Consider the following 57671-nt stretch of genomic DNA (forward strand, 5'->3'; position numbering starts at 1 on the left):
GCGGAAGGAGCATACAGAATGGCTTTATTCGTAACCAAGGAAGGCAAGCGCAAGAGTCCGATGGCAGTTACCTGCTTTTTCGTGGATCTGCTGTTCTGTCTGGTATTCGGCGGTATGTATGCACTGCTGACCGGCGTACTGCATGACAATCTGCCTCTCGGCGGAGGCATGGCAGAGAACTGGATCCACTGCGGTCTGATCTCTGTGGTGGGTACTGCGGTCTGCTGCATCCTGTTTCTGCTGCCGGATAAGCGGATCGTGCCTTACAGCTTTGCGAGCCTGCCGGTTATCACGATCATGTGCGTGGTCGCAGCGTTCCAGCTGGAGCCTGCTGCCCGGAATATGATGCTGTATGTGACCTTCCTGTATACCTTGATGCCGATCCTTGTCGGCAACGCGGTATCGTGGACGCTATATTTCAAGCTGTACAAAAAACCGATGCCGCGCCGCCTGTAAAGGGGAGCAGTATGGAAAAACTGACAAAAGAGTGCGTGCTGCAATCTGCGGCACGGTTGGAGCAGGAATCGCAGGATGCGGTGATGCGGGATATTCCTCAGTTTTTTGAGGCGGAGATCGTGACCCGGTTTGCGGGTGCGGTGCCGCAGAAGAAAGAACTGAATCCGCTGGTGTTCAACATGGAGCGGGGCATATGTCTTGCCGAAACAGTAGATTTTCTCCGGGAATGCCCGGCGCTGCGGCCGTATGACCTGATCCTGGCCAATGAGCTGGATAGCGGCTGTGCCCGGTCGGGCGAGCGGGATACTGCCGCAGAGATCGCCCGTGCGTTGGGAATGCAGTATGTGTTCGGGCTGGAGTTTGTCGAGCTGAAGGACGCTGCACACGGGTTTCACGGCAATGCAATCTTTTCGCGCTGGCCGATCCTGTGGGCAGAGGTGCTCCGTCTGCCGGAGCAGTATAACTGGTATTATGACCGACAGAAGCGCATCGGCGGCCGCAATGCGGTTTTTGCAAAGCTTGATGTGCAGGGACAGGAGGTCGGCGCGGTATCCATTCATCTGGAAAACCGGACGAGCGGCGCGGGACGCCTGCAGCAGATGAAAGCTGTACTGCAGGAGGTTGAGCGTGTATTTCCGGGGATTCCCGTTGTGCTGGGCGGCGATCTCAATACCAATACCTTTGACGGACGCGATAAGGCGGTGATTCGTCATCTGTGTGACGAGCCGGAGGAATTGGCTGCGGCGATCGAAATGATCGACCTGTATGAACCGCTTCTGCAGGACTGCACCGCAGCAGGCTATGCATGGCGGGCGGCTTCGGGCGGTGCGGACTGCACACGGCGCAAACCGCTGCCGGAGGGCGGCTGCCTGCATATGAAGCTGGATTGGTTGCTGCCGCGCGGCTTTACCGTGCACTGCAGCAGTGTGATTTCTACACTGACGGCAGACTGCGGCTTTGCTGCGCAGGACAGTGCGCTGGCCCGGTATACACAGCCGGAGCTGAGCGATCACAATGTGGTTCGTGCCTCCCTTGCACTGCCGCAGAAGGAGGAGTAAACGTGATTAACACTATATTATTTGATATGGGAGGAACGCTCGAGGATATCTGGTATAATGATCAGACGATTCACTCGGTTACCGGAGAGTTGCGGACGTTCCTCAATGAACATGATCTGGGTACAGGCTGCAATGACATTACCTTCTGGAACAAGTTGAACAGCGGTATCCGTAACTACAAACAATGGAGCGAATCCAACGAACTGGAGAAAAAACCGGAGGAAATCTGGCCGGAGTATTATATGGCGGACTTCAATCTGGACCGTGAAAAACTGCAGGAGGTAGCGGAACGGCTGGCCGGCATGTGGGAAGTGACCTATTATCACCGCGAGCTTCGTCCGAAGGTCAAGGAGACTCTGGAGGAACTGAAAAAACGCGGGTATCATCTGGGCGTCATCTCCAACACGGCATCGCTTTATTCGGTGTTCGATGTGCTGGAGCAGTACGGAATCCGCGATTATTTTGAAGATGTTACCCTGTCCAGCGTGACCGGATACCGGAAACCGCATCCGTCTATTTTCCAGATCTCGCTGCGCCAGATGCAGGCGAAGCCGGAGGAATGTGCCTATGTGGGAGATACGATCTCGCGTGATATCATCGGTGCAAAGCGAATGCATTTTGGTGCCGCGATCCAGATCCAGTCGTTCCTGTCGGCGCAGAAGGATGCCGGTGTAGATGCTGCTTACCAGCCGGATCATATCATTCGGGAATTGCCGGAGCTGGTGGATTATCTGGAGGAGCGAAATCGAGCAGAGCGCTTGACGATGCAATAAGAAAAAGAACGTAACCGTAACAATCTCTCTCTCTTTTTCTGACCGTACCCTGCCATTGCAGGGTGCGGTCAAATATTTTAGACAGGAGGGAAACGAAAATGGGGAAAATTACAGTGGTGGATATCGTGCTGCGGCTGCTGGGTGCAGTGATCGTCGGGTTTGCCGTCGGCGCGCAGCGCGCACGGACCTCGCATCCGGCGGGAATCCGCACACATATTCTGGTAGCACTCGGCTCGTGTGTGGTCATGGTGACAAGCTGCATCCTGTATGAGCAGACGATCGCAGTATTTGGGACAACGCCCTCTGACCCGGCGCGACTGGGCGCACAGGTTATCAACGGCATCGGTTTTCTGGGTGCCGGTGCGATCCTGCGTGAGGGATTCACCGTTCGCGGACTGACAACGGCGGCCAGTGTCTGGGTCGTTGCCTGTCTCGGTCTGTCGGTCGGCATGGGATACTATGTGCTCACGGCAGTCGGTACGGTGATTGCCTTTGTAACACTGGTGGCGTTTGACGGGATTCAGGAGAAAATCCGCACCAGAAGCCGCTCGGAACTGGATCTGCAGATCGAATGTGACCATATGGGCGACATCATGGTGGAACTGTCGCATCTGGCAGAACGGCATTTTGCAAAGCTGCTTGATCTGTCCTTCAGCAGAACTCCGCATAACACCTATATCATCAGCTTCCGTGCAAGCTTTCCACCGAACGGATATGAGTCCGCGCAGAATGCATTCCGTCAGGAGCTGGCAGGTGTTTCCGGCATGATCCGCATGGAAAATCATATTGACCATATCTAAACGATACTTATCTTCCTATGGCAGCACCGCATCATGTCTGCACAGGCTCCGGCCGCGCTGACGCGGCGCCTTGCGGAAATTTTATGCCCTGACTTTGCTGTGCTTTTATGGTAATACATCAGGTATTGCTGTAAGATCACGCCTCGTCCGTGCAGAAAAATTTGCTTGCAGTATTATGCGGTATTGTCCTATTTCTTCCCGAGGGGAACAGCAGCACCCGAATCAGTGGCATGGTCGGTGCTGCTGTTTCCTTTTACCCGCAATCATACACCGTCGGGGAAACCACAGCAGTTCCCGCGGTCATTTCTCAGACAAAGGAGTCGGTACAGTATGAACCCGGTTTTTGTTATCGGACATCGTAATCCGGATACAGATTCGATCTGCTCTGCGATCTGTTATGCAGAGCTTAAGCACAGGCTGACCGGAGAACCATATATCCCCTGCCGGGCAGGCCATGTCAATACAGAGACCAAATTTGTCCTGGAGCGCTTCGGCGTAAAAGCGCCGCGTTATATCAAGTCGTTTGAGCCGTGTCTGAGCGATGTGCAGTACCGCAGGATCCCCGGTATTGATGAGGAGATGTCGCTGCACCGCGCATGGAATTACATGAACGAAAATGATATTCAGACGCTGGCCGTTGTCGATGAGGAGCGTCATCTTAAAGGACTGCTGACGCTGAGTGATATCGCGCGCTTCTATATGGAGGATAAGGACGCGAACGCACTGGCGGAGGCCGGCACAAGCTATCGCAATCTGGTGGATGTACTGGATGGTACGCTGATTGTCGGTGATGTCGAAAAGCGGTTCGAGCAGGGCAGCGTGGTGGTTGCGGCAGCCAATCCGGATGTTCTGGAGGATTATATCGGGCCGCGTGACATGGTCATTCTCGGCAATCGCTATGAGAGTCAACTCTGCGCCATTGAGATGAACGCGGGCTGCATTATTATCGGGCTCGGCGCGAAAGTCTCGCGTACCATCCGCAAGCTGGCGAGTGAAAATCAGGTTTCCATCATCGCAACGCCGCTGACGACATACAGCTGCGCCAAGGTGGTCAGCCAGGCTGTGCCGGTGCGCCATGTCATGCGCCGCAGGGGACTGATCACCTTTGAACCCGATGACGTGGTAGAGGATGTAAAGCGTGCAGTATCCAAAAAGCGTATGCGCTACTATCCGCTGCTGGATGAGCAGGGACGGTATATCGGAATGTTTTCTCAGCGCAATCTGCTGGATCTGGAGCGTCCGTCGGTCATTCTGGTCGATCACAACGAGCGGGACCAAGCGGCAGACGGTATTCGTTCGACCAATATCATTGAGATCATCGATCATCACCGCATTGATTCGGTTGAAACGAGCGGGCCGATCTATTTCCGAAATCAGCCGCTCGGCTGTACCGCGACCATTATCACAGGAATGTATCATGAGCATAATGTGCCGATCGAACCGAAAATCGCGGGTCTGCTGTGCTCTGCGATTCTGTCGGATACACTGATGTTCCGTTCTCCGACCTGTACGCCGCTCGACCGCGCTGCCGCAGAGGAGCTGGCGCAGATCGCAGGTCTGGATATCAGAGAGTATGCAACGGAGATGTTTCGCTCCAGCTCGCGCCTGCGCGACCGTTCGATGGATGAGCTGTTCCACATGGATTTCAAGTACTTTCAGGTACAGAATAAAAAAATCGCCATTTCGCAGCTCACGAGTGTCAGCGAGAATGAGCTGAACGGCATCCGGGATAAAATGCTGGGCTATATGGAGGACTATCTCAAGACGAGCGGACTGTCCATGCAGTTTGTCATGCTGACCAATATCATCGAGGAAAAGACCGAACTGCTTTATGTCGGCCGGGGTGCAAAGAATCTGGTGCATACCGCGTTCCGCAAGGAATGCGGGGAGCATTCGGTCGTGCTGCCGGGTGTAGTCAGCCGCAAGAAGCAGATGGTAACGCCGCTGCTCAGTGCAATGGAGGAGGAAGGGACCATGTAAGGCGGAAGTGCCTTGTGCTGCATGCAGGCGCAGTTCGTGCGATACAGAATGAATACCCCCGTCCTGCACAATCTGTGCAGAATGGGGGTATTTACGCTCTGCGGAAGGGAAAAAACAGTTCGGAGAGGGTACATCGAAAAAAATTTTCACAAATGCGGATATTTAGAACTTAATATATAATAAAATTGTGATAATTAAATACACAAACGTTTGCGAATGTACAAATTACACAAAAATAAACAAAATACTTCTTACAATGTGAGGGATGAAACTTTGCCTGATTCGGTGTTATACTGTATATATACCAAGGAGCGCAGGGTGTAAAACGACCATCAGCGCAAACGTGTGCGTAAACGGTTTCCGCAGGAAATGAGGAGGAGCAGAACATGACAGAAACGATTGCATATCTTCGCGAATTTCACTTTGCATCGGTCGTGCTGCGGCTCGCTCTGGCTATGCTGCTCGGCGGCTGCATCGGTCTGGAGCGGGAACGAAAACGCCGTCCGGCGGGCTTCCGTACATATATGCTGGTGTGTCTGGGTGCAACGCTGACCGTGCTGCTCAGCCTGTACGAATTTACCATGGTGACAGGGCCGTGGTCGGATATTTGCGCAGAGATCGGCATAAAAACCGACGTTTCGCGTTTCGGCGCACAGGTCATCAATGGCATCGGCTTTCTCGGCGCAGGCACGATTCTGGTCACCGGCCGTCAGCAGGTCAAGGGACTGACTACCGCCGCCGGCTTGTGGGCTTCGGCGTGTACCGGCCTCGCGGTCGGAGCGGGATTTTACGAATGCGTACTGATCGCGTTTGCTATGATCTTTCTGAGCATCCGCCTGTTCCCGATCGTGGATGCATACATTCAGGAAAACGCGCGCGATATCAATCTGTATCTGGAGTTTAACTCAATGGACGATGTCAGCACGATCATCAATCAGCTGAAAGCGCAGAATGTGCAGATCTACGACATCGACATCGAGCGCAACCGGAGCGGTGAGCAGCTGCATCCAAGCTCGATCTTTTCGATTCGTCTGAATGAAAAAATACCGCATACGCAGCTGCTGTCCGAACTGGCCGGTCTGGATTGTCTGTGTGTGATCGAAGAACTGTAACGGGAGGGAAGCAATATGTTATCTGTTTTTGACGGTCTGCGCAGCGTTACCACGCTCTCCGTATTTGTGCGTCTCGCCTGTGCATTTATCTGCGGCGGCATCATCGGCATCGAGCGCTCGTACAAGCGCCGTCCGGCAGGCTTCCGCACGCATATCTTGATCTGCATCGGTGCAGCGATCACCACGCTGACCAGTCAGTATCTGTATCTGAATATGCATTATTTCACTGATATGGCGCGTCTGGGCGCGCAGGTTGTTGCCGGCATCGGCTTCATCGGCGCCGGTACGATCATCGTCACCAAGCGGCAGAATGTGAAGGGACTGACAACGGCGGCCGGACTGTGGACCTCGGCTATCATCGGTCTGGCGTTCGGCGGCGGCTTTTATGAGGGCGGCATTCTGGCCACCGGCTTTATCATGCTGGCAGAGCAGGTGTTCTCGCGGCTGGAGTACCGTGTGCTGGAGCACGTTCCCGAGATCAATGTGTATATGGAATACGAGGATAAAACGTGTCTGGACGATGTGCTGCAGCTGTACCGCAGATGTGATGTCAAAGTGCTGAATATCCAGATTACCCGTGCGGCGGAAAACGGTGAGCACAATGCCTGTGCCATCTTCACGCTGCGCCTGCCGCGCAGCTGCACGGTAAACCGTCTGATGACACTGGTCGGCGAGCGTAAAGGCATCGTGTCGGTCGAGGAACTGTAAAACTGAACAAATCTATTGCATTTCATCCTTTCAGGCAACACCGCATAATGAGACAAAAGGCGACTTGCGAGCAGGTTTTGCGTGCTGACGAGGCTTGGTTCTGCGGTAATACTTGAGGTATTACCATGGAAGCGCAGCAAAGTCAGGGCGCAGAATTTCAGCAAAGCGTCGCAGCAGCGCGACCGGAGTCTGCGCAAGAAGCTGTGGTTCTCATTATGCGGTGTTGTCTTAACAGACCGTGAACCTTTTAACGCGCACTGGCGCGCGAATTATTTAAATTGCAGGAATAGGACCTTTTTGACAGACTGAGACGCACATCTTGCGATGTGCGTCTTTTTGTGTATTTGCACGGTTACAGCTCCGGCACATCTGTATCTATGAACGGCACATCGGTTTTGCATACCGCATCAATCGCTTTGGACATATGCTGGATACGGTACTGCCGCGGTGACGTACCGACCTTCTTAACGAACAGGTTGATCAGACTGCCGCTGGTCGAGTAGCCGACCTCCTCGGCGATTTCCGCAATCGGCTTCTGCGTGCGCACGAGCAGAACCTTCGCCCGCTCAATGCGCGAGTTGATGACATAATCGGCAGGGGAGAAGCCGGTGCGGCGCTTGAACATATGCGCGAAATAGGACGCACTCAGGCACACGGTGGACGCCAGATCCTCCACGGAAATCGGCTGACCGATATGCGAGCGGATGTACTGGATGGCCTGCTCGACCGGCGTATCCGCTGACTGCTCGGCGGCACTCGGTGAGAGCAGCAGGTCAAACATGCGGTAGATGCGTGCCGAGCGCTGCATGTCGGTCTCTACACCGTTCTCATCGTAAAAGCGCACCATGTCGTACAGCAGATTGCCGATCAGCGTGTTGTTATCGCGGCGGATGAGCCAGCCGTGCCGGTCGGTGATGCGGCGGCACAGCTCACGCGCGTTCGAGCCTTCAAAGTGCATGTACACGAACTCCAGTCCGTCCTCGGCGTGGTAGTAGTGCGGCTCAATGCAGTCGAGCAGCAGTATGTCACCGGCCTCGGCGACATTGAACTCACCGCGGTACTCCACACGGAAGCGTCCCTTGCGGATGTAGGCGATGAGCAGCGGCGGATAACTGTCACGCTTCATAAAATAGTTGGCGGTGCAGTAGTAGTGACCGCACCATGTCGGGTAGAACAGCAGCTCTCTCGCGGTCTGCGACGGCGTAAACGGAAAACAAACCGACTCACTTCGGATGCCGGGATCAACACTTTGCATAGACTTTTCTCCTTCCTTATTTTGCCCTCATAGAATCCATGAACGAAATAGCAGGATTGATGAACTGGTTTTCTGTGTTTTTTCACAGAAAGCAGGATTGATGAACTTTGCAGCAGAAACGCTTATTGAATATATCCATAAAATATTTTATACTTAGGCCAGAAGTTAGGGAATGGATACAATAAACAAAGATAAATCGAATTTGTTGTATGTATTTCACAAAACATCAAAATTAGCAGTACAAAAACAGAATCAAACACTTTTTTGCAAATCAAAGAAAGAAGGAAAACATTATGTTTATCGGTGAAAAGAAAATTACTCGTCCGTTCCGTTGGGGTATCGTAGGCGGCGGCCGCACTTCCGGCGTTGGCTACAAGCATCGTCTGGGTGCTATGCGAGACAACACCTCGTTCGTACTCAAGGCTGCAGCGTTCGACCTGGACTTCGCCCGCTGCGTAGACTTCGGCAAGAACCTGAACATGGATGAGGAACGCCTCTATCCGGATTACAAGACCATGTTCGCTGAGGAAGCAAAGCGCGAGGACGGCATCGAGGCTGTTGACATCGCAACCCCGAACTTCCAGCACTTTGAGGTCTGCAAGGCAGCTCTGGAAGCCGGCCTGCATGTAATCTGTGAGAAGCCGCTGTTCTTCAAGGTTGAGGAAGGCGAGGAGATCAAGAAGCTGGCTGAGGAAAAGGGCAAGATCGTTTGCGTAACCTACGGCTTCTCCGGTTTCGACCTGCTGAGCCAGATGCGTTCCATGGTCCTGAACGGTGACATCGGTGAGGTTACTATGGTAGACCTCCGCTACGCACACGGCTTCGCTTGCGACCCGACCGGCGACAAGCAGGCTGAGGGTCAGAAGTGGCGTGTTGATCCGGCAAAGTCCGGCCCGTCCTTCGTACTCGGCGACCTGTCCACCCATACCTTCTACATGTCCGAGCTGATCTGCCCGCAGCTGAAGCTGAAGCAGCTGCTGTGCGACCGCCAGAGCTTCATCAAGTCCCGCGCACCGCTGGAGGACAATGCTTACGTCCTGATGCGTTATGAGAACGGCGCAGTTGGCCGTATGTGGGCATCCGCAGTTAACGCAGGTGACATGAGCAGCCAGCACATCCGCATTGTCGGCACCAAGGCTTCCCTCGAGTGGAACGACATGCATCCGGATGAGCTGTACTACGAAGTACAGGGTCAGCCGCGTCAGACTCTGGTTCGTGCAATGGATTACCTGAATCCGGAAGCTCTCGAGTACGAGCGCCTGGGTGCTCTGCACTACACCGGCCTGATCGAGTCCTGGAGCAACCTGTACACCCGTTTTGCTATCGCAATGGATGCAAAGAACCGCGGCGACGAGGAGACCCTCAAGAATCTGGTTTACCCGGATCTGGAGCACGGCATCGACGGCATCCGCTGGGTAACCAAGTGCGTAGAGTCCGCTGACAAGGGTGGCGTATGGGTAGATTTCAAGTAATTCTCCCAATTTCCATCTAAACTAAGGCAATACCGCATAATTGAACAAGAGCGATTTGCGAATAAATTTTGCGTACTGATGAGGCGCGGTTTCGCAGCAATACTTGCCGTATTGCAAGAAATCGCAACAAAATCAGAATACAAAATTTCCGCAAAGCGCCGCTGCTTTAATTGTGCGGTGTTGCCTAAGACACTCTCTCATTTCTTTTCTCTATACCGCTGCCTTCCATAAGGCGGGCAGCGGTAAACTCTTAAACGCTTATAACGCTAAAATTCCCTTTTGATAACATACTTGAAAGAATTCTCTCTCTAAAAATCGCTCCAACGATTTCTACTACAACAAAAAAGAAGAAAAGTGAGGTTTTTTATATGAAACTCGCAATTTGCACTGACGTATTCGCTGATCTGTCCTACACGGACATGCTTGACAAGGTAAAGTCCCTCGGTATCGACGCGGTCGAGATGACTGCAGGCGGCTGGGGCGCCCGCAAGCACTGCAACACCGCGGAGCTGCTTGCGGACGAAGGCAAGCGCAAGGAATTCATGGGCGAACTCGAGAAGCGCGGCATGCGCATCTCTGCACTGAACACGTCCTGCAACCCGCTTTGGCCGTCCAAGACCGGCGAGGAATACAAGAAGTCCATGTACGACTGCGCTACGCTGGCAGGTCTGCTGGGCGTCAAGAAGATCGTTGCGATGGCAGGTCTGCCGGCTGGCAACGAAACCGACACCACCCCGAACTGGATCACTTCTACCGTTTCCTGGCCGGATTTCATGGCTCCGGCGTATGAGTACCAGTGGAAGGTAACGATCGAGTTCTGGAACGAATTCATCGCACACTGCAAGAAGTGCGGCATTGAGCACATCGCTATCGAGGAATTCCCGGGCACCATGGTTTGGTCTGCTTCGACTCTGCTCAAGCTGCGTGAGGCTACCGACCCGATGCTCGGCATCAACCTCGATCCGTCCCACATGATGGTTCTGGGTGCGGACCCGATCGCGGCTGCACGCGCACTCAAGGGCTGCATTTTCCATGTTCACGGCAAGGATGCCCGCATCGAGCGCGGTCTGGCTGACACCGACGGTCTGCTCGAGCCTCGCCCCGTTACCGAGTCCGCTGACCGTGTATGGAACTACGTTGCAGTCGGCTGCGGCAAGGATTTGCAGTGGTGGAAGGAATTCTTCTCCGTTTGCCACATGATGGGCTACGATGGAGACGTTTCCCTCGAGATGGAGGATCTCACCATGACCGTTGATGCAGGTGTCAACACCTCGATCGACGCGCTGCGCCAGACCATCAGCCAGTAATTGGTGCGGTATCACCGAACAATTGCTCTTGCCGAATTGTCCGGTGATACCGTAAAAGAAAAAGATTTTTCATTAAGTCCACAGCATTTTCGCAATTCCAGCACCACCCCTGTAGAGAAGAAAGAAAATCAATATGAGAAGAAGAGAAAGGGCAGTGTTTGAACTATGAAAAAGAAGCTTTTAGCAATGACGTTAGCAAGTGCTCTGTGTGCCGGCATGCTGGCAGGCTGCGGCGGCGGTTCGTCCGCATCGACTGGCAGCACGGGTGACAGCGGCTCCACCGCTTCCGGTGATGCCTACAACGTAACCGTTATCGTAAAGCATACGGACGGTCACTTCAACAAGGTTATTGCCGGTGCGCGCGATTACGGCAGCGAGCACGACAATGTAAACGTCGAAATCCAGTCTCCGACCTCGGCTACCTCGTATGATGAGCAGGTCAACATGATTGAGACGGCACTCGGCAACCCGGGCATCGATGCCGTTGTTATCGCTCCGCAGCAGTCCACCTCTACCGCAACGCTGGTAGATACCGCGACCAAGCCGGTCGTAGCACTCGATACCGACTTCACCTCGGACAAGAAGGCATGCTTCGTTGGCACCGGCAACGAGGACGCAGCGCTGAACGGCGGCAAGGCGGTTGCTGAGGCCTGCAAGGCACTGGGCAAGGACAAGCCGACGGCGGTTATCATTGCAGGCGTACAGGGCGACGAGACCCATGAAGCACGTCTGCGCGGCTACCGCGATGCGATCGAAGCCGCAGGCGGTCAGGTGCTCGAAGTGCAGTACACCGATACCATGCCGGACAAGGCAGCAGCCGCTATGGAGGCGGTTATCCAGAAGTACCCGAACGGCGTAGACGCAGTTCTGTCCATCGCGGATGACATGGCGCTTGCAGCTGCAAAGGTTATCAAGGATTCCGGCAACACCAATTACGCAGATACCGTTCTGTGCGGTTTTGACGGCAACCAGTCTGCCATCGAGGCTGTTATGGACGGCTCTCTGACCATCGACATCGCTCAGATGGGCTACGACATGGGCTACAAGGCTGTTGAAGCAGCAGTTACCGTACTTGAGGGCGGCTCTGTTGAATCCTTCATCGACTCCGGCTCCAAGGTTATCGACTCCTCCAATATCGATGAGTACGTCTCCGACATGAAGTCCAAGGGTCTGTGGGAGTAATTCAAACACACATTTGACAGCATAAACAGTTTATAGACAGGGCGGACGCAGAGTTCGACACATGCGTCCGCCCTAACTATACGCATTTTTGAGAATTAAATTACAAATATGGGAAATTGAAGCGGTTGAGGGACCGCGTGAAAGAGGGGATTCCAATGGTTTGGACTATGGCGACGTTTATCGGTTTCACGATACTTGTTGCAGTTATTTCGTATGTAAAAACAAAGGGCGATGACCAGAGCACCGCAGACGGCTATTTTCTGGCCGGACGCGGACTGCCGGGCTTTGTTATCGCAGGTTCGCTGCTGCTGACCAACCTGTCGGCAGAGCAGCTGGTCGGCACAAACGGCCAGACTTGGAGCGTGGGCATGAGCCCGATGGCGTTCGAGATCGTAGCAGCTCCGTGCTGTATCGTGCTGGCGCTGTTTGCGGCGCCGCGTTATCTGAAAAGCGGCATTACCACCATTCCGGAGCTGATCGGTCTGCGCTATGACCGCAGCACAAAGCTGTGGTTCTCCATCGCGTACATCCTGCTGTACATTGTCGTACAGATTCCGGTTATCCTGTACTCCGGTTCGCTGGTATTTGAAAATATCTTCAACGTATCCGGCATTCTTGGCGTAACCAAGTTCCAGGCCGTTATCATTCTGTGTATCATCATCAGTGTCATCGGCTCGATTTACGCTATCTTCGGCGGACTGAAAGCCGTAGCCGTATCGGATACCGTAAACGGCATCGGCCTGCTGATCGGCGGCTTCATGATCCCGTTCTTCGCACTGAGCGTGCTCGGCAAAACGGTAGGCGGTGACGGTCTGTCGGTTATCGACGGTATGCGTTTCCTGATCGAAAACCATTCGGACATGCTCAACTCCATCGCTCCGGCGGATTCTCTGCCGCCTGCGGTTCCGTGGCCGACCGTATTTACCGGTCTGTTCTTCCTCGGTCTGCAGTCCTGGTGTACGCACCAGTCGTTTATTCAGCGTGTACTTGCTGCAAAGAACCTCAAGGAAGCACAGAAGGGTGCTCTCTACTGCGCGTTTCTGAAAATTATCGGTTTTATGTACCTTGCGCTGCCGGGCGTTATCGCGTATGCGCTGTTTGAGCTGCAGGGCGATCAGGTATCCATGATGGACGAAGCGTACCCGCAGCTGGTTTCGCAGGTTGTTCCGGCTCCGCTGATGGGCTTCTTCGCAGCCGTAATGCTCGGTGCGATACTGTCCTCGTTCAACTCGGTGCTGAACTCGGTAGATACCATGTTCACCATGGACATTTACAAGGAATTCATCGACAAGGACGCTTCCGAGGACAAGCTCGTCAAGGTCGGCAAGAATGTCGGCATCATCTTCGCGGTATTGACCACCATCGTCGGTCCGCTGATCTACTTCTTCCCGGCAGGCTTGAAAACCTTCCTGGATTCTCTCGTAATGCTGATTGCACTGCCGGTGCTGACGGCCGTATTCGGCGGCTTCTTCTTCAAGCACCTGCCGAAATACAGCGCAAAGGTCATTCTGGCGCTGCATGTGGTCTGCTACGGCTCGTTCCTGCTGTTCCTCAACAGCAAGTTCCATTATCTGTATGCTGTATTCGTTCTGCTGCCGGTTGAGCTGCTGATTATGTTCATTTTCAATCAGCGAAACAAGACAAAGCATCCGGAGGCATGGGTACAGAAGGACATCGGCGCTGTCGATCTTACTCCGTGGAAATATCGATGGGTCGCTACCGCACTGATTCTCATTTGTGTTGCAGTGGTTTACCTTGCGTTCTCGCCGCTCGGCATCGGTACCTGGAGTTATACACAGCCTTTCTAAAATCGAAAGTAAAACGGAGTGCGTTTGCACTCCGTTTCAGTCTGTCAAAAAGCAGCATTTCGACTCTTGTACTTCGTGCGGCAGCACGCATAAAATAGAATTTTCGGAGCAAATTCATAAATTCCGAGATACACAAGGGAAGAAAAATGTGCCTGCAAGGTGCGGCTTTTCTTCGAAATTCGATCGAAAGGCTGCTCGGAAAACGTTAGTGTTTCGACAGTCTCAAAAGCCCGTACAGCTGCCCTACGCTGTGCGGGCTTTTGCAATTTACTTTTCAGTCGAATCCTCTATCACAAAGCACGCTCGGCCGTTCTCCTTGGCCTGATAGAGCACGTGGTCGGTTTCGGTGAGCAGGTGCTTGATCTCCTGCGGGAAAACAAAGCGGTACGCGCCGATGCTGCAGCTGACCGTGACCTGCTCGAGAATACCGGAAATATCGCGCAGGAACTGCGTCAGCAGATGTTCCAGTTGGTCCTGCGACAGATCTATATCGAGCATTACGGCAAACTCATCACCGCCGATACGGCCGACAGAGCCGCAGAAACGAAAGGTGTTCTGTAAATGCTCGGCAAACTGCTTGAGGACCTCATCACCGACAGAATGACCGTATTTGTCGTTGATGTGCTTGAAATAATCCAGATCGCAGACCAGAAACCAGCCGGCTGCTCCGGCGTGGGACTTCTGGCTGCGGAGACAGGTGTGCAGGAACAGCTTGCGGCCCATAATGCCGGTCAGGAAGTCCAGCTCGCCGGTGTACTCACGAAATTTCATGTAGCGGTAGACCATCAGGATGAGGATGAGCAGAATGAAGTTGAGCGCCAGCATGGCAGTCAAAAACTGTACCTGCAGGTGGAGAATATCCCGATGAATGTGCTGTGTGACATCTACGCCGTGCTGCCCGAGCATGTAGTACATACGGTTGGAGAAGTAGACAGTCGAGAGAACCGCCATACAGAAGATAAACGTACTTACGCCCCCCAGCACGAAACCAATCTTCGGAGACCAGTACGGGGTGTTTTCGTATTCATTGACCGCGTTTTTATAGGTCTGGATAAAGGGACTGTGATACAGCTTGTCAATCGCCAGAACGACCGCAGCACAGAACGACAGGATGATGAGGTCGCTTTTTTTCAGTATAAATATTGATAAAATATTAAAACCGAGAGAGGGAAAGAGCAGCCCCATCGCAGTATAGACCAGAAGCGCGTGCAGCTTAGGTGCCGCGATCGTGATGAGCAGCTTGCACAGATTCTTTCGTTTGCTTTTGTGTGCCAGCTGAAACAGACAGCCGAGCAGAAAACCGAACAGCACGCGCGTGCCGACACTCAGCAGTATGCTTCCAATGGGAAAATCACTCCGGAACGGAGAAAAGACCGCGTCTGCAGGCATGACATAGGTCGCGGAAGCCTTATACAGACTGCCAAGACCGAACAGCAGTCCCGCGAGGGAAGACTCGGCCGGGCCAAACAGGCAGGCGATAATGACGATAGGGATATACGCTGTGGTAATAGAAATCGGCGGAATGTGCATATATCCTAAAAATGTAAAGGACATAATGACTTCCACCGCCAGCAAAAGGCTGAATATGTAGTGCTCAAATTTGTGTGTTTCCCAGATTGTATTCATTTTCCGGATTACCTTTATATAGGGCAGTACCGCGACGGATACGGATGCAGAATTTGCTCGCAGACCGCTCTTGTTCGATCATGCGGTATTGCCATGAATTTTGCTGATAATTAAAAATATTTAACTATATTATATAGTAAAGGTGCGGAAAATGCAACCGATTTGCTTGTGCAGACAATTTTGAGAATTGCGGAAAAGTTCCGATGGGATGCGTGCCGGAGCGTTTTTCGCTTCTTTTCGTTTATACAGATGATTCGTTCTGGACGCTGTGGCGGTAATCCTTCGGTTTGAGACCGGTGATCTTCTTAAATATGCGTGAGAAATACACAGGATCGTTAATGCCGACCCGCTCGGCAACTTCATAGCTTTTGAGTGCCGTAGTGCGCAGCAGATTTTTTGCGGCTTCGATGCGCACGTTCTGCAGATAAGTCGTCAGCGTTGTGCCGGTCTCGCGCTTAAACAGGCGCGAGAGATAGCTTGAGCTGAGATAGAACTGCTGGGCGAGCTGGTCGAGCGAAAGCTGCTCGCCATAGTGTGCGCTGATATAGGTCTGTACCGAGGAAACGATATGATCTGCGCTGGCGGCGCTGCTCTGCGCCATGTCCTGCGTTTGCTGCACGAGTGCGCGGGTGCAGGATTCCATCTCGGCGATGGAGTTGGTCTCCATAATGCGCTTGAGCGAGGAAATGCTGCCGCCCTCGAGCGAATGTCCGGCCATTCCGGGAAACTGCAGCTCCATGCCGAACTGGTGAATATATACGCAGATATTGCGCACGGTATCCGGCGGCAGCTTGCTGCTGTCCGCATAGGCGAAAATGCAGTCGAGCAGCTGCTCTGTGTCGGCGGGATTACGCAGCTCCATCGCAGATTTAAGGGCAGAGAGCATTTCAAAGATTTCGTCGGTCAGCTGCTGCGGGAACGAGCTGAGCTCAGCGAAGTGCGTCACCGGATGGTCGGGCGTGAAGACGGTGAAGCGCACCGCCTGCGCGGCTTCATCGGCGGCATCGGCAAGATTGATGGGATTGTCATTGCAGTTAGAAATGCCGATAAACAGCAGAAAATGCGCCAAACTGCCGACAATATTCACCGCTTCCCTGCATAATGCGGTAATAGGCGCTTCCCCGGCGGCACAGATGACCACAAAGCAGTCCTGCGTGCCGCGGGCAATGTAGTAATGCGGGTAGGAGGATAGACAGTCGGACAGAATCTCCTGCGACTGGTTGAGATACTCGTTGTATTCTTCATCGGTCAGCGTTTCCTCGGACAGCGAGGTAATATACAGCTTGAGTACAAAATAGCTGTGCAGGTCCATTTTCAGCTGAGCCAGGCGGTTGAGCACATACAGCTGCGAGCATGCAACACGGTGGATGAGGTCATGCAGCAGCATGCTCTGCTGCAGCTCCATGTTGCGCGCCGAGGTCGTGGAGAGCTTCTCCTGCAGGTCCTGACTGCTGCGGTCTTCCGCTATGGCGGCCTTGGCTTTTTCGATGGCGTTGGTCAGGTTTTCTACCGTCATCGGCTTGAGTACAAAATCAACCACATGATATTGGATGGCACGCTGCGCGTAGGCAAAATCCGGATAGCCGGTCAAAATGATGACTTTGATGCCGGGATAGTCACGGGCGATGATCTCGGCAAGCTCAAGACCGTCCATACCGGGCATGCGGATATCGCTGATAACGATATTCGGCTGAATGACCGGAATCTGCTCAAGCGCCATCATGCCGTCATCTGCCTGTGCGGCAATCTCACAGCCGAGGTCGCCCCAGTGGATGCAGTGTACCAGACCCTTGCGGATGGCGGATTCATTGTCAACGATCATAACTTTCAGCATAGGTCTTTCTCCTTTTCGGGCGGTGCGGTGATGATGGGGAGCGTCAGCACGATGCTCGTGCCGTGTCCGGGTTCGGATTTGATCGACATGCCGTAGGGCTCGCCGTACAGCAGCTGAAAACGGCGCTCGATGTTGTGCAGTGCAACATGTGTGTGGTGCTTGTCATCGCTGCCGGGCTGGGGGATGGCGGACGGGTCAAAGCCTACACCGTCATCGTGCACGCGGATGTACACGGCGTCCTCCTCCTCCCAGATGCTGACGCGCACCCAGCCGCCGTGACGCTTAGGCTCGAGTCCGTGTACGATACTGTTTTCTACCAGAGGCTGAATGGTCAGCTTAGGCAGGTAGCAGCCGAGCAGCTTGTCGTCCTCCACATCGACGGTGTACTGCAGCTTTTCCTCAAAGCGTTCCTTTTGCAGGGCGAGATAGTATTTTACAGAATCCAGTTCCTCCTGCAGGGTGATAATCTGCTTGCCGTGGTTAACAACGCTTGCCCGCAGCAGCTGTGCCAGATTCTGCACCGTGGTGCAGATGGCCGGCTGACCGGCTACCATGCAGCGGACATTGATCAGTTCAAGAATATTAAAGATGAAGTGCGGCTGAATCTGGCTCTCCAGCTGATGAATCTCTGCGTCACGCAGCAGCAGACCGCGCTGATAGACCTCCTGAAACAGGGTGTCCAGCCGGTCGGCCATGTCGTTGAAGGCATGCGAGATAGCGGTCGTTTCGGTGTAGGGCGTTTCATCCATGCGCACGGAAAAATCACCGCTGCCGATACTGCCGATGGTGTGCAGCATCTGCCGCAGAGGACGCAGCAGCAGGATGAGACAGGTGGCGGCCAGCAGCAGAGCCAGGATCAGGATGGCAGCACAGACGAGAAAATACACACGCGTACTCTGGCGCACACCGGCGAGGATTTCGGCGTTTGGAATATAGATGTCCACGCGCTCGCGGCTTTTGCGGAGTGAGCTGGACGCATGATACCACTTATTCATATCCTCGTTCTCGCGGAACAGGTCGGTCTGCAGAGAGCTGATGCGTTGGCCCTGATCACCGCTGAAAATGACGACAGTAGAAGGGTAAAGCTGATTCAGCGACAGCGTGGAGAGCAGCTTGTTGATGTTCAGCTCGACGATGATTTTGCCAAGCGGCTGCATGGTGTTGAGGTCAACAAAATCGACGATCATATATGCGTATCCAACGATGGTGTAGTGCGTGTACAGCGTGCGTGCGGAGTTGCAGTCCTCGTGCGTCTGGTACATCTGCCGGACGCGCCACGAGGTATTCAAATAGTAGTTGCCGCCGTAGACCGGTACATATTGGTCGTTTTTGATCAGGTAGATGGCGCTGACCACATCGGGGTTGAGCGAATCGCCGAGCGAGAATGCGCGGCTGAAATTCTGCTCCAGCCGGAGAATCTGGATCTGGGTGAGCGGTTCACTGCTGCTCATCATCTGCTGGGCGGCGCTGTCCGAGGTCAGGTAGTACACACCATCCCGCAGGGTCTCCATCATGCGGTCGGTGCGGTCGGTGAATTCGTTCAGATACATGGAAACCGTCTCACTGGCGGTATGCTGCAGCTGACCGGATACGGTATGGATAAAATAGATGCCGGCGGTGACAACAGGTGCGAATACCAGAATACATATCATCACAACGACCAGCCCGATAAGAGAGATCTTGCGTTTTGCCATACAATACACCTCACGGGAGCTTCTGCGAACTATACAAGGGCAGCACCATAATAATAGAGCTGCGGAGTTACCCTAAATATACCACAATTCGACCGCTTTGTGTACCATCCGGAGGGGGAGAAGCGACATTAGAAAAAAATATCCTGTTTTGGCGCAAAATAATCCTATGTTTTCAAAGAGGAGTGCAGAGCGTGTGAACGAAAAGCAAAATCGTCATATGTTTTGACCGGTTTACTGCATTGAGGGCAGACTGTTCCTCGGGTATAATAAATACAACAAAACACAGAGCGGTATTTGAATGAGACAAATGCCGTAAGGAGAGAAAGAGGAGGAACCCCACATGAAAACAAAGCGTATCCTCTCCCTGCTGATGGCAGGCGCGCTGCTGACCGGTGCACTGACAGGCTGCGGCGGCAAGAAGGATGATTCTGCACAGAGCGGTGACAGCTCCGGCGTGATCACCATCAACTATCCGACGGCCCAGTGCGGCACGAATACGTCCGCTCCGGTATGCGATGAACTGATCAAGGAATTCAATGAGAAGTACGCAGGCAAGTACGAGATCAAGAAGGAAGACGTTCCGGGCGATCAGAACTACATCGACAAGATCAAGGTACAGCTTGGCACGGGCGATCTCCCGCCGGTTATTTACGGCGGCGGCTACAATCTGCTTGATATGGTCGTTGCCAAGGATCTGGCAGTTGACCTGACCGATGCGGTAAATTCCGATGCAGACTGGAAGGCACTGTATTCCGATACCGCGCTGGCTACCAACAGCCGCGACGGCAAGATCTACGCTTCCTCGATGGAAGGTCAGGTTATCGGTTACTTCTACAACAAGGAGCTGTTCAAGCAGGCAGGCATCACCGAGCCGGCTAAGACCTGGGACGAGTTCTTCCAGCAGTGCGACAAGCTGAAGGCAGCCGGCGTCACCCCGCTGTCCATGGATACCGCGGATTCTGCGTGGGTAACCCAGCTGTGGATGGGCGCTATGGTTGGCACCGAGTCCGACGCAGGCCTGGAGTTCGTGAATACCATGAACCCGACCGACTACAACACGCCGGAAATGATCGCAGCAGCCGAGAAGATTCAGAAGATGTACCAGAACTACACCACGCAGGATGCAATCGGCGGCAAGTATGAGAATGCTGCAAACAACTTCCTGTCCGGCCAGACCGCAATGCTGGCGAACGGCCCGTGGATGATCGGTGATTTCTCCGATACCTCCATGGCAGAGGAAGGCTTCGCTGATAAGGTCGGCGTAGCGCTGTTCCCGGGCAACTTCGTATACGATGCACCGATTCAGGGCTACATCGTTACCAAGCAGGACGACCCGAAGGTAGAAGAGGCTGCCATTGAGATGGTCAAGTTCTTTACCTCGGCTGAGGCACAGCAGACCGCAATGGAGATGCAGGGCATGGTTCCGGCCTCCAACACGGTAGAGCTGACCGACACCGCAAAGGACAAGTACCCGCTGCTTGCTGAGTTCCTTGACCTTGCAACCACTGAGGGTGAAAAGCGCTCGGATACTCTGCAGGCTACGATGTACTCCAACCTGCTCGACGTTATGAGCCAGCAGCTCCCGCTGCTCGCTTCGGGTGAGCTGGACGCAAAGGGCTTCTGCCAGACGCTGACGGATGCTGCAGCGAAGAACCAGTAAACTGTTTACCGCAGGGACCCGTCAAAAAACGGATCCCTGTTTTTCTCCTCAACAAGAAAGGAAACCGCTTTATGAAACGTAAAAAGGGATGGCTGCCGGTGTTCCTGCTTCCGGCTGTCGCATTGTTCCTGCTGATCTATGCTGTTCCGTTGGTGATCGTGTTCGTTTCCTCGCTGTTTGATTACCGGCTGACGGGCGACTCGATGACATTCATCGGTCTGCAGAACTATACACAGCTGTTCAGCGATGCGACCTTCCGGCAGGCGTGCGGCCACACAATCGTCTGGATTCTGATCCACTGTATTATTCATGTCTCCATCGGCGTTATCCTGGCGCTTGTGCTGTACAAAAAGCCGCGCGGCTGGAAATTTGTCCGTACTGCATATATGATCCCGAATATCATCTCCAACGCCGCAATGGGCATGATCTTCCTCAATATTTTCAACCCGCAGTACGGCGTGGTCAATTCCATCCTCAAGGCTGTTGGTCTGGAAAACCTGACACATAACTGGCTGATGGATACCACAACGGCGTTCCCGTCCGTCACCATGACGTGGCTGCTGTTTGCGGGCTACACCACGACGCTCGTGCTCGCCGAGGCGCTGACCATTGACGATTCGGTGCTCGAAGCGGCTCGTGTGGACGGTGCGACTTCGTTCCAGACCGATATGTTCGTTGTGCTGCCGCTGCTGCGCAAGATCATCGGCACGACCATGGTCATGGCGGCAACTTATATGCTGCAGATGTTCGACCTGATCTACATCACCACCAAGGGCGGCCCCGGCTCGGCTACCATGAACCTGCCGCTCATGCTGTACAGCGTGTACAAGAACGAAAATAACTACGGCTACTCGAATGCAATCGGCGTTTGCATCGTCATTGCGGGTGTCGTTTGCATGACGCTCATCAACAAGGCGATGCGCGTCAACGAAGAAGACTACTAAGGAGGCGTTCGACAAATGAAAACCAGCTTCGGTGCAATGACCGGCAGAGAACGCCTGTGCTTTGTGCTCAAATATCTGTTTATGGCGCTGTGTGTGGTTGTTGCGCTGTTCCCGATCATCTGGGTCATCCTGTCCTCGTTCAAGACGAATGCGGAGATCCTGTCGAACGGCATTTCGCTGCCGACGCACTTCGGGTTTGACGGCTATCAGTCCGCACTGGATATGGCGCCGATCTTCAAGTTCTTCGGCAACAGCGTGATCGTCACCTGCTGTGCGACTGTACTCAATGTGCTCGTCTTCGCTATGGCAGGCTACGCGTTTGCGCGGTTCCGCTTTCCGTGCGATAAGCTGCTGTACATGCTGCTCAGCCTGTCGCTCGTCATCCCGATGACGGCACTGCTGCAGCCGGTGTACAGCGTGGTCAACAATCTGGGGCTGTATGATACCAAGGCGGGTCTGATTCTGGTCAACACCGCATTGAATATGCCGATGAGCCTGCTCATCCTGCGCGGCGCCTTCCAGTCTATCCCCAAGGCCATTGAGGAGGCCGCCTACATCGACGGTGCGGGCTTCCTGCGCACGTTCTTCCAGATCATGATGCCGTGCGCCAAGGGCGGTCTTACGAGCGCAGCTGTGCTGTGCTTCCTCAATACATGGAACGAATTTACGTTCTCCCTGATCCTGACCAGCAGCGAGAGTGCCCGCACGCTGCCGCTGTCGCTCAGCTACTTTACCAGCCAGTTCAGCTTTAACTATACGGCGCTGTTTGCCGCAGTTACCATTGCGGTCATTCCTTCGATCATCGTGTTTGCGATCTTCCAGGAGCAGGTCGTTTCCAGCCTGACCGCGGGTTCGGTCAAAGAATAAACGAGGTGAAATTACATGGCAAGCATTAGTTTGAATCACATCAAGAAGGTGTACCCCGGTGATATCGAGGTTATCTCCGACCTGAACCTGCAGATCAAGGATAAGGAGTTCGTCGTACTGGTCGGACCGTCCGGCTGCGGCAAATCGACCACACTGCGCATGATCGCGGGTCTAGAGGAGATTTCGGACGGCGAAATGTACATCGGCGACCGCAAGGTGAACGATGTAGCGCCGAAGGACCGCGATATCGCGATGGTTTTCCAGAACTACGCGCTCTATCCGCATATGACGGTTTACAAGAACATGGCGTTCGCACTCAAGCTGCGCAAAACGCCCAAGGACGAAATCGACCGCAAGGTGCACGAGGCGGCTAAGGTGCTGGACATCGAGCATCTGCTCAACCGCAAGCCCAAGCAGCTTTCCGGCGGCCAGCGGCAGCGTGTCGCGCTCGGACGTGCGATGGTGCGCGACCCGGCGGTATTCCTGCTCGATGAGCCGCTGTCCAATCTGGATGCCAAGCTGCGCACCCAGATGCGCACCGAGATCATCAAGCTGCATCAGAAGCTGGATACGACCTTTGTTTACGTCACGCATGACCAGACCGAGGCCATGACCATGGGCGACCGTATTGTTGTTATGAAGGGCGGCGAGATTCAGCAGGCGGACACGCCGCAGACGCTGTATGACCATCCGTGCAATCTGTTCGTTGCGGGCTTCATTGGTTCGCCGCAGATGAACTTCATGGATGCCGAACTGGGACGCGATGCGGACGGCTACAAGCTGACCTTTGCGGACCAGAGCCTGCACTTTGCGGGCAGTGATGCGCTGAGTGAGTACGTTGGAAAGACGGTCGTGTTCGGCATCCGTCCGGAGAATTTGCACACCTCGGGTGAAAAGTTTACGCAGAATGCGGCGCATACGCTCACCATGCATGTGGACATCGCTGAGCTGATGGGCGCGGAGATTTACGCGCACTGCACCTGTGACGGTACGTCCGTGACCGTGCGTACGCCGTCCGGCGAGCCGATTCATGCGGGCGACACCATCACCGCGGCTGTGGATATGAGCCGCATCCATTTGTTCGATAAGCAGACCGAACGCGCGATCGCGTTCTGACAGGAGGAAAATTTGTGTTTCGTCCATCCTATTTGAAGGAAGGTCCGGGCATTGCCAAGGATGCACCGGAAAAGACCGGCGCCGCATGGGTCGGGGAGACCCTTGTACGGGAGTTCTGGCAGCTCGTCAAGCTGAACGTGCTGTTTCTGCTGTGCTGTCTGCCGGTTGTGACCTTTGGCGCGGCTCGAGCCGCTATGGCGCGCTGCACGGTCAATATGGCGCGTGATGTGCCCAATGATGTGTGGACCGACTTTCTTGCGGCACTGCGGCAGGATACGGTGCGTAATCTTCTGTGCGGACTGGTCGAGCTTGCGCTGCTGTGGATGGGCGTGATGCTGGTAACGGCGGACGGATTTTTCCCGGCCTTGATAGGTATGCTGCTGCTCTGCGTCACAGCTGCGTTTTTTCAGAATTTCTGGGCGGTGCAGGCAGCGGTGGACATCCCGTTTGCGGCAGCGGCAAAAAATGCGTGGCTGCTGTGTCTGCTCCGTCCCGGCATGACTGTGCTGGGGCTGGGCGTAAATGCGCTGCTGCTGATTCCGGCAGTGCTGTTTTTCCCGCTTTCTCTGCCGTATGTGCTGCTGTTCCCGTGCGGTTTGTCCGGATTTGCCTCGGGCATGATCGGCTGGTCCAGCTGCAAACGGTATCTGATTCGATAACAGGAGGTATCTTTTTATGAAATTAACGGTAATCGGCGGCGGCGGTGTACGCTCCATGTTCCTCGCAAAGAGCATTGCACAGCGTGCAGAGGAGCTGCACATCGACGAGCTGGTATTTATGGATAACGATCCGGAAAAGCTCCGCATCTACGGCGGTCTGGCGGCACACGTTGCGCGTATGCTGTGCCCGACCATGAAGTTCACGCTGACCTCCAGTGCGGAGGAGGCGGTAACCGATGCGGATTACGTCATCACGACCATCCGTGTCGGCGGCGACGCGACTCGCGTGCGCGATGAACGACTGGCGCTTGATCTGGGTATTCTCGGTCAGGAAACGACCGGCGCTGCCGGCGTTTCGTTTGCCATGCGCTCGATTCCGGCGCTGGCTGAATACTGCGAGCTGATCAAGAAGCTGGCAAAGCCGGGCGTCAAGGTATTTAACTTTACCAATCCGGCAGGCGTGGTTTCGCAGGCACTGCGCGATATGGGATATGATTTCACCTACGGTATCTGCGACGCACCGAGCGGCATGCTGCACCAGTTTGCCGACCTGTACGGCGTGGATGCGTCCCGCATTTACGGCGAATGCTACGGTTTGAACCATCTGTCCTACTTCCAGAGCATCAAGGTGGACGGAAAGGAGATCATGCCCGAGCTGATCGCCAATGACGAGGCTTACGCCAAGACCGATATGCGCTTTTTCGAGAAGCGTCTGCTCGAGGACCGCGGCTGTGTGCTGAATGAATATCTGTACTACTTCTACTACCGTGAAAAGGCGGTTGCCAACATTCTGAACGCCAAGCAGACGCGCGGCGAGATGATCTGCGACATCAACCGCCACATGACCGAGGAGTTGTCCAAGATCGACATCGAGAACGACTTTGAGGCGGGTCTCAAGTGCTTTGAGAAGTGGTACGGCATCCGCGAGAACAACTACATGGCCAATGAGACTGGTATTCACCGCGACAAGCCGTGGACGTTTGATGTGTATTCCAAGGACGCGGGCGGCTACGCAGGCGTTGCGCTCAAGTTTATCGAGATTGCAGCCTCCGGCGGCATGGGCACGATGATCCTGTGCGCACCGAACGGCAATGCCATCGAAGGCCTCGAGCCGACCGATATTATTGAGGTCACCTGCGATATCTCCCGTGAGGGCTGCAAGCCGCACCATATCACCAATATTCCGGAGAGCAATCTGGAAATGATCCGCCGCGTAAAATATTACGAGCGTCTGGCGGCACGCGGTATCGTCAACCGCTCCAGGAAGGATATCACCGAGTGCCTGACCATGCACCCGCTGGTCGGCTCTTACTCGCTGGCAAGCAAGCTGACCGACGAGTATATCAAGCTCAACGCGCCGTATATCGGGGACTGGAGGGACTGACGCATGTCGTTTCTCGCTTCGGTCGGTGTGACCAATGTGGATTTGATGTATGTCGGCATGCCGCGCGTGCCGCAGGAGGGCGAGGAGATCTTTTCGCAGGATTTCCGCGTGCTGCTCGGCGGCGGTGCACCGGGTACGGCAGTAAACGCCGCCCGTCTGGGCATTCCGACCCGTCTGGCGACCTATCTCGGCAGCGATCTGTTTTCCGGCTTTGCCCGCGCGCAGTTTGAGCAGAACGGCGTTTCTCCGTACAATCTGGCGGCGGAGGGCGAGACCGGTATTCCGGTGAATGTCACCAGTGCCATGCTCACGCCCGGCGACCGTACGTTTGCGACCTACTGCAAGCCGACCGCCATCACGGACGAGTTGCTCGAGCGGGTATATACCATGTCCAAGGGTGCTAAGCTGGTGCAGATGCAGGAGGGCTTTTTGCCGGTATATCGCAAGCTGCACGAGGAAGGAGCCATTCTGATTTTCGACATGGGCTGGGATGATGAGCTGAGCTTTGAGAAGTACGGTGATTATCTGCGTCTGGCGGATTACTATACGCCGAATACCAAGGAAGCGCTCAAGATTACCGGCAGGGACACGCCGGAGGAGGCGCTCCGCGTACTGGCGGAGTATTTTGAGCATCCGCTGGTCAAGCTGGATAAGGACGGCTGTCTCATCCTCGAGGACGGCACGCCGCGTCTGCTGCGCAATATTCCGGAATTCACCTGTAAGGATTCCACCGGTGCGGGCGATGCGTTCCTTGCAGGGCTGATGTACGGTCTGTACCATGGCTATCCGTTCGCGGATTGTGTACGGTTCGGCAACATCACAGGCGGCAAGAGTGTCACCGGTGTGGGCTGCCTGACCGAGTATGTGCAGGAGAGCGAGCTGCTCGCACTGCGTGAAAAGTATAAGGATTTATAAGCGTTTGGAGGCTTTTTTGTTATGAGAATCATTCGTGCAAAGGATTACAAGGATATGAGCCGCAAGGCGGCAAATATCATTTCTGCGCAGGTCATCCTCAAGCCGGATTCCGTGCTCGGCCTTGCCACCGGCTCGTCGCCGATCGGCACATATGAGCAGCTGGTCAAGTGGTACGAAAAGGACGATCTGGATTTTGCGGATGTGACTACAGTCAATCTGGATGAATACTATGGCATGAAGCCGGAAAACGATCAGAGCTATCATTATTTCATGCACGACCACTTTTTTGATCATGTGAACATTGACCCGTCGCGTATCAATCTGCCGAACGGCATGGAGCCGGACGAGAAAAAGGAGTGCGCCCGCTATGATGCGGTGCTTCGCAGTGTGGGCGATGTGGATATTCAGCTGCTCGGCATCGGCCGCAACGGCCATATCGGCTTCAACGAGCCGGACGACTGCTTCGCCAAGGGCACGCACTGCGTGGAGCTGACCGAGTCCACCATCGAGGCAAACAAGCGCTTTTTCGCCAGCGAGGATGAGGTGCCGCGCCGTGCCTACTCGATGGGCATTCACACCATCATGACCGCAAAAAAAGTGCTGGTCGTTGCCAGCGGCGAGGACAAGGCGTGGGCTATCCGTGAATCCTGCTTCGGTCCGGTAACGCCCAAGGTGCCCGGTTCGATTCTGCAGCTGCACAACGACGCGATCGTTATCGCAGATGAGGCAGCTCTCAGCCTGTGCGGCGATTTTCTCTGATTTCTGATCATAACGGCGGCGGTACCGTGTTTTATCTTACCGTGCGGTAAATCAACAGCATTCTGCGGTACCGTCGTTTTGAAACCCGAAGTGCAGTTCCGTCTCCTTCTGCGCTTTGGGTTTTATGATTTTTCGCAAGGGAGGTGCGATATGGTGCGCGTTACCGATATGACACACGGCCGTCCGATACGGCTGATTCTGCTGTTTTCACTGCCGCTGATGCTGGGCAGCGTGTTTCAGCAGCTGTATACCATTGTAGATACGATTATTATCGGACGTGGTGTCGGTATGCAGGCGCTGGCGTCCATCGGTGCGGCGGATTGGATCAACTGGCTGGTTTTGTGGGGACTGCAGGGCTTTACGCAGGGCTTTGCGATTCTCGCGGCACAGGAGTTCGGTGCGGGCTCCTATGACCGGCTGCGTCGTGTACTGGCTATGATCGTTAAGCTGTCGTGCTGGTTCGGCATCGCAGTGACGATCATCAGCCTGTTGCTGATAAGGCCGCTGCTTACGTTGCTGCACACCGATCCTGCGGTGTTCGGTGGAGCGCAGACGTACTTATATGTGCAGTTCGGCGGCTCGCTCATCATTATTGCATACAATATGGCGGCGGCCGTGCTGCGCTGTCTGGGCGACAGTAGAACACCGCTGTTTGCGATTATCGCGGCGAGCTTTGCCAATATTGCACTCGACCTGCTGTTCGTGATGGGGTTTGGGTGGGGCATTTTCGGAGCCTCGTTCGCAACCGTACTGGCGCAGCTGATTGCGTTTCTGATGTGTCTGCGGTCGCTGCGGCGGCTGCCGTTCGTGCAGCTGACAAAGGCTGACTGGAAAACCGACCCTGCCATTCTGCTGCACCTGTGCCGCCTTGGCATTCCGACCGGCCTGCAGATGAGCATGATCACACTGGGCGGCATGGTGCTGCAGTCCGTGCTGAACGGCTTTGGCGTGGTGTTTGTGGCGGGCTACACGGCGGCAAACAAGCTGTACGGCATACTCGAAAGTGCATCGGTGGCATTTGGCTATGCCATGACAGCCTACATGGGGCAGAACCGCGGTGCACGAAACGCGGCACGCATTGATGCAGGCATTCGGGCGGTGCTGGCCCTATCCGCCGGATTTACAGCCGCCATCGTGACGGCTATGCTTCTTGCAGGCAAACCGCTGCTGGGACTGTTTCTTTCGACCGAGGAGGCGGGCGCAGCGGATGCGCTTGCGGTGGCACACCGGTATCTTATGGTGCTGATGGCATTTTTGTTTGCACTGTTCGTGCTGCAGGCATACCGCTCCTCACTGCAGGGGTTGGGCGAGATGACTGTGCCGACGCTCTCCGGCTTTGCGGAAATGCTCATGCGCATGGGCGCGGCGCTTGTGCTGCCGACCTTCATCGGGCAGAGCGGCGTATTCTTTGCGGAGGGCGCAGCATGGGTGTGCGCGGCGGCGCTCAATCTGGTCTGGTATTATATGCGGATTGGGAAAATCAAGCGGGATATGCTGAAATAACAAAAAGACAGCGAAAGCTGTCTTTTTGTTGAGGCTGCTCGAAAAACTCCGTTTTTCGAGCAGCCTCTCGATTGAAACCACGCTTTCAATCGAATCTTGACGAAAAGCCGCGCCCTATGGGCACAATTTTTCGTCCCTTGTATAATTCCCGAGGTACACGCCCCCGGGAATTATGAATTTGCTGTGCAAATTCTATTTTATGCGTGCTGCCGCACGAAAAGTAAAAACGATAGATTGACTTTATCGACAGACTGCACAAAAAGACAGCGAAAGCTGTCTTTTTGTGTTTACAGAGTCGTTTATCTGTTTACTCATCGAAACACAAAAAAGTGAAAAAATCCCTCAAATAATCAAAAGACGGATTTTGTCTCCAGACGCTATAATCAAGTCGTACAGAACAATACACTGGGAAAATCGTATTCGGACGAAAGGAGAGTGCATCGGTGAGAGCAATTTTACTGCTTTTTGATTCACTGAACCGGCACTGTCTGGAGCCGTATGGCTGCGGCTGGACGCAAACGCCGAATTTCAGCCGTCTGGCAAAGCATTCGGTCATGTTTGACCGCTGTTATGCCGGCTCACTGCCGTGCATGCCTGCTCGGCGGGAACTGCACACCGGACGGTATAATTTTCTGCACCGAAGCTGGGGACCAATCGAGCCGTTTGATGACTCAATGCCGGAGCTGCTCAAGAAAAGCGGCGTATACACGCATCTGATCTCGGATCATCAGCACTACTGGGAGGATGGCGGTGCTACCTATCACACGCGCTATAACTCATGGGAGTGCGTGCGAGGACAGGAAGGTGATCCGTGGAAGGCTCATGTCGGTGCAGTGGAACTGCCGCCGCATTTGGGGCAGGCAAATAAACAGGATGAAGTTAACCGTGCCTATATCCGCGGACGGGGAAAGCAGCCGCTGGAGAAGGTGTTCGGTCTGGCGTATGAATTCCTGAATGAAAACCGTGATGCGGATAACTGGCTGCTGCATATCGAACCCTTTGACCCGCATGAGCCGTTTTTTGTGCCGGAAGAGTATCAGAATCGCTATTCGGATGACTATAATGGGACGCGGTTTGATTGGCCGCCTTATGACCATATGACGGAACCTCTGGCTGCACAGGTGCACTGCCGCAATCAGTACGGTGCACTGCTGACCATGTGTGATGTATATCTGGGAAAACTGCTCGATTACATGGATGTACACCGGATGTGGCAGGACACCATGCTCATCGTGGCGACCGACCACGGCTTTTTGCTGGGAGAGCATGGATGGTGGGCGAAAAATCGTCCGCTGTTTTACGAGGAGCTGTCGCACACACCGCTGTTCATTTGGGATCCGCGAACCGGAGCAGCAGGAGAACGCCGGAAAGCTCTGGTGCAGACTATCGACCTTGCGCCAACGCTGCTGTCGTACTTTGGCGTACCTATTCCACCGGATATGCAGGGTCACGACCTGCAAACCGTTCTGCAGCAGGATATACCAGTTCGTGATGCTGCGCTGTTTGGCATGTTCGGCGCGCATGTCTGCGTGACAGATGGTCGGTGGATATATATACGGGCCGATCGACCGGGCACAGCGCTCTATGATTATACGCTGCTGCCGCTGCATCAGCGAGCCATGTATGCACCGGAAGAACTGCAGAAACTAACGCTGCAAGAACCGTTTTCCTTTACCAAAGGGTGCAGAACGCTGAAAATTGCTATGCCAAAGGATTTTTATCCATGCATGTCCACTGCGCCGGAGGAAAACCGAGATGCACTGTTCGATCTGCAGACCGATCCTAAGCAAGAACACCCGATAAAGGATCTGATACAGGAGCAGCACATGATCGATTTAATGTGTCGTTTGATGCAGGAAAACGATGCACCGGCAGAGCAATATGCGAGAATCGGCTTGCAACAGCCGTAAGAATAACAGGGAGGAACAACATGAAAACCATCTTCATTCTGTGCGATACACTCAATCGACGCATGCTGTCCGCGTATGGTGCGGGCAAGGACGCGGCCATCACACCGAATATTGACCGGCTGGCGCGGCGATCTGTCGTGTTTGACAGCCACTGGTGCGGCTCTGCGCCGTGCATGCCCGCACGCCGCGACATCATGACCGGACGGCTGAACTTTCTTGAAAAACCGTGGGGAGCAATGGAGCCGTTTGATCAGAGCCTGCAGAGCATTCTTTCTGGTGAAAAGAATGTGCATACGCAGATGTTTGCCGATCATGCGCACTATATCATCTGCGGCGGTGAAAATTATGTCAAGGGGTTTACCGCATGGGAGGTCAACCGAGGTCAGGAATGTGATCCGGTGTGGACGCGTCCGTGTAAGGACGGTATTCGTCCGGATACGCCGCCGAAGTGGTTTAAAGGCTCGTGGACCGAAGCTGAATGTGAAAACCGTTCGCACTTTCACACAGAGTATGATTATCCGAGCGTAAAGACCATGTGGCATGCAGCGGAATGGCTGGAGGACAATCATGACGCGGATAACTATTTTCTGTGGGTAGAGGCGTTTGACCCGCATGAGCCGTATGACTGCCCGAAGTATTATCTCGATTTGTACGAGAAGGAAGGCGACTATGACGGACCGGACTTCACGCATCCGTCCTATGCGCCCAACGAGTTTAATGAGGCGGAGACTGAGCATCTGCACAGACGCTGCAAGGCTGTCATGACCATGACTGACCGTCACCTCGGTGAAATTCTCGATGTGATGGACAAGTACAATATGTGGGAGGACACTATGCTGGTGTTTACCACGGACCACGGCTATCATCTCGGCGAGCACGGCTACATGGCGAAAAACTACATGGCACCGTACAACGAGGTTTTCCACATCCCGCTGATGATTTCGGCACCCGGTGTACAGCCGGGACGATGCAGTGCAGTAACGCAGAACATTGATGTTCTGCCGACTGTGATGGAGTATTACGAGATTTCGCAGGAGGTGCTGCAGTATCCAATCCACGGCAAGAGCCTGTTGCCGCTGCTGCGCGGTGAGACCGACAAGGTTCGTGACGGTGCGATCTTCGGCTATTTCGGCAAGCAGATGGCGTGGACGGACGGCAAATACACCTATTTCCGTGCCGCAAAGGACGAGAAAAACCAGCCGCTGTACGTTTACACAGCTATGCCGACCGTTCTGCGTCAGTTCTACGGCGGCAACGACGCTGTAAACACCGAGGATTACAAGCGGATTGAGATGGGTCGCTTCCTGCCTTGGACGGACTATCCGGTATACCGTTTCCCGGCGGATATTATTCACTGGGGCAATGATTCGCAGCAGTTTGTCGGTCGTTCGCCGTATAACGAGGAAACACTGCTGTTCGATATCGAATCGGATTATGCACAGGAGCATCCGCTGCACGATGAAGCACTGGAGCGGCACTGCATCGAGCAGATGAAACGCTGTATGGCGGCACACGACGCACTGCCGGAGCAGTACGAACGTTTGGGTATCTGATAAGACTGGTTGAAATGCACATTCTTGCTGGAAGGATAAGGGTGTGCATTTTTGCCATATTTCCTGTATCATAGAAGAAGCGGTGCAATCGACGGAATTTGACAGCGCAGGAATATGGCAGAGGAGCGAGCACATTGCAGAGAGAAAAGAGAAATGGGGTATGGCGTATGCTGCTTTGCGGAAGCAAACGCCGCAAAATGTCGCAGAGCATGATAGCGACCAGTGTGCTGTGCGTGCTGATTTCGGTAGCAATTGCGGTCTGCGCGATCGGCTATTTTACCTTTCAGCTTGTAGTAGGCGAAAAAGGCAAGGCCCGCGTAGATGTACTGCAGCAGATCAGCGACAGCAACTCGGTCAACCGCACCAACATGGTGAAGGCGATGGATGCACTGTATGAGGATTTTTACGATGATCTGACGGCACCGAAAAGTGAAAAGAGCAGCTGTGCCATCCAAATGCTGCTGGAGCAGACCGACCGTCAGTTCAAACGGATCGGCATGGATATGACGATCGATATTCTGCTGAACGACCGCCGCATGTTTTCGACTGACCCGGATGAAAACAATCTGAAAAGCCTGAAAAACACCTACTGGTACATCAAGCATTACAGCGGTGAGACCGATACCAGCTGGAATCTGCGCTTCTGGGATGTAGATGATATTTCTACTTATGGTCTGGCGTACGGCAAGACCGTATATGCTCAGGATGGCAAGGTTGTCGGAATGATTGTACTTACCTCGCGGTATGAGGCACTGTTCCGCACGTTTCAAAAGCTGGTCAGCGACGGTGTGAAGGTGTACATTCTCGACCGGAACGGCATCATTATTTCACACACCAATCCCAACCGCGTTGGCAACTGGGCATTCGATATGAAGACATTTCAGGAGGAATACGGCAGAAATACCTATAAGATTATCCAACGCTCCAAACAGAAGATACTGATTGTCAATTACCATGATGCGTCCAGCGGTTGGACGTTTGTCGAAGAACAGAATATGGACGAGCTGCTGAGGGACGGACTGAAAACCGTGCGAAATTGTCTGACGATTGTATTGCTCGGCTGTATTGTTGCAGCAAGCATTGCGTACTGGCGCGGCAGACGCATTACGCAGGTGCTGTCCGACTTTACGGATGAGATCGGAGATATGTCGGTTGAAAAGCTGAGTGAACTGCCGGTCAAGGACGAATACGAAGAAACCTATGTGCTCAGTACCACCTTCAACGGCATGATACATCGAATTGAAGAATTGATTGATGATATCCGTATCCGAGAGCAGGAAAAACAGCGCACGGAGTACGATTTTCTACAGGCGCAGATCAATCCGCATTTCCTTAACAACACGCTGCTGTCGGTCAAGAGCCTGATCGCCATGCACCAGCCGGAACGCGCCTACCGAATGATGAATGAACTGGTCGAGCTGCTGCATATTCCGGCAACGCCGGAGATACAGTTCGTGCCGCTGGAGGAGGAGCTGCATTTGATGCGCAGCTATATGTCCATCATGAACTGCCGCACGGAAAAGGACACGGTTCTCATCTGCGAGGTGCCGGAGAAGATGTACGGCATTTATGTGCCGCGCATGATCGTGCAGCCGATCATCGGTAATGCCTTTTTTCACGGCTTTGCTGAGATGGAGGAAGGTTGTGAAATTCGCTTGAGGGCAGGTCTGCGCGGTAATGCACTGTATATTGAGGTAACGGACAACGGTGAAGGTATTGCTCCGAAGCGGTTAGAACAGGTGCAGTCAGGAAATTACCGCTCTGGGCGGTTACATCATGGCATCGGTCTGCGCAATGTGCGCAAGCGTCTGCAGATTATCTATGGCGGTCGGTCGGATGTGACGGTTCGTAGTGAGTTCGGCAAATACACCACAGTAACGATTACGATGGATCACTACCGTTCTATCCCAAAGCGGGAACAGGGAGGCGAGGTAAATGAAGATCATAGTAGTTGACGACGAACCGCTGGTCAAGCAGTATATCGTGCAGTGTGTGCGCGATGCAGGCGGCGAAAATGAAATCACCGCAGCGGTGACTTCAGGTGCAAAGGTGCTGCAGGAGATGAATGCAAACCCTGCCGATGTGGTATTTGCAGATATCACCATGCCCAAAATGGATGGTATTGAACTGCTGCAGGAGCTTCGGCGGCAGTATCCGAGCACGGCGGTCGTCATGCTGACCTGCCACGATGATTTTGAATATGCTCGTGCGGCCATGCAGAACGGTGCTAAGGATTATATTCTAAAAACCGAGGTCAGTGCGGATAAGATTCGTGCGGTTCTGGATAAGCTGCAGAGCAGCCGGCAGCAGCATATCTCTGAGAGTGCGGTACAGCAGATCGGGCGCAGCCGCTTTCTGCGCAGTATGGTGGAGCAGAGCGAGGACATGACGCCGGTCAGTGCCGTTGATCTGCAGGAAAACAGCATTTATTTGAACGAGCGCGCATTTCTGACGGTGGTTTTTCTCAATCAAGGTCAAAATGCGGAGATTATGCAGAAAAACATGCAGGAGCATTTTGAAAATCCGCTGTTTTATGCGTACAGTGAGCAGGAGGTGTACCTGCTGGTCAACATTAGGCGGAATGCCTTTGCGGAGGAGCAGGATGCGGCGGCATATTTCTATCAATGTGCAGAGAGGCTGAACGGCGGAATCGGATGCAGCGGCGTACATCATCATTTTACTAATCTGCCAAAGTCATTTGCAGAGGCCGTGCGGGACTTTGATGCGCGGTTTTATCAGGTGTCAGCACAGAAATTGCCGCATGAGATTCATGTCAGTGAAGTGGAAACCTGCATCATGCGTGCAACGATTAAGCTGACCGATGGAGATATTCAGGGCGGCTGTGCCGATTTGGAGCGTCTGCTGCAGTGCGCAGAGAAAGATAAAGTACGCAGCAGCTTTTTACGCGAAACCGTGCAGCAGCTGTTTTCCGGTCTGGCTGTCAAGCTGGAGCCGGAGCTGCAGCATACAGCGGATGCAGTTGCTTCCTGCTGCACATTTGCGGCGTTGTGTGAAGCGGTTTGTGAAGGCATTGCTGTACTGCAGCGCAAGCACGGCGTAGGATATTCTGCTGCAATACGAAAGGCACTCGATCACATCAATGCGCATTATGCGGAGGATCTTTCACTTAATACGGTTGCGGATGTGGTATTCCTCAACCGAGATTACCTGTCGCGGCAGTTCAAGAAGGAGGTCGGCGTTAACTTTTCGGAGTATTTGATGAGCGTGCGCATGAAGCAGGCGCGCTGCTTGCTGGAAAACAGCAGTCTGCGCATTTCAGAAGTGGCTCTTCGGGTCGGTATCACGAACATGAGCTACTTCTCGACGGTTTTCCACAAGGTGTTCGGCTGCAAGCCGAATGATGTGCGCAAGAACAAGCAGAGCGGATAATGTCATAAATGTGAAAAACCGAGTCAAATATTAAAAAGACTTTGTGCAGGGTTTACGGTAAACTATACTCAAATCAAGGGAGGTTGAAAAAATGAAACACGGATACAAAAGAGCGATCGCAATGCTTCTGGCAGCAACTGTAATGACCGGTCTGACCGCGTGCGGCGGCGGTTCCTCCTCCGGCGGCGGCTCGGGTTCCGCTCCCGGCGGCTCGGGTGACGGCACGTTTACCGCTTCCGGCAAAACCCTGAATGTTGGTGTTCAGTCCAACATCATTTCTATTCCCACAGTTTATGCAGAGGAGAAGGGTTATTTCGATGATCTGGGTTTGGATGTTAACCTGATTATGTTCCCGAACGGCTCTCCGGAGAATGAGGGCCTGGCAGCAGAACAGCTTGATGTAGCTTCCAATGGTCTGGCATCGGTTTACTCGACGGCTTCCGGCCTGTGCGACTGGATCGCAGAGTCGGACAGCGGCTCGATCACCGCAAAGGTTTATGTCCGCAAGGACAGTCCGGTGCTCGATCACAAGGGTGAGATTTCCGGCAAGCCGGATATGTACGGCAGTGCAGATACACTGAAGGGCCTGACCGTTCTCGGTCCTACCTCCACGATGGAGCAGTGGATTGCAAACTCGTACTTTGCACAGTTTGGCCTGACTGCAGGTGCGGATTACGAATATCTGAACATGGATCGCGCAGCAGCCGCACAGGCGATTCTGACCGGTGAAGGCGACGTATTTGTTGCCACCGACGTTGACTACTGCAACATGATGGAATCGAACAACATGGTAGAGGTTGCAGACTGCATGGAAGCAACGGACACCGAGTTCAAGAACGGTTTCCTGGCCCGCAAGGACATTTTGGCAGACCGTTACGATGATGTGGTGCTGTTCCTGCAGGGCATGTGCAAGGCAGCTGAAGAACTGCAGGCTGATCCGGATCTGCGCAACGAGTTTGCACTCAAGTTCTATTCGGAGAACGGCAAGCCGGCTGACGAAAACGACGTTAAGACCGAGACCGAAATTCGTCCGTTCGTTGTTCCGTCCGATTATGAGGCTTCGGATTATTATCTTGGTTCCGGTCTGCTGCAGGTAGGCAATTTCTTCGCCTCCATCGGCACGATTGAAGAGGATCAGGTTGCCAATATTGAGGAAGCCATCAATGTCAATCCGCTGCAGGATGCGCTCGGCATTACTGTAAAGGCAGCAACCCTGAAATAACATACTGTCAGCAAAAGGGAGCCCATGCTCCATGGGCTTCCTTTTCTGTACCCTGAAATGGGCGAAAATTACAGAATAAGGTAAAAGTAAGGCGGCTAAAGGAGAGGAGCATATGCAAGAAAAGAAAAAACTGCAGATCAATAAGTACCTGTTCATCAGTATTGCGTCGATCTGCGCAGGCATTTTTGTATGGTGGCTGGTAACGGACGGACTGGGTATTTTCCGATCGAATGCACTGCCTTCTCCGGTAAAGGTTGCCTCTACGTTTGTGAAAAAATGGTTTGAGACCAAGCCGGACGGCGCAACGCTGCTGCAGCATCTTGGTGCCAGCCTTCAGGTTGCACTCGGCGGCTATTTAATTGGTGCGATCATCGGTATCCCGCTCGGTATCTTCATGGCGTGGAACGACAGGGTGGATATGCTGGTTCGCCCGGTATTCGATCTGGTTCGTACCATTCCCGGCATTGCATGGACTTCGGTTATGGTAACGCTGGTCGGCATCGGTTTTCTGTCCAAAGCGCTGGTTATCTTTATTTCCGCGATGGTCGCTATGGTTATCAACAGTTATTCCGGTATTAAGCAGACAAAAACCGTGCACCTGTGGGTCGGTCAGACCTTCGGTGCAAGCAACTGGGAGCTGCTGACCAAAGTAGCGATTCCGTCTGCACTGCCGATGATCTTCACCGGTCTGGACGTTGCTCTCGGCTCCGCATGGACCACGCTGGTTGCAGCAGAGCTGCTGGCTTCCACTAAGGGTCTCGGCTTTATGATTCAGCAGGCACGCGGTATTTTTCGCCTGGATATCATCATCGTCGGTATGATCGTCATTGCGATTACCGGTGCGGTGCTTTCCTCGATTATTCAGTTTATCGGCAGAAAGCTCATCAAGGGAGGTAGACGTGGATGAAAGAACGCAACAAGCGTATCGCCTATGGCGTGCTCGGTATTTTCGTTTTTCTGTGTATCTGGTATGCAGCGACTAAGTTTACCTCGCTCGGCAAGGTTATGCCTGATCCGGTGACGGTTATTGCAGGCTTTTGCAAGGCATTTGTTGTACCGATCGGTACGCATTCTATGATTATGCACATCCTCATTAGTCTGCGCCGCATGCTGATTCCGTATGCGTTCGGCGGCGTGCTCGGTGTGCTGGTCGGTGTCGTGATGGGCTGGTATAAGATTGCTGATTCTATTCTGATGCCGTACATTCAGATGTTCCGCCCGATTCCGCCGATTGCATGGATTCCGCTTTCTATCGTATGGTTCGGCTTCGGTGAAGGTTCCAAGTATTTCTTAATTTTTCTGGCATGCTTCTTTACCATTGCACTGACTACCTACAACGGCGTGCACTCGGTCGATGAAACACTGGTTCGTGCAGCGCGTATGCTGGGTGCGAAAGATAACCAGCTGTTCACTTCCATTGTACTGCCAACGACGGTTCCGTACATTTTCTCCGGTCTGCAGGTAGCACTCGGCTCTGCATGGGCCACCATTGTAGCGGCAGAGATGATTCGCTCGTCCGAAGGCGTCGGCTGGCTGATCGTAAGCGGTCAGGACGTAGGCAATATGACGCAGATCATGGTAGGCATTCTGGCGATTGCCCTGACCGGTCTGCTCATCACTACCATCATGAGAGGAGTTGAATCCAAGCTATGCGCATGGACAGTGAGAGGAAAGTAACGGCTGCTGGCGAGCCGTTGATCGAGTTCCGTGGTGTGGATAAGTTTTTCGACAAACCGGAGGAAGGCCGCTATCAGGTCGTTGGAGATTTGAATATTAAGGTGCGCGAAAATGAGTTCCTTGTGCTGTTCGGCCCCGGACAGTGCGGTAAGAGTACCATCCTGAACCTGATTGCAGGCTTTGAGATGCCCTCGTCGGGGCACGTTCTCTGCATGGGCAAGGATATCACCGGGCCCGGTCCGGATCGCGGCATGGTCTTTCAGAATACGGCATTGTTTCCGTGGCTCACCGTTATGGGAAACGTGGAATACGGTCCTAAGGTACGCGGTATCAAGAAGGAAGAACGCCGCCAGAGGGCACAGCATTACATTGATCTGGTCGGTCTGCAGGGATTTGAAAATTCATTCCCGGTCAAGCTGTCAGGCGGCATGCAGCAGCGTGTCGGCATTGCCCGTGCGTACTGCAATGAGCCGCTCGTGATGCTGCTCGATGAGCCGTTCGGACATCTGGATGCACAGACACGTTATCTGATGCAGGATGAGCTGACCCGCATCTGGCAGGCGGAAAAGCGCACCGTTATTTTTGTAACCAACAACATCGAGGAGGCAGTGTACCTCGCAGACCGCATTCTGGTGCTGCGCAACTGTCCAACCGGTGTTAAGGCAGAGTATGAGATCAACCTGCCGCGTCCCCGTAATTATACCGATCCGGAATTTCTGCGGCTGCGCCGCGAGATCGATTCGGTAGTAGATCATACGCTGTAAAGGAGGTGCCGGACAATGGCAAACAAAGAGCCTAAGGTAAAAGTGCAGAACCTGACCAAGAGGTTCGGTGACCTTCTGGTGCTGGATAATTTGAACTTTGAAGTAGAGGAAGGCGAGTTCCTGTGCATCGTCGGTCCGACCGGCTGCGGCAAAACTACTTTTCTGAACAGTCTGACCCGCCTGTATGAGCCGACGGCAGGCGACATTCTGGTAAACGGCATTCCGGTCAATCCGAAAAAGCAAAATATATCCTATATTTTTCAGGAGTATTCCTCCTTCCCGTGGTTGACTGTGGAGCAGAATATCCGCTTCGGTCTGGAGATCAAGAAAATGCCCAAGGCAGAGGCGGATGCCAATGTAGAGGAAATGCTGGATATTGTCGGTTTGACCAAATTCCGCAATTACTATCCCAGTCAGCTTTCCATCAGCATGCTGCAGCGCGTTGCTATCGCGCGTGCATTTGCAACCAAACCGGAGCTGCTTCTGATGGATGAGCCGTATGGTCAGTTGGATATAGACCTGCGCTTCAAGCTGGAGGACGAGCTGATCAAGCTGTGGAAAAAGACGGGTACGACCGTACTGTTTATCACTCACAACATTGAGGAAGCCGTATACCTCAGCCAGAAGATTATGGTGCTGACCAACAAGCCAACCTCGGTGAAAACCGTGCTGGACAATCCGCTGCCGCTTCCGCGTGACGTTGTTTCACCGGAATTTGTCGAGCTTCGCAACAAGGTCACCGACTTGATCAAATGGTGGTAATGTCATAATAAAAACCGATTCACTCAATCTCTCTTCTTTCCCCTTGATATCGTTTTGGTATCAAGGGGAAAACAGTATGAGGGGATATTTCCGTAAAGGAGTGTAAAATATGCCGCGTAATATTCTGTTGTTTATGACTGATCAGCAGCGCACAGATTATGTGGGTTATGCCGCGGACAGCTGTGTTTCCACGCCGAATATCGACTGGATTGCACAGCATGCCCATTTTACTTGCTGCAATACAACCAATCCTATCTGTTCTCCGGCGCGTACCTCGCTTATCACGGGACGATATCCGCGCCAGATTGGCACGCTGACCATGGCAGGTGATCTGTTCCCGCAGATACCGACATTTATGCAGGCCCTGCAGGGTGCAGGCTACAAGACCTACGGCATCGGCAAGTTCCATTATAATCAGACCTATCCGTGGTCGACGCCGAGAGGCTGCGGCATGGACCCGGTGGCAGGAGAACCGGACGAGAAGTCCTACGGTTATGATTTCATCTGGGAGACCGCAGGCAAGCAGCAGGTGGTTTCCAACTACTGCTTCTACGGCGATTATCTGGCGAAGAAGGGCATGCTCGAGCAGGTACGAGACTTTTTCTCGCAGAGCGGCGGCAAAAACGGCGATGTAGCGAACCACAACTATGATAAGGCGCTGCCGTGGCCGTTCGATGAGGAGGATTACATTGATGTGGTAACTGGACGGGTGGCACGCGAGCAGCTTCGCGCGCATCCGGCGGAGCTGCCGTTCTACATGATGGTGTCCTTCTGCGGACCGCACAAGCCGTATGACGCACCGCAGCGGTATCTGGATATGTTTCCACTTGAGCGGGAGGATGATTTTATCCTGCCGGAAGGACAGATTATTTCGGATGAGGACAAGGAGAGTCTGTATCGTCAGCGCCGTTCTGCAAAGGCGATGATTCGGTTGATCGACGATCAGATAGGTGAAACACTGGATGTGCTGCGAGAGCGAGGCATGCTGGACGATACGCTGATCGTATTTACCTCGGATCATGGTGATATGCTGGGCGATCACTTCATGATTCAGAAAGGTGTGCCGTGGAAGCAGTCGGTTGGTATTCCGCTGGCGGTGCGTCTGCCGGGTGCAGCGCCTGTTGGTGAAAACACCGCACCGGTTGAAATTTCCGACATTGCAGCAACTGTACTCGATTATGCAGGATTGGATGCACAGCGGGTGCTCAGCAGAAGCTGGCCGGCGTATAACGATATTATTCCGAGCCGTTCACTGCTGCCGGTGCTGCGTGGGGAACAAGAGCGCGTCCGTGATTTTTGCTTTAGCGAAAGCGACTTTACCGAGGAGCGTATCGACGGCGTTTCCATCACTTCAACACCATATTGGCGCGGCGCAGACGGCTGCCGAAGCAATGCGTGGCAGACTATCATCACCGAGAACAGCAAGTACATCAAATATCTCGGCTATAAGCTGGATGAGATGCCGTATGAGGAATTCTACGACCTGAAACGCGATCCGCAGGAGCGTGAAAACCGCATTGCAGATGAAACTTATCGAGAGCAGATCGAACAGGCGCGCCGTAGGCTGTCGTACATGGTGGATCATTATCCGCCGGCGCAGAAAACGTGGACAACTGCCTGTGCGGCAAATCGTCAGACGGCGAAGGACTAAGGGTGTGATCAGGTGCAGAGTATTTGTTTTCTGGTAGCGTTCGGCGCTTGTATCATCGGTAAAATATGCGGTATGGGCGGAGGCGTGATCATCAAGCCTGCACTGGATGCGCTCGGTATTATGCAGGTGACAGAAATCAATTTTCTGTCTGGGTGTACGGTTCTTGGCATGACGTGCTGGTCGGTTGGTAAATCGCTGGTGCAGCACGAGTCGCAGATTGATCTGTCGATTTCAACACCGTTGGCAATCGGTGCGGCTGTTGGCGGTATGGCAGGAAAACAGATGTTTTCTGCTGTGGCCGGTCTGTTTTTAAATGCGGATACCGCAGGCGGTATACAGGCGGCGCTGTTGTGTACCGCGACGTTTGCCACGCTGCTCTATACTATCCGCAAGGACCGATTAACCATGCTTCAAGTGCGCAATCCGGCGGTCTGCGTGCTGATTGGACTGGGATTGGGCATGCTGGGAACCTTTCTCGGTATTGGCGGCGGACCGTTTAATATGGCGGTGTTGTTCTTCTTTTTCTCTATGCCGACCAAGGTGGCGGCACAGAACAGCCTGTACATTATCCTCATCAGCCAGAGCGTCGGCATCATTACTACGGCGGTGACAGGCAGTATTCCGACATTATCTATTATTCTGCTGTGCGGTATGGTGCTGTGCGGTGTACTGGGCAGCGAAGCCGGAGGACGCATCAATAAACGTCTGAGCGACCGGCAGGCAACCCTGCTGTTTGAAGGTTCCATGCTGCTGGTGATGGTGCTCAGCGCGTGCAATATTTATCGTTTTCTGTTAAAATAAAAGCGGAGGAGGGGTGATTATGCCGCCGATCAATATTCTGATCAAGCCTGCATCGTCTGCATGTAACATGGCATGCCAGTATTGCTTTTACAAGGATGTTGCGGCACACCGGGAGCAGGAGTTCGAGGGAATGCTTTCAATCGAATCAATCGAAAAGGTGATACAGGCGGGCATGGAATATGCCGAGCATATCTGCTCCTTTGCATTCCAAGGCGGTGAGCCAACGCTTGCAGGCCTGGACTTTTACCGTCAGGTGGTGGTACTGCAAAAGCAGTATGCCAAACCGGGTGTGGAAATTCGTAATGCCATACAGACCAACGGCTACACGATTGATGAGGAATGGGCCGCGTTTTTTGCGGAAAATCATTTTCTGGTGGGATTGTCGCTGGATGGACCGCCAGAGCTGCATAACCGCAATCGCACAGATGTGCAGGGAAAGGATACGTTCAATCGAGTTATGAAATCTGTGCGGCTGCTGAAAAAACACAATGTTGCGTTTAATATTCTGTGTGTCGTAACCGGACAGAATGCACGTTCGGTCGAAAAGTTGTACCGGTTTTACCGTAAACAGAATTTCAGATGGCTGCAGTTTATTCCGTGCATCGATCCGTTTGATCGGGCAGATGGTGAGCCATGCTATACGCTGACCGCAGACGGTTACAGTGATTTCCTTGTACGGCTGTTCGACCTGTGGTTCGACGACCTTCGGCACGGCGAGTATATCAGCATCCGCCATCTGGACAACTGGCTGTCCATCCTTCTGGGGGAGCGGCCGGAAGCCTGTAATATGGCAGGCTGCTGCTCGGTGCAGTTCGTTGTGGAGGGCGACGGCGGTGTGTATCCTTGTGATTTTTATGTGTTGGATGAATGGCGGCTGGGAAACATCGGAGAAACTGGTCTGGCTGATATGCAGAACAGCGAGACTGCAAAAAGATTCGTTCGGCAGTCGCTTGCCGTACCGGAGGAGTGCAAGACCTGTCAGTGGTTCGGTTTGTGCCGCAACGGCTGCCGCCGTGACCGAGATATCCTGCCGAACGGCGTAATCGGGCAGAATATTTACTGTGCGGCATACAAAAAATTCTTCTCAGAGCGATTCCGTCAGCTGACACAATCGATTGAGTGCATTCAGCGTATGCAGTATAGGTAAAAGGAAAATTCTCCTATCATTTTGATATGCTATCCTCGCGTTTTCTACCGCTCGTACATTATATATAGTAAGAAAAGGACCGGAATCTTCCTTCCTTTTGTTTGGCGAAAGGTGTATTTCGCGTGCCACCTCCATCTGGGTGCGTCCCTCGAAAAACCGCAGCCGGATGATACGGCGCTCGCGGTCGTTCAGGCTGCGCATAGCGTCCCGCAGAGCAATACCGGCCAGCCAGTTGTCGTCCGTGTTTTTGGTGTCACCGACCTGATCCATCACGCAGACCGTGTCCGTGCCGTCGTGGAACACCGGCTCGAACAGCGACACCGGGTCGAGTATCGCGTCGAGCGCGAACACGACCTCCTCTTTCGGCACGTCCATCAGCTTGGCCAGTTCCATGATGTCCGGCTCACGCTGGTGCTCGCGGATGAACGCCTCCTTGGCCTGCAGAGCGCGGTACGCCGTGTCGCGCAGGCTGCGTGAGACCCGCATGGCACTGTTGTCGCGCAGGTAGCGGCGGATTTCGCCGATGATCATCGGTACGGCGTAGGTGGAGAAGCGCACGCCGAGTTCGGTATTAAAATTGTCGATGGCTTTCATCAGGCCGATGCACCCGACCTGAAACAGGTCGTCCGGCGATTCGCCGCGCCCCTGAAACCGCTGAACGACGCTGAGCACCAGCCGCAGATTGCCGCGAATCAGCTCATCGCGTGCCTGCTTGTCTCCGGCAGCGGATTTTTTCAAAAGCTCGTCCGTCTTTTTGGCGGAGAGTACCGGCAGTCCCGATGTATTCACACCGCAGATCTCAACTTTTGTCTGCATAAAATTCCCTCCTGTTGGTCGTCACTATGAGGATACTATCTGGATTTTCCCCGCGGTCCCGGTCAAATATACCGACGAAATATTTTGCATGGGCCGGAGATTCGATAAATTTCACGTTCGCCTTGTGATATGGAACCGAGAAAGCGTTTTGTGTCCATCAGAAATTCCCTCTTGTGGGAATAGGGGGAAAGGGTGTATAATAAATTCAAGAGAATGCCTGTTTGCAGCGTCACACTGCATACAGACGATTGAAAACGAAGGAGAATGCAATATGTTTGAAAATCTGATTGCAGCACTCAAGGCTGACAAGCGCAAGATCGTATTCACCGAAGGCCCGGACGCTCGTATCCTCGAAGCGGCTGCACGCCTGAAGAAGGACGGCCTGATGGATTCCATTCTGGTCGGCAATGTTGACGAGGTAAAGGCTGCTGCTGCAAAGGGCGGCTTCGATATCGAGGGCATGGAGATCATCGACCCGGCTACCTACCCGGAGATGGACGCTATGGTAGCTAAGATGGTAGAGCTCCGCAAGGGCAAGATGAGCGAGGAAGACTGCCGCGCTGCACTGTCCAAGGGCAACTACTTCGGCACCATGCTCGTTAAGATGGGCAAGGCTGACGCTCTGCTCGGCGGCGCTACCTACTCCACCGCTGACACCGTTCGTCCGGCTCTGCAGCTGATCAAGACCAAGCCGGGCGCACACCTCGTAAGCTCCTGCTTTATTCTGGTCCGCGAGAAGGACGGCGTAGAGGAGAAGCTGGCTATGGGCGACTGCGCGATCAACATCGACTATCCGGATTCTGTTGACAAGGAAGGCAACGTAACCCTGAAGGGCAGCCAGAAGCTGGCTGAGGTTGCAATCGAGACCGCTAACACCGCTAAGGCTTTCGGCATCGACCCGAAGGTTGCTGTTCTGTCCTTCTCTACCAAGGGCTCCGGCAAGGGCGGTACGGTTGCTCTGTCCCGCGAGGCTACCGAGTACGCTAAGGAGATGAACCCGGAGCTGGCAATCGACGGCGAGCTGCAGTTTGACGCTGCCGTATCCCCGGTTGTTGCTGCTACCAAGTGCAAGGGCTCTCCGGTTGCAGGCCAGGCTAACACCTTCATTTTCCCGTCTATCGAGGCTGGCAATATCGGCTACAAGATCGCTCAGCGTCTGGGCGGCTACGCTGCTTACGGCCCGATCCTGCAGGGTCTGAACGCGCCGATCAACGATCTGTCCCGCGGCTGCAACGCTGACGAGGTTTACCAGATGGCGATCATCACCGCTGGCCTGAAGTAATTTCAGCACACACATAATTGCATAAGTAAGGAATCCGCCGACGTGAAAATTCAATCATGTCGGCGGATTTTGCTTTTTCAGTGGGGAGGGAAAGCGTATGAAACGGAAGATTATAGCTGTTATTGCAGGTATTCTGATTTTTGGATGGGCATATTGGCTTGTGCCGTATTCGCCGATACCGGATACGGTGAATATCACGGAAATGCGGGTGTATCAGCTTGACAGGGGAGAATACGCTGATGATTTCACCGAGCGGGTTGATACAGATACCGTACGCGAACTGCTTACGCATATTCGGGCACGTCGTATACCGAGTCTGCGGCTTGAGGGGATACAGGAAGACAGTTTTGTCGTTGAGGTGAAATACTGGGATAAAACTATGTGTATCAATCTCGGCGAACCGGGTGGACCGGATTATGTGTATGACGGTATAATGCGTCCTACGCTGTGGATGCACAAGGTGTCCGGCGGTGAGGAATTGCTCACGTTGCTGGCGGACAGCTACTACAACAAAGGGGAGGGATAGCGATGAAACGAAGGATAGTATTTGCATTGATAAGTGTGCTGATTTGTGTGGGAGCAGCGGTTTGGCTTGTACCGTACACGCCAATGCCGGATACAGCAGAGATTGTGGACGTGCTGGTACTCCATGTTCATGCGGGAGATACGGCTGAGGACATCACAGAACAGGCTGATACGGACGCAATACGCGAACTGTTGCCGCAAATCAGAGCACTCCGTCTGCCGAGTTATCATCGCGCCATCAGCGCAGACTGCTATCAGATTCAGGTGGTATACGGCGGTAAAACCGTATGTTTCAGCCTCGGTGAACCGAGCTATGCGTATGAGGTCACAGAAAGTATGTCACCGTGGGTACATAAGCTGTCCGGCGGCGAGAAACTCCTCGCGCTGCTTGATGAACAATAAAAGGGAGGGATCGGCATGAAAAAACGAATCGCATTTGTATTGGCGGGCGTGCTGGTTTGCGTCGGAGCGGTGATTTGGCTTATTCCGTATGCACCTATGCCGGACATGGACGGCTTCTGGAACGTGCGTATCTGGCGCGTCAATGGCGCGGATATGACCGAACTGACCGAGCAGGTCGATCAAACGGCTCTGCGCGAAGCGCTGACACAGGTGCAGGCCAAACGTGTGCCGCGTTCACAGAGCAGTTTTTCGATGGATAAGGTCAGCTACGAAATCATCGCGGTGTATAATGACACGCCGACCTTCCTTAATATCGGTGAACTTAATTTTGTGTACAACGGCAACGGCTGGGTGCATGATTTGAAAAACGGCAGTGAGATTCTCAATCAGCTGGATGAAATCTGTAATAATTGAGAATTGAAAATGGAGAATTGAGAATTAACGTAACGGTATAATGTTTTGTGCGTTTGCAAATGGTTTAACGTGCATGGCATTACGGCATACCGTCACGCCCATTTTCCATTCTCCATTCTCAATTATGCAATCGCTGACAGAAAACAAAAAGGACTGACCCATCGGTCAGTCCTTTTTACAGCAGCGACAGCTGCCCGTCCGCGAGATTTACAATTTTCAGCCCGCTCTGCTCGGCCATATGTACGGTCTGCGCCGTACCGCCCGACCGTCCATCATAGTAACAGATAAGCCTTGACGATGCATCCACCATAAACCGGTTGCGCGCGGCAAAGCACCCGGCGTGATAGCTCCGCGAGAGCGCGTATACCTTATCTGCGGCGAGCAGGCAGCGGTTGAACCGGCGCTTCCACTCGAGCGGAAACCGATCGGCCTGTCCGTCGAACGGCACAGCACACAGCAGCTGCACCGGGAGTGCGGCGCGCGCGCGCAGAACAGCTTCGGCGGCCCACAGATCAAAGCCGGTGGACATGCCGGAGAGAAACCGTGTATAGCCGTCAGCGGCGGCCTCTGCGACCGCAGCATCGAGTGCGGCGAACAACTCGCGCGCAGCGGGACAGTCCTCGTTCCGGAACGGCATTTTTTCAATTCGGTAGCCGGAAAAGCAGCAGGTCACCGGACGCAGATCCGCCATGACACACCCTCCAATCAGAACAAATGTTCTATTTTTATCAGTATACAATAGATGAAGCCAAAACGCAAGTTGTAAATTTGATAAAAAGCTGATATGATAAGTACAGCAAAATCTACCGACACAGGGGAGGGACGCAATGAACGGTCAAAACCGATGGCTATATCTGATCAAGCGCATGGTTTACCGCTTTTTTGATGACGGCATTCCGCAGTCTGCGGCAGAGCTTTCGTATTTTCTGCTGTTTTCCATGTTCCCGCTGCTGATGTTCGTCAACTCCATGCTCGCACAGCTTGACCTGTCAATCGAGGGGATGCAGCCGGTGCTGGAAATGCTGCCGAAAAGTCTGCAGCAGCTCATAGGCGGCTATATTCAGCAGCTGACCAGCACGCCGTCGTTCAGCCCGATGATCGTCGGTCTGGGTCTGACGCTGTATTTCCTGTCCCGTGCGGTGCGCTCAATGATGCGCACGGTCAACGATATTTACCACGTTGAAATCTCGCGCGGCATGGTCAAGGACGTGCTCATTTCGTTCGGTATTACGGCGGGCTTTCTTGTTTCGGTTGTGTGCAGCTTTGTGCTTGTCGTCGCCGGACGAACCATCATCCGCGTTGTACCGAAATATCTGTCGGTGCCGCCGGCTGTGATGGACGGACTGCACGATGCCAGCTTCTGGGTGATGATCGCGTTTATTTTCGTGTTCCTCATGCTGTTCAATAAGGTCGTGCCCAATCTGCACCTTAGGTTCCGCGAAGTGTGGCCGGGGGCGCTGTTCTCGCTGGTAGCGTGGATTCTGGTCTCGCTTGGATTTTCGTTTTATGTGGACAATATGGCGCGGTATTCTGTGCTGTACGGCTCTCTGGCGGCGATTATCGTACTGATGCTGTGGCTGTATATCGTCAGCATGATCCTGCTGATGGGGCCGCAGCTGAATCATACGCTGGTGGTCATGCGCCTGTATCGATTGGAAAATCAGAAGCATTTGTAAGTCAAAAAGGTGCGGACGCGCACTGAAAATAGAGAAAACACGGAGGAAAAGGATATGAAAGTTGTAGCAATCAACGGCTCGCCGCGCAAGGGCGGCAACTGTGCGCAGATGCTCGAGGTGCTCGGCAAGGTGCTCGAGCAGGAGGGCATCGAGTTTGAGGTATGTCAGCCGGGGGCGAAGGTGCATCCGTGCATGGCGTGCTATCACTGCCTGGACAACGGCACGCTGCGCTGCGTGCAGGACGACGACGGTGTAAATGAAATCATCGCCAAGTGCATTGAGGCGGACGGCATCGTGCTCGCATCTCCGGTGTACCACGGCGGCATTGCGGGCGGCATGAAGTGTGTGCTCGACCGTCTGATTCTGGCGGCAGGCTGCGGCGATAATCAGCTGAAGCACAAGGTCGGTGCGGCGCTGTGTACGCTGCGCCGTTCGGGCGGCATGGAGACCTATCAGCAGCTGCTCGGTACGATCAACACCATGGAAATGGTTCTCGTCACCTCGGACTACTGGAACGCCGTACACGGCGCAGACAAGGGCGAGGCTGTGCAGGATATCGAGGGCGTTGAGGTCATCGAAAAGCTGGGCCGCAACATGGCATGGATGCTCAAGGTGATCGACAAGGCCGGAATCGAGCCGCCGGAAAGCCGTCCGCGCACGATGATGAACTTTATCCGCTGATCCGTATGGTTATCCGCTAAACAAAAATTGCAGAGTCCGAAAAGGCACAATGAGAAACTCATTGTGCCTGAGGCTGTCGAAAAACTTCGTTTTCCGAACAGCCTCTCGCTCGAACCACGCTTTCGAGCGAATCTCGAAGAAAAACCGCGTCCTACGGACACATTTTTTCTTCCCTTGTATAAATTCCGAGATACATGCTCCCGGAATTTATGAATTTGCAAAGCAAATTCGATTGAATGCGTGCTGCCGCACGAAGCATAAAAATCGAATATTGCTTTTTCGACACGCTGAGGCACAATGAGAAACTCATTGTGCCTTTTTATGCATAAATTTATCAAATTTGTGGGCATATCCGGTGTAACTGCTGAGATATGCGAAAAAATTTACGAATTATTAACGGAACTGTGCAAAAATGTCATGTAAACGCGAGTGGATTCTGATATAATAAATATATCACACAATACAGTAAAAGGGAGGAATCATCATGACACCGGAACACGATATTTTACAGGTCACGCCGCGCGTGGAAGCGCTGGCGGCGCTCTGCCGCTCGAACAGCCGCATTGATCCGGCGCTGTACCGCAAGTACGATGTCAAGCGCGGTCTGCGCGACATCAATGGACAGGGCGTACTGGCCGGTCTGACTAACATTTCGGACATTATCTCCCGCAAGGAGATAGGCGGCGAAATCGTGCCCTGTGAGGGCGAGCTGTACTACCGCGGCATTCGCATTCAGGATCTGGTGCAGGGCTTTATCCGCGACGGCCGCAAGGGGTATGAGGAGGTTGCCTACCTGCTGCTGTTCGGTGAGCTGCCGGATGCCAAGAGTCTGGGCGATTTCAAGGCTCTGCTGGCACAGGGACGCACGCTGCCGACCAATTTCACGCGCGATGTCATTATGAAAGCGCCGACGCATGACATGATGAACAGCCTGTCGCGCAGTGTGCTCACGCTGGCATCCTACGACAGCAACGCGGATGATATCAGTCTGCCGAACGTGCTGCGGCAGTGCCTGATGCTGATTTCGGTCTTTCCGATGCTGGCTGTGTATTCCTATCACGCATACAATCACTATGAGTGCGGCGGCAGCATGTACATTCACTACCCGTCGGACAGTCTGTCTACTGCGTCCAACTTCCTGCGCATGCTGCGCCCGGATATGCAGTACACGCCGCTCGAGGCCAGCGTGCTCGATCTGGCGCTTGTGCTGCACATGGAGCACGGCGGCGGCAACAACTCGTCGTTCACAACACACGTTGTCACGTCCTCCGGCACGGATACCTATTCGGCTATTTCGGCGGCGCTCGGTTCACTGAAAGGCCCGAAGCACGGCGGAGCGAACTACAAGGTCGTGCAGATGTTCGAGGATATGAAGAAAAACGTGTCGGATACCACGGATGAGCAGGCGGTTGCGGATTACCTTGTCAAGCTGCTGCGTCGTGAGGCATTTGATCAGAAGGGACTCATTTACGGCATGGGCCACGCCGTGTACTCGATTTCGGATCCGCGTGCGCAGGTATTCAAATCCTTCGTCGGTCAGCTGGCGCACGAGAAGGGCAGAGACGCGGATTTCGCGCTGTACACCATGGTCGAGGAGGTGGCGCCTCGGGTTATCGCGCAGGAACGCCACATCTATAAGGGTGTGTCCGCAAATGTTGATTTTTACTCAGGTTTTGTGTATTCCATGCTGGGTTTGCCGCCGGAATTGTACACGCCGGTGTTCGCGATGGCGCGTATCGTCGGCTGGAGCGCCCACCGCTTGGAAGAGCTGATCAACACGGATAAGATCATCCGTCCGGCGTACCGCTGCGTGCAGCCTACGGAGCCTTATATTTCTCTTAAGGAACGCTAAGACTTAATATAATAAAGAAAGCAGGTGCTGTAAGCGTAAATTACAGCACCTGTTATTATAGATATAAGATTTAATTAATATTGAGCGCTTCGCGCAGCACCTGCAGACTGGCGAGATGGCCGTCGAGCATGGAGAGTGTCAAATCTTCCATTTCAAGGGAAATCTCCTCGTTGTAGCCCGACATGCGGACAACCGAGAAAAACTCCTTCCACCACTTGGCATCGTGTCCCGCGCCGACGGCAACATAGTTCCACGAGCGTCGGGCAAATGCGTCGATCGGCTTGGTATCCAGCATGCCGTTCGGCTGCCAGTAGCGGCGCTCCGGCCGCGAATCCTTGCCGTGAATATGGTAAATCGCGCCGTGCTCACCGAGCACGCGGGCCGCTTCGATCGGATCGCCACCCATCCAGAACAGGTGGGACGGATCGAGGTTCATGCCGATCATCGGACCGACAGCCTCACGCAGACGGAGCAGCGTTTCCGGGTTGTAAACCAGCTGCATACCGTGGTTTTCGAGCGCGATTCGCTCGATTCCGCAATCCTCCGCCAGCTTAACAAGGTTTTTCCATGCGGGAATCGCAACCTGATTCCACTGGTAATCCAGAATGTCCTGCGTCTCGGGCGGCCACGAGGTCGTGATCCACACCGGCGTTTTATCGCCCTCGCAGCCGACCGGCAGACCGCTCATCATAACGATCTTCTTTACTCCGAGCTGATGCGCCAGCTCGAAGGTTTTCTTGGTTACATCCATGTCCTTTTCATACGCGAGCGGGTTGCCCGAGCAGTTGAGCGCGCACAGCTCCAGCCCCTTTTTACGCATGGCGTCATACCACTTTTCACGGGCGGTCTTGTCGCTTACCAGAAGGTCGAGGTCACAGTGCGGCGCACCCGACCAGTTGCCGGTGCCGATTTCAATAGCGGCAATTTTCTGCTCCACGCAGAAGTCGAGCATCTGCTCATAGGGCATATCCAGCGTGCAGGTTTTGATAGCAAGCTTCATTGTCGTATTCCTTCTCTCATTAGGATACTGTAATTTTACCACATTGTAACCTTTGGTGGCAAGAGATGTCTCCAAAATGTGCCCAAAACGACCATGAAATTTCCATGATTTTATAGGAAAAATGCCGTAAGAAAATAAAAATGCACAATGCACGGAGTCGGGTTTTCGAATGTCACAGCAGGAATTTGTGAATGTGCACAAAACGGAATGTGTGAAAATCACCACCTCTTACAAAAATAACAACGAAGGGTTGCCAAAACGATATTATTGCATTAAAATATTACCAGAACGTTGGAGCGTTCCTAAGTCCCACAGCAGTGGGAACCGACCGCAGAGCAGACAACCTGAGAGACTGTTTGCTCCGCATAAAAAAGGAGAGAGGTTTTATCATGAAGAAGAGATTACTTGCTATGCTGATGACCGGCGCTATGGTTGCAAGCCTTGCAGCTTGCGGCGGCGGTTCTTCCACCCCGTCTACGGACGACAAGACCGGCGGCGATAAGGCGCAGAGCGGTTCCGGCTGCTCTGTTGACGTTATCCTGAAGACGACTGCTTCCGAGTACTGGAGCTACGTTAAGGCTGGCGCTGAGGCTTACTCCAAGGACAACCCGGACGTAAAGGTTGAGGTTAAGGGCGCTACCTCCGAGACCGCTTACGACGAGCAGCAGAATATGATCGAGACCGACCTGAACTCCGGCGCATACGATGCATTCGTTATCGCTCCGCTGCAGGCTGACCTCGTTAAGACCCTGATCGCTGGCCAGACCGCACCGATCGTTGCAGTTGATACCAACATCGATGCACCTGAGGTTCTGTCCTTCGTAGGCACCGGCAACGAGGATGCTGCTGCAATGGGCGGCAAGGCTGCTGTTGAGGCTGCTAAGGCTGCTGGCTGGGATAAGGTTCAGGCAATCGCAATTTCCGGTGTACAGGGCGACGGCACTGCTACCGCTCGTCTGACCGGTTATGAGAAGGGCGTTACCGAGGCTGGCGGCGAGTTCCTGAAGGACGAGATCCAGTACGCTGACGCTGTTGCTGATAAGGCTGCTACCTCGATGGAAGCAATCATGCAGAACCATCCGAAAGGCGTCGCTATCATCGTCTGCAACAACGACGATATGGCTATGGCTGCTGCTCGTGCTGCAAAGGGCAACGCTGCTTACGAGAAGACCATCTTCGTTGGTTTCGACGGCATCCAGTCCGCTTGCAACGCTATCCTGTCTGGCGAGGAGACCATGTCCGTTGCTCAGGAAGCATACGACATGGGCTACAAGGCAGTTGAGGCTGCTGTAAAGGCTGTTAACGGTGAGAAGCTGGAGAAGTTCATCGACTCCGGTTGCTCCGTTGTCAACAAGGATAACGCTCAGGAGCGCCTGGATACCCTGAAGGGCTACATCGGCTAAGCAATCCCATCCCACACGCTTGTGGTTTTCCATTAGTTCCAGCATTTAAGTGAACGAGAAGAAACCCCTGCTCGATTTCAATCTCTGCAGGGGTTCTCTTTTCAAACATGCTCCCGCGGACAAGAAATGGTAAAGAGCTTGCACTGGGCAGGCTTTTCCTTAGGGAACTGAACCGAGAACAGTTTACTTTGTTCCGCACTTCATCTCGGAGAAGAAAAGGTGATATGCAAATGAGTGAATACGTAGTAGAACTGAAAAACGCGACCAAGCGTTTTCCGGGCGTAGTGGCTCTGAAAAACATGCAGCTTTCCGTCAAGCCGGGCGAGATCCTCGGCCTGATCGGTGAGAACGGCGCAGGTAAATCTACGCTGATCAAGGTGCTGACTGGTGTACATCAGGCAGACGAAGGTCAGATCTTCGTAGACGGCGTCGAGCAGCATTTTAAGGACCCGAACGATTCGGCAGCGGCTGGCATCGCGTGCGTATATCAGGAGCTTAACATTGAGAAGCTGCTGAGCATTACTGACAACATTTTCATCAACAAGTGGATTAAAAAGGGTACTCTGCTGGATTACCCGACCATGCACAAAAAGGCAAAGGAAGTTATGGCTTCGCTCGGTCAGGACGTAGATCCGACCAAGCCGGCAGGTAACTTTGGTATGGGCGTACAGCAGATGATCGAGATCGCAAAGGCGGTTCTGATCAACGCAAAAATGATTATTATGGACGAGCCGACCTCCTCTCTGGGCGAGAAAGAGGTTGAGCAGCTGATGAAGACGTGCCGTGAACTGAAGGCACGCGGCATCGGCATCGTCTTTGTATCCCATAAGCTGGAGGAGCTGTTCGAGCTGTGCGACCGCGTTGAGGTTATCCGTGACGGTGAGTTCATCGCAACCAAGCCGATCGATCAGTGGGATAATGACTCCCTGATCACCGCAATGGTAGGTCGTTCGCTGGATAATCAGTTCCCGAAGGAATTCGGCACCAAGTCCAAGGAGCCGATGCTTGAGGTTGACAGCGTTGTTGAGGCAGGCGTCCTGAACAATGTATCCTTCAAGGCATACGGCGGACAGATTCTGGGCTTTGCAGGTCTGGTCGGCGCCGGCCGTACCGAGATCATGCGCGCGATTTTCGGCGCAGATCCGATCGACAGCGGCAAGATCAAGATCAAGGGCAAGGAAGTATCGATTAAGTCTCCGCGTCAGGCTATCAAGCATGGCATCGCGTTCCTCACCGAGGACCGTAAGGGACAGGGTCTGGTACTGGCTCAGACCATTCGCACCAACCTGATTCTTGCTAACATGAAGGGCTTCTCGTCCGGCTTGTTCCTCAACGAAAAGAAGATTCTCGAGGCAGGCGAGCAGAACATTGCGTCGCTGCGCATCAAGACCCCGTCGATCGACGAGATCGTAGGCCAGCTGTCCGGTGGTAACCAGCAGAAGGTCGTAATCGGCAAGTGGGTCAACACGGATGCAGAGATCTTTATCTTTGACGAACCGACCCGTGGTATCGACGTCGGCGCAAAGGTCGAGGTGTACAATGTAATGAACAGCCTTGTCAAGCAGGGCAAGTGCGTTATCATGGTATCTTCGGAAATGCCTGAGATCCTCGGCATGTCCGACCGCGTAATCGTAATGCGCGGCGGCGAAGTAATGGCCGAAGTAGACCGTGACAGCGAACATTTCAATCAGGAAGACCTTATGAAGGCAGCTTGGGGAGGTAAATTAGATGACTAAATCGAAGAAATCCAGCAGTTTGATGTCTTATGCTGGTACTTTTGGCGCACTGGTAATCCTTTGTGTAGTTCTGGCGATCGCTTCGCCGAACTTCTTTAAGTATTCCAACATGATGTCTGTTCTCAAGCAGACCTCGTTCAACGCACTGGTATCCACCGGTATGCTGCTCTGCCTGATCACTGCCGGTATCGACCTGTCCGTAGGTGCGAACGCAACGTTCGCTGCCTGCCTTGCCGGTATGCTGGTTAACAAGGGCATGACCAATCCGGTCATTCTTCTGCTCGTCGCAATCGTCGGCGGCACCCTGATCGGCTGGATCAACGGTATGCTTCTTACCCGTCTGCACCTGCCGCATCCGTTCGTATCTACCCTCGGTATGAAGAACGTACTGTGGGGCGGTGCGCTGATCATCACCAACTCTCAGATGGTATCCTTCTCCGGTAACGATGCAGTTATGTGGCTGGGCTCCAAGACCCTTGGCGGCTTCCCGGTATCCTTCATCGTAGTAATCGTTATCTACATCATCATGCACATCCTGCTCACCAAGACCGCTCTGGGCCGTTCCATCTACTGTGTAGGCGGCAACCCGGAAGCAGCTCGTCTGTCCGGTATCAACTCCGCTAACGTGCTGACCTTCTGCTACACCCTGTCCGGTTTCATGGCAGCTCTGGCTGGTATCGTTTCCATCGGTCGTTCCGGTATCTGCAACGGCGTTAATGCAATCCAGCCGTACGATACCGACGCAATCGCAGCCTGCATCATCGGCGGCGCATCCTTCATGGGCGGCAAGGGCACCATGGTTGGTACCATGCTCGGCGCGCTGATCATCGCTGTTCTGCGTAACGGCTTCTCCCTGCTGTCCGTTTCTTCGGCAGTACAGAACCTCGTACTCGGCCTGGTTATCATCGGCGCCGTACTGCTCGACGTTACTCGTGAGCGCATGGCTGCTAAGGCTCGCCGTCTGGCTGCTAAGTAATCAGTCCACGCATATCAAACAAAAAAAGAGTCGCTGTAAAGCGGCTCTTTTTTGTTGTGGAAAACCCTTTTTCGATTTGCGGAACGGCGGAGTTGCCGTCTGCGGACGGCGGGAACGTGCCGCACGCGCGGCAGGCTCGGCGGCCTGGAGGTCTATCGGGTGAAAGTGCGGCGTGTCAGCGCCGCACAATTTGTTCGGTCAGATGGTAGGATTTCCTATCAATAGATGCAAATGGACGAAAATCGTTACAAATTCTCCGCTCTCAACTCCCCACTCTGAACGCAGTTTACAGCATTTCCTGCGTGATCAACCGCAGATCGGTATAATACAGCTCACGCTTCGGCTTCACGCCGCGCAGCAGCATTTGATACATCGCCAGCACGGCGTGGAACGACTCCTGCGAGAATGACTGACCGATCACGAAATCCACCGTGCCGTCCCGCAGATACCGCTTCGCGGTGGGCGTGAGGTCGTTGCAGACGATATGCGGCCGGGTGGTGCGCCGCGCTTTTCGGATGCCCGCGATGCAGCCGGAGAGCGGCTGGCAGGCCATATAGACGGCGTGCAGGCGACTGTCGGCCTGAAGCGCCTGCGCGACGAGTTCGCCGGTGAGTTCAGGCATTTCATTGGTTTCAATCACGCGGTAGGCATCTTCGGAGAAGCCCAGCTCGAGCAGCCGACGGCAGAAGCCGTCCACGCGGCCCTTGTGTGCTTCCATACGCAGGTTGCCGGTGACAATGAGAACGTGCTCGGGCGGTCGGATGAGCCGCGCCATGACACCGGCGGCGATAGCGCCCGCGCGGACAAGATCCTGTCCGGCATGGCACAGACGGCCGCTGTGCGGCACATCGGCATCATAGGTGATGACGGTCACGCCTTGCTGCACTGCCTGCTCGATGGCGGCGCGGACCTCCGGCGTGTTCTCGGCACGGATGATGAGTCCGTCCACGCCGGAACGAATCTGCTCGTCCATCGCGCGGAGCAGCTCCTGCATGGTCATGGTACGCAGCGGCTGCTCGGTCAGTATAAACGCCGGATCGGCGATATAGCGCAGCGCCTTGCGAATGCCGCTGACGATCTGCCGGTTGAAGTGCCCGTCCGTCCATTGAGGAATGAGAATAGCCGCTTGCCTGCAATCTGCCGATTTCGGCGGCACTGG

General features: G+C 53.8%; 50 protein-coding genes (1 of these 50 running past the window's edge). 42 read left to right on the forward strand and 8 right to left on the reverse strand.

The features are described from left to right. Positions 1–18 precede the first annotated feature (18 nt). The 7 genes from DW088_RS07460 to DW088_RS07485 all read left to right on the forward strand — a co-directional run bounded on the left by DW088_RS07460 (position 19) and on the right by DW088_RS07485 (position 6887). Complete coding sequence (locus DW088_RS07460; protein ID WP_118360253.1) at positions 19–456, forward strand: hypothetical protein; 438 nt, start codon at positions 19–21, stop codon at positions 454–456. Positions 457–467: 11 nt separating this feature from the next. Then, complete coding sequence (locus DW088_RS15855) at positions 468–1514, forward strand: endonuclease/exonuclease/phosphatase family protein (protein ID WP_158574633.1); 1047 nt, start codon at positions 468–470, stop codon at positions 1512–1514. Positions 1515–1516: 2 nt separating this feature from the next. After that, positions 1517–2287: an HAD family hydrolase gene (locus DW088_RS07465; protein WP_158574634.1), complete on the forward strand. Its 771-nt coding sequence runs from the start codon at positions 1517–1519 to the stop codon at positions 2285–2287. Positions 2288–2385: 98 nt separating this feature from the next. Further along, positions 2386–3087: an MgtC/SapB family protein gene (locus DW088_RS07470; RefSeq protein ID WP_118360255.1), complete on the forward strand. Its 702-nt coding sequence runs from the start codon at positions 2386–2388 to the stop codon at positions 3085–3087. A 330-nt stretch (positions 3088–3417) separates the two neighbouring features. Beyond that, positions 3418–5067 (forward strand): putative manganese-dependent inorganic diphosphatase, encoded by a 1650-nt coding sequence (locus DW088_RS07475; RefSeq protein WP_118360256.1) that lies wholly within the window; start codon positions 3418–3420, stop codon positions 5065–5067. Between the two features lie 386 nt (positions 5068–5453). Continuing rightward, positions 5454–6179: an MgtC/SapB family protein gene (locus DW088_RS07480; protein ID WP_117554962.1), complete on the forward strand. Its 726-nt coding sequence runs from the start codon at positions 5454–5456 to the stop codon at positions 6177–6179. A 15-nt stretch (positions 6180–6194) separates the two neighbouring features. Further along, positions 6195–6887, forward strand: a complete 693-nt coding sequence (locus DW088_RS07485) for an MgtC/SapB family protein (RefSeq protein WP_117489569.1) — start codon at positions 6195–6197, stop codon at positions 6885–6887. Positions 6888–7239: 352 nt separating this feature from the next. Here the strand turns inward: DW088_RS07485 and DW088_RS07490 are convergent, their stop codons facing one another. Then, a complete protein-coding gene (locus DW088_RS07490) occupies positions 7240–8142 on the reverse strand; it encodes an AraC family transcriptional regulator (protein ID WP_117489571.1) in 903 nt (300 codons plus the stop codon). A 293-nt stretch (positions 8143–8435) separates the two neighbouring features. Between DW088_RS07490 and DW088_RS07495 the strand changes: the two genes are divergently transcribed. The 4 genes from DW088_RS07495 (at position 8436) to DW088_RS07510 (ending at position 13911) form a co-directional block, all read left to right on the forward strand. After that, positions 8436–9614 carry a Gfo/Idh/MocA family protein gene (locus DW088_RS07495; protein ID WP_118360257.1) on the forward strand — a complete coding sequence of 393 codons (1179 nt, stop codon included), beginning with the start codon at positions 8436–8438 and terminating at the stop codon, positions 9612–9614. Positions 9615–9982: 368 nt separating this feature from the next. Further along, positions 9983–10921, forward strand: coding sequence for a sugar phosphate isomerase/epimerase family protein (locus DW088_RS07500; protein ID WP_118284888.1), 939 nt, complete (start codon positions 9983–9985; stop codon positions 10919–10921). A gap of 186 nt (positions 10922–11107) precedes the next feature. Continuing rightward, entirely contained in the window at positions 11108–12103 is a 996-nt protein-coding gene (locus DW088_RS07505) for a sugar ABC transporter substrate-binding protein (RefSeq protein ID WP_158574635.1), read from the forward strand. A 155-nt stretch (positions 12104–12258) separates the two neighbouring features. After that, positions 12259–13911, forward strand: coding sequence for a solute:sodium symporter family transporter (locus tag DW088_RS07510; protein WP_118360259.1), 1653 nt, complete (start codon positions 12259–12261; stop codon positions 13909–13911). Between the two features lie 267 nt (positions 13912–14178). Here the strand turns inward: DW088_RS07510 and DW088_RS07515 are convergent, their stop codons facing one another. The 3 genes from DW088_RS07515 to DW088_RS07525 all read right to left on the reverse strand — a co-directional run bounded on the left by DW088_RS07515 (position 14179) and on the right by DW088_RS07525 (position 19065). Then, positions 14179–15537, reverse strand: a complete 1359-nt coding sequence (locus DW088_RS07515; RefSeq protein ID WP_118360260.1) for an ECF transporter S component — start codon at positions 15535–15537, stop codon at positions 14179–14181. A 241-nt stretch (positions 15538–15778) separates the two neighbouring features. After that, positions 15779–17371 carry a response regulator gene (locus DW088_RS07520; RefSeq protein WP_118360261.1) on the reverse strand — a complete coding sequence of 531 codons (1593 nt, stop codon included), beginning with the start codon at positions 17369–17371 and terminating at the stop codon, positions 15779–15781. After that, positions 17365–19065, reverse strand: coding sequence for a sensor histidine kinase (locus DW088_RS07525; RefSeq protein WP_118360262.1), 1701 nt, complete (start codon positions 19063–19065; stop codon positions 17365–17367). The genes DW088_RS07520 and DW088_RS07525 overlap by 7 nt, the downstream gene beginning before the upstream one ends. Before the next feature lie 340 nt (positions 19066–19405). Here DW088_RS07525 and DW088_RS07530 point away from each other — a divergent pair, with 340 nt between their 5' ends. The 21 genes from DW088_RS07530 to DW088_RS07630 all read left to right on the forward strand — a co-directional run bounded on the left by DW088_RS07530 (position 19406) and on the right by DW088_RS07630 (position 43749). Then, complete coding sequence (locus DW088_RS07530; RefSeq protein WP_118360263.1) at positions 19406–20725, forward strand: ABC transporter substrate-binding protein; 1320 nt, start codon at positions 19406–19408, stop codon at positions 20723–20725. A 71-nt stretch (positions 20726–20796) separates the two neighbouring features. Continuing rightward, a complete protein-coding gene (locus DW088_RS07535; protein WP_118360264.1) occupies positions 20797–21669 on the forward strand; it encodes a carbohydrate ABC transporter permease in 873 nt (290 codons plus the stop codon). 15 nt (positions 21670–21684) lie between these two features. Beyond that, a complete protein-coding gene (locus tag DW088_RS07540) occupies positions 21685–22536 on the forward strand; it encodes a carbohydrate ABC transporter permease (RefSeq protein WP_117751200.1) in 852 nt (283 codons plus the stop codon). A gap of 15 nt (positions 22537–22551) precedes the next feature. After that, positions 22552–23652, forward strand: coding sequence for an ABC transporter ATP-binding protein (locus tag DW088_RS07545; RefSeq protein WP_118360265.1), 1101 nt, complete (start codon positions 22552–22554; stop codon positions 23650–23652). A gap of 14 nt (positions 23653–23666) precedes the next feature. Next, complete coding sequence (locus DW088_RS07550) at positions 23667–24311, forward strand: DUF624 domain-containing protein (RefSeq protein ID WP_158574636.1); 645 nt, start codon at positions 23667–23669, stop codon at positions 24309–24311. 16 nt (positions 24312–24327) lie between these two features. After that, complete coding sequence (locus DW088_RS07555; protein ID WP_118360267.1) at positions 24328–25695, forward strand: family 4 glycosyl hydrolase; 1368 nt, start codon at positions 24328–24330, stop codon at positions 25693–25695. 3 nt (positions 25696–25698) lie between these two features. Further along, positions 25699–26610, forward strand: a complete 912-nt coding sequence (locus DW088_RS07560; RefSeq protein ID WP_118360268.1) for a carbohydrate kinase family protein — start codon at positions 25699–25701, stop codon at positions 26608–26610. Positions 26611–26631: 21 nt separating this feature from the next. Continuing rightward, the gene (gene nagB / locus DW088_RS07565) at positions 26632–27369 is read left to right on the forward strand and encodes a glucosamine-6-phosphate deaminase (RefSeq protein ID WP_118360269.1); all 738 of its coding nucleotides are present in this window, start codon (positions 26632–26634) and stop codon (positions 27367–27369) included. Between the two features lie 150 nt (positions 27370–27519). Continuing rightward, entirely contained in the window at positions 27520–28872 is a 1353-nt protein-coding gene (locus DW088_RS07570) for an MATE family efflux transporter (RefSeq protein ID WP_118360270.1), read from the forward strand. Positions 28873–29315: 443 nt separating this feature from the next. After that, positions 29316–30782 carry a sulfatase gene (locus DW088_RS07575; RefSeq protein WP_118360271.1) on the forward strand — a complete coding sequence of 489 codons (1467 nt, stop codon included), beginning with the start codon at positions 29316–29318 and terminating at the stop codon, positions 30780–30782. A gap of 20 nt (positions 30783–30802) precedes the next feature. Next, positions 30803–32335: a sulfatase gene (locus DW088_RS07580; protein ID WP_118360272.1), complete on the forward strand. Its 1533-nt coding sequence runs from the start codon at positions 30803–30805 to the stop codon at positions 32333–32335. Between the two features lie 167 nt (positions 32336–32502). After that, the gene (locus tag DW088_RS07585) at positions 32503–34290 is read left to right on the forward strand and encodes a sensor histidine kinase (protein ID WP_118360273.1); all 1788 of its coding nucleotides are present in this window, start codon (positions 32503–32505) and stop codon (positions 34288–34290) included. Next, entirely contained in the window at positions 34271–35725 is a 1455-nt protein-coding gene (locus DW088_RS07590) for a response regulator transcription factor (RefSeq protein ID WP_118360274.1), read from the forward strand. Before DW088_RS07585 ends, DW088_RS07590 begins: the two co-directional genes overlap by 20 nt. Positions 35726–35816: 91 nt before the next feature. Further along, positions 35817–36947, forward strand: a complete 1131-nt coding sequence (locus DW088_RS07595; protein WP_118360275.1) for an ABC transporter substrate-binding protein — start codon at positions 35817–35819, stop codon at positions 36945–36947. Between the two features lie 112 nt (positions 36948–37059). After that, a complete protein-coding gene (locus DW088_RS07600) occupies positions 37060–37854 on the forward strand; it encodes an ABC transporter permease (RefSeq protein ID WP_118284869.1) in 795 nt (264 codons plus the stop codon). Next, positions 37851–38624 (forward strand): ABC transporter permease, encoded by a 774-nt coding sequence (locus tag DW088_RS07605; protein WP_118360276.1) that lies wholly within the window; start codon positions 37851–37853, stop codon positions 38622–38624. The genes DW088_RS07600 and DW088_RS07605 overlap by 4 nt, the downstream gene beginning before the upstream one ends. After that, the gene (locus DW088_RS07610) at positions 38597–39388 is read left to right on the forward strand and encodes an ABC transporter ATP-binding protein (RefSeq protein WP_382728777.1); all 792 of its coding nucleotides are present in this window, start codon (positions 38597–38599) and stop codon (positions 39386–39388) included. Before DW088_RS07605 ends, DW088_RS07610 begins: the two co-directional genes overlap by 28 nt. Before the next feature lie 15 nt (positions 39389–39403). Then, a complete protein-coding gene (locus DW088_RS07615; RefSeq protein WP_118360277.1) occupies positions 39404–40150 on the forward strand; it encodes an ABC transporter ATP-binding protein in 747 nt (248 codons plus the stop codon). A gap of 109 nt (positions 40151–40259) precedes the next feature. Beyond that, on the forward strand, positions 40260–41801 hold the full coding sequence (locus DW088_RS07620; protein ID WP_118360278.1) for a sulfatase family protein: 1542 nt from the start codon (positions 40260–40262) through the stop codon (positions 41799–41801). 12 nt (positions 41802–41813) lie between these two features. Next, entirely contained in the window at positions 41814–42602 is a 789-nt protein-coding gene (locus DW088_RS07625; RefSeq protein ID WP_117489598.1) for a sulfite exporter TauE/SafE family protein, read from the forward strand. Positions 42603–42621: 19 nt separating this feature from the next. After that, positions 42622–43749 (forward strand): anaerobic sulfatase maturase, encoded by a 1128-nt coding sequence (locus DW088_RS07630; RefSeq protein ID WP_118360279.1) that lies wholly within the window; start codon positions 42622–42624, stop codon positions 43747–43749. Here the strand turns inward: DW088_RS07630 and sigG are convergent. Then, entirely contained in the window at positions 43687–44565 is an 879-nt protein-coding gene (gene sigG / locus DW088_RS07635; protein ID WP_118360280.1) for an RNA polymerase sporulation sigma factor SigG, read from the reverse strand. The two genes, DW088_RS07630 and sigG, sit on opposite strands and share 63 nt — an antisense overlap. Positions 44566–44836: 271 nt before the next feature. Between sigG and pta the strand changes: the two genes are divergently transcribed. From pta to DW088_RS07655, 4 genes are all read left to right on the forward strand, one after another. Next, positions 44837–45847, forward strand: a complete 1011-nt coding sequence (pta, locus tag DW088_RS07640; RefSeq protein ID WP_110436271.1) for a phosphate acetyltransferase — start codon at positions 44837–44839, stop codon at positions 45845–45847. Positions 45848–45944: 97 nt separating this feature from the next. Beyond that, entirely contained in the window at positions 45945–46373 is a 429-nt protein-coding gene (locus tag DW088_RS07645; RefSeq protein ID WP_118360281.1) for a hypothetical protein, read from the forward strand. Positions 46374–46375: 2 nt separating this feature from the next. Further along, positions 46376–46774: a hypothetical protein gene (locus tag DW088_RS07650; protein ID WP_147356554.1), complete on the forward strand. Its 399-nt coding sequence runs from the start codon at positions 46376–46378 to the stop codon at positions 46772–46774. 15 nt (positions 46775–46789) lie between these two features. Continuing rightward, positions 46790–47188 carry a hypothetical protein gene (locus DW088_RS07655; RefSeq protein WP_118360283.1) on the forward strand — a complete coding sequence of 133 codons (399 nt, stop codon included), beginning with the start codon at positions 46790–46792 and terminating at the stop codon, positions 47186–47188. A gap of 175 nt (positions 47189–47363) precedes the next feature. Here DW088_RS07655 and DW088_RS07660 read toward each other — a convergent pair whose 3' ends face one another. Further along, a complete protein-coding gene (locus tag DW088_RS07660) occupies positions 47364–47879 on the reverse strand; it encodes an SLOG family protein (protein WP_117489612.1) in 516 nt (171 codons plus the stop codon). Positions 47880–48015: 136 nt separating this feature from the next. Between DW088_RS07660 and DW088_RS07665 the strand changes: the two genes are divergently transcribed. From DW088_RS07665 to DW088_RS07675, 3 genes are all read left to right on the forward strand, one after another. After that, positions 48016–48864 (forward strand): YihY/virulence factor BrkB family protein, encoded by an 849-nt coding sequence (locus tag DW088_RS07665; protein ID WP_117489614.1) that lies wholly within the window; start codon positions 48016–48018, stop codon positions 48862–48864. Positions 48865–48918: 54 nt separating this feature from the next. Continuing rightward, a complete protein-coding gene (locus DW088_RS07670) occupies positions 48919–49545 on the forward strand; it encodes a flavodoxin family protein (protein WP_118360284.1) in 627 nt (208 codons plus the stop codon). A gap of 484 nt (positions 49546–50029) precedes the next feature. After that, positions 50030–51397: a citrate/2-methylcitrate synthase gene (locus DW088_RS07675; protein ID WP_118360285.1), complete on the forward strand. Its 1368-nt coding sequence runs from the start codon at positions 50030–50032 to the stop codon at positions 51395–51397. Positions 51398–51467: 70 nt separating this feature from the next. Here the strand turns inward: DW088_RS07675 and DW088_RS07680 are convergent, their stop codons facing one another. Then, entirely contained in the window at positions 51468–52397 is a 930-nt protein-coding gene (locus DW088_RS07680; protein ID WP_118360286.1) for a sugar phosphate isomerase/epimerase family protein, read from the reverse strand. Positions 52398–52786: 389 nt separating this feature from the next. Between DW088_RS07680 and DW088_RS07685 the strand changes: the two genes are divergently transcribed. The 3 genes from DW088_RS07685 (at position 52787) to DW088_RS07695 (ending at position 56512) form a co-directional block, all read left to right on the forward strand. Then, positions 52787–53800: a sugar ABC transporter substrate-binding protein gene (locus DW088_RS07685; RefSeq protein ID WP_118360287.1), complete on the forward strand. Its 1014-nt coding sequence runs from the start codon at positions 52787–52789 to the stop codon at positions 53798–53800. A 230-nt stretch (positions 53801–54030) separates the two neighbouring features. Next, complete coding sequence (locus DW088_RS07690) at positions 54031–55536, forward strand: sugar ABC transporter ATP-binding protein (RefSeq protein WP_118360288.1); 1506 nt, start codon at positions 54031–54033, stop codon at positions 55534–55536. Beyond that, positions 55529–56512, forward strand: a complete 984-nt coding sequence (locus DW088_RS07695) for an ABC transporter permease (protein WP_118360289.1) — start codon at positions 55529–55531, stop codon at positions 56510–56512. The genes DW088_RS07690 and DW088_RS07695 overlap by 8 nt, the downstream gene beginning before the upstream one ends. A 286-nt stretch (positions 56513–56798) precedes the next feature. On the opposite strand, the gene DW088_RS07700 is transcribed toward DW088_RS07695, so the two are convergent. Then, on the reverse strand, positions 56799–57671 hold the 3' portion of the coding sequence (locus DW088_RS07700; protein ID WP_118360290.1) for a LacI family DNA-binding transcriptional regulator. The gene runs 144 nt beyond the window's last position; 873 of the gene's 1017 nt are visible here — the last part of the coding sequence; the start codon falls outside the window, past its right edge; the stop codon is at positions 56799–56801.

This window comes from Butyricicoccus sp. AM05-1 (assembly GCF_003474415.1).
GTDB lineage: Bacteria > Bacillota > Clostridia > Oscillospirales > Butyricicoccaceae > Agathobaculum > Agathobaculum butyriciproducens.

Excerpts from the sequence above, each read along its gene's own strand:
- DW088_RS07620 (WP_118360278.1), top strand. The coding sequence starts at position 40,260 with ATGCCGCGTAATATTCTGTTGTTTATGACTGATCAGCAGCGCACAGAT.
- DW088_RS07645 (WP_118360281.1), top strand. The coding sequence starts at position 45,945 with ATGAAACGGAAGATTATAGCTGTTATTGCAGGTATTCTGATTTTTGGA.
- DW088_RS07515 (WP_118360260.1), bottom strand. The coding sequence starts at position 15,537 with ATGAATACAATCTGGGAAACACACAAATTTGAGCACTACATATTCAGC.
- pta (WP_110436271.1), top strand. The coding sequence starts at position 44,837 with ATGTTTGAAAATCTGATTGCAGCACTCAAGGCTGACAAGCGCAAGATC.
- sigG (WP_118360280.1), bottom strand. The coding sequence starts at position 44,565 with ATGCAGACAAAAGTTGAGATCTGCGGTGTGAATACATCGGGACTGCCG.
- nagB (WP_118360269.1), top strand. The coding sequence starts at position 26,632 with ATGAGAATCATTCGTGCAAAGGATTACAAGGATATGAGCCGCAAGGCG.
- DW088_RS07630 (WP_118360279.1), top strand. The coding sequence starts at position 42,622 with ATGCCGCCGATCAATATTCTGATCAAGCCTGCATCGTCTGCATGTAAC.
- DW088_RS07660 (WP_117489612.1), bottom strand. The coding sequence starts at position 47,879 with ATGGCGGATCTGCGTCCGGTGACCTGCTGCTTTTCCGGCTACCGAATT.
- DW088_RS07505 (WP_158574635.1), top strand. The coding sequence starts at position 11,108 with ATGACGTTAGCAAGTGCTCTGTGTGCCGGCATGCTGGCAGGCTGCGGC.
- DW088_RS07485 (WP_117489569.1), top strand. The coding sequence starts at position 6,195 with ATGTTATCTGTTTTTGACGGTCTGCGCAGCGTTACCACGCTCTCCGTA.
- DW088_RS07600 (WP_118284869.1), top strand. The coding sequence starts at position 37,060 with ATGCAAGAAAAGAAAAAACTGCAGATCAATAAGTACCTGTTCATCAGT.
- DW088_RS07555 (WP_118360267.1), top strand. The coding sequence starts at position 24,328 with ATGAAATTAACGGTAATCGGCGGCGGCGGTGTACGCTCCATGTTCCTC.
- DW088_RS15855 (WP_158574633.1), top strand. The coding sequence starts at position 468 with ATGGAAAAACTGACAAAAGAGTGCGTGCTGCAATCTGCGGCACGGTTG.
- DW088_RS07610 (WP_382728777.1), top strand. The coding sequence starts at position 38,597 with ATGCGCATGGACAGTGAGAGGAAAGTAACGGCTGCTGGCGAGCCGTTG.
- DW088_RS07540 (WP_117751200.1), top strand. The coding sequence starts at position 21,685 with ATGAAAACCAGCTTCGGTGCAATGACCGGCAGAGAACGCCTGTGCTTT.
- DW088_RS07615 (WP_118360277.1), top strand. The coding sequence starts at position 39,404 with ATGGCAAACAAAGAGCCTAAGGTAAAAGTGCAGAACCTGACCAAGAGG.
- DW088_RS07685 (WP_118360287.1), top strand. The coding sequence starts at position 52,787 with ATGAAGAAGAGATTACTTGCTATGCTGATGACCGGCGCTATGGTTGCA.
- DW088_RS07480 (WP_117554962.1), top strand. The coding sequence starts at position 5,454 with ATGACAGAAACGATTGCATATCTTCGCGAATTTCACTTTGCATCGGTC.
- DW088_RS07680 (WP_118360286.1), bottom strand. The coding sequence starts at position 52,397 with ATGAAGCTTGCTATCAAAACCTGCACGCTGGATATGCCCTATGAGCAG.
- DW088_RS07590 (WP_118360274.1), top strand. The coding sequence starts at position 34,271 with ATGAAGATCATAGTAGTTGACGACGAACCGCTGGTCAAGCAGTATATC.
- DW088_RS07490 (WP_117489571.1), bottom strand. The coding sequence starts at position 8,142 with ATGCAAAGTGTTGATCCCGGCATCCGAAGTGAGTCGGTTTGTTTTCCG.
- DW088_RS07510 (WP_118360259.1), top strand. The coding sequence starts at position 12,259 with ATGGTTTGGACTATGGCGACGTTTATCGGTTTCACGATACTTGTTGCA.
- DW088_RS07670 (WP_118360284.1), top strand. The coding sequence starts at position 48,919 with ATGAAAGTTGTAGCAATCAACGGCTCGCCGCGCAAGGGCGGCAACTGT.
- DW088_RS07585 (WP_118360273.1), top strand. The coding sequence starts at position 32,503 with ATGCTGCTTTGCGGAAGCAAACGCCGCAAAATGTCGCAGAGCATGATA.
- DW088_RS07570 (WP_118360270.1), top strand. The coding sequence starts at position 27,520 with ATGGTGCGCGTTACCGATATGACACACGGCCGTCCGATACGGCTGATT.
- DW088_RS07695 (WP_118360289.1), top strand. The coding sequence starts at position 55,529 with ATGACTAAATCGAAGAAATCCAGCAGTTTGATGTCTTATGCTGGTACT.
- DW088_RS07470 (WP_118360255.1), top strand. The coding sequence starts at position 2,386 with ATGGGGAAAATTACAGTGGTGGATATCGTGCTGCGGCTGCTGGGTGCA.
- DW088_RS07545 (WP_118360265.1), top strand. The coding sequence starts at position 22,552 with ATGGCAAGCATTAGTTTGAATCACATCAAGAAGGTGTACCCCGGTGAT.
- DW088_RS07530 (WP_118360263.1), top strand. The coding sequence starts at position 19,406 with ATGAAAACAAAGCGTATCCTCTCCCTGCTGATGGCAGGCGCGCTGCTG.
- DW088_RS07500 (WP_118284888.1), top strand. The coding sequence starts at position 9,983 with ATGAAACTCGCAATTTGCACTGACGTATTCGCTGATCTGTCCTACACG.
- DW088_RS07690 (WP_118360288.1), top strand. The coding sequence starts at position 54,031 with ATGAGTGAATACGTAGTAGAACTGAAAAACGCGACCAAGCGTTTTCCG.
- DW088_RS07560 (WP_118360268.1), top strand. The coding sequence starts at position 25,699 with ATGTCGTTTCTCGCTTCGGTCGGTGTGACCAATGTGGATTTGATGTAT.
- DW088_RS07665 (WP_117489614.1), top strand. The coding sequence starts at position 48,016 with ATGAACGGTCAAAACCGATGGCTATATCTGATCAAGCGCATGGTTTAC.
- DW088_RS07475 (WP_118360256.1), top strand. The coding sequence starts at position 3,418 with ATGAACCCGGTTTTTGTTATCGGACATCGTAATCCGGATACAGATTCG.
- DW088_RS07495 (WP_118360257.1), top strand. The coding sequence starts at position 8,436 with ATGTTTATCGGTGAAAAGAAAATTACTCGTCCGTTCCGTTGGGGTATC.
- DW088_RS07460 (WP_118360253.1), top strand. The coding sequence starts at position 19 with ATGGCTTTATTCGTAACCAAGGAAGGCAAGCGCAAGAGTCCGATGGCA.
- DW088_RS07605 (WP_118360276.1), top strand. The coding sequence starts at position 37,851 with ATGAAAGAACGCAACAAGCGTATCGCCTATGGCGTGCTCGGTATTTTC.
- DW088_RS07650 (WP_147356554.1), top strand. The coding sequence starts at position 46,376 with ATGAAACGAAGGATAGTATTTGCATTGATAAGTGTGCTGATTTGTGTG.
- DW088_RS07675 (WP_118360285.1), top strand. The coding sequence starts at position 50,030 with ATGACACCGGAACACGATATTTTACAGGTCACGCCGCGCGTGGAAGCG.
- DW088_RS07595 (WP_118360275.1), top strand. The coding sequence starts at position 35,817 with ATGAAACACGGATACAAAAGAGCGATCGCAATGCTTCTGGCAGCAACT.
- DW088_RS07655 (WP_118360283.1), top strand. The coding sequence starts at position 46,790 with ATGAAAAAACGAATCGCATTTGTATTGGCGGGCGTGCTGGTTTGCGTC.
- DW088_RS07520 (WP_118360261.1), bottom strand. The coding sequence starts at position 17,371 with ATGCTGAAAGTTATGATCGTTGACAATGAATCCGCCATCCGCAAGGGT.
- DW088_RS07525 (WP_118360262.1), bottom strand. The coding sequence starts at position 19,065 with ATGGCAAAACGCAAGATCTCTCTTATCGGGCTGGTCGTTGTGATGATA.
- DW088_RS07535 (WP_118360264.1), top strand. The coding sequence starts at position 20,797 with ATGAAACGTAAAAAGGGATGGCTGCCGGTGTTCCTGCTTCCGGCTGTC.
- DW088_RS07580 (WP_118360272.1), top strand. The coding sequence starts at position 30,803 with ATGAAAACCATCTTCATTCTGTGCGATACACTCAATCGACGCATGCTG.